Source organism: Dorea sp. 210702-DFI.3.17 (assembly GCF_020560825.1).
Classification (GTDB): domain Bacteria; phylum Bacillota; class Clostridia; order Lachnospirales; family Lachnospiraceae; genus Dorea; species Dorea formicigenerans.
In genome coordinates, this window is the sequence record NZ_JAJCNB010000003.1 from 57,672 (window position 1) to 115,342 (window position 57,671).

General features: G+C 41.2%; 63 protein-coding genes, 1 tRNA gene and 1 other annotated feature (1 of these 65 only partly in view). Of the genes, 15 read left to right on the forward strand and 49 right to left on the reverse strand.

Annotation, left to right across the window (positions count from 1 at the left end):
- Nucleotides 1-1,227 precede the first annotated feature (1,227 nt).
- The 9 genes from LI149_RS04180 to LI149_RS04220 form a co-directional block, all read right to left on the reverse strand.
- Nucleotides 1,228-1,325, reverse strand: a tRNA-Sec gene (locus tag LI149_RS04180).
- Nucleotides 1,326-1,406: 81 nt separating this feature from the next.
- Nucleotides 1,407-1,643 carry a DUF3343 domain-containing protein gene (locus LI149_RS04185; protein ID WP_005332406.1) on the reverse strand — a complete coding sequence of 79 codons (237 nt, stop codon included), beginning with the start codon at nt 1,641-1,643 and terminating at the stop codon, nt 1,407-1,409.
- A gap of 42 nt (nt 1,644-1,685) precedes the next feature.
- A complete protein-coding gene (locus LI149_RS04190; protein WP_173785474.1) occupies nt 1,686-2,828 on the reverse strand; it encodes an aminotransferase class V-fold PLP-dependent enzyme in 1,143 nt (380 codons plus the stop codon).
- 158 nt (nt 2,829-2,986) lie between these two features.
- Complete coding sequence (locus LI149_RS04195) at nt 2,987-3,886, reverse strand: selenium metabolism-associated LysR family transcriptional regulator (protein WP_168933223.1); 900 nt, start codon at nt 3,884-3,886, stop codon at nt 2,987-2,989.
- On the reverse strand, nt 3,886-5,799 hold the full coding sequence (gene selB / locus LI149_RS04200; protein ID WP_227142987.1) for a selenocysteine-specific translation elongation factor: 1,914 nt from the start codon (nt 5,797-5,799) through the stop codon (nt 3,886-3,888). The genes LI149_RS04195 and selB overlap by 1 nt, the downstream gene beginning before the upstream one ends.
- Nucleotides 5,800-5,823: 24 nt before the next feature.
- Nucleotides 5,824-7,242 carry an L-seryl-tRNA(Sec) selenium transferase gene (gene selA, locus LI149_RS04205; RefSeq protein ID WP_227142988.1) on the reverse strand — a complete coding sequence of 473 codons (1,419 nt, stop codon included), beginning with the start codon at nt 7,240-7,242 and terminating at the stop codon, nt 5,824-5,826.
- A gap of 39 nt (nt 7,243-7,281) precedes the next feature.
- Nucleotides 7,282-8,322, reverse strand: a complete 1,041-nt coding sequence (selD, locus tag LI149_RS04210; protein WP_081472141.1) for a selenide, water dikinase SelD — start codon at nt 8,320-8,322, stop codon at nt 7,282-7,284.
- Nucleotides 8,323-8,479: 157 nt separating this feature from the next.
- Nucleotides 8,480-9,064: a sulfurtransferase-like selenium metabolism protein YedF gene (gene yedF, locus LI149_RS04215; protein WP_227142989.1), complete on the reverse strand. Its 585-nt coding sequence runs from the start codon at nt 9,062-9,064 to the stop codon at nt 8,480-8,482.
- 49 nt (nt 9,065-9,113) lie between these two features.
- Entirely contained in the window at nt 9,114-9,815 is a 702-nt protein-coding gene (locus LI149_RS04220; RefSeq protein ID WP_227142990.1) for a PHP domain-containing protein, read from the reverse strand.
- A 229-nt stretch (nt 9,816-10,044) separates the two neighbouring features.
- On the opposite strand from LI149_RS04220, the gene LI149_RS04225 reads away from it, so the two are divergent.
- The gene (locus tag LI149_RS04225; protein WP_173785476.1) at nt 10,045-10,908 is read left to right on the forward strand and encodes a class I SAM-dependent methyltransferase; all 864 of its coding nucleotides are present in this window, start codon (nt 10,045-10,047) and stop codon (nt 10,906-10,908) included.
- Nucleotides 10,909-10,973: 65 nt separating this feature from the next.
- Here the strand turns inward: LI149_RS04225 and LI149_RS04230 are convergent, their stop codons facing one another.
- Nucleotides 10,974-11,534, reverse strand: a complete 561-nt coding sequence (locus tag LI149_RS04230) for an N-acetyltransferase (protein ID WP_117495734.1) — start codon at nt 11,532-11,534, stop codon at nt 10,974-10,976.
- Between the two features lie 133 nt (nt 11,535-11,667).
- On the opposite strand from LI149_RS04230, the gene yfcE reads away from it, so the two are divergent.
- Together yfcE and LI149_RS04240 are read left to right on the forward strand one after the other, a co-directional pair.
- A complete protein-coding gene (yfcE, locus tag LI149_RS04235) occupies nt 11,668-12,201 on the forward strand; it encodes a phosphodiesterase (protein WP_227142991.1) in 534 nt (177 codons plus the stop codon).
- A gap of 211 nt (nt 12,202-12,412) precedes the next feature.
- Complete coding sequence (locus tag LI149_RS04240) at nt 12,413-12,676, forward strand: hypothetical protein (RefSeq protein WP_005332422.1); 264 nt, start codon at nt 12,413-12,415, stop codon at nt 12,674-12,676.
- 58 nt (nt 12,677-12,734) lie between these two features.
- Here LI149_RS04240 and LI149_RS04245 read toward each other — a convergent pair whose 3' ends face one another.
- From LI149_RS04245 to LI149_RS04270, 7 genes are all read right to left on the reverse strand, one after another.
- A complete protein-coding gene (locus tag LI149_RS04245; protein WP_173785478.1) occupies nt 12,735-14,153 on the reverse strand; it encodes an ABC transporter permease in 1,419 nt (472 codons plus the stop codon).
- On the reverse strand, nt 14,110-15,648 hold the full coding sequence (locus tag LI149_RS04250; RefSeq protein WP_173785479.1) for a COG1361 S-layer family protein: 1,539 nt from the start codon (nt 15,646-15,648) through the stop codon (nt 14,110-14,112). Before LI149_RS04250 ends, LI149_RS04245 begins: the two co-directional genes overlap by 44 nt.
- Nucleotides 15,649-15,680: 32 nt before the next feature.
- Nucleotides 15,681-16,451 (reverse strand): ABC transporter ATP-binding protein, encoded by a 771-nt coding sequence (locus LI149_RS04255; RefSeq protein WP_227142992.1) that lies wholly within the window; start codon nt 16,449-16,451, stop codon nt 15,681-15,683.
- Nucleotides 16,452-16,875: 424 nt separating this feature from the next.
- On the reverse strand, nt 16,876-17,232 hold the full coding sequence (gene spoVAE / locus LI149_RS04260) for a stage V sporulation protein AE (protein WP_005332426.1): 357 nt from the start codon (nt 17,230-17,232) through the stop codon (nt 16,876-16,878).
- 44 nt (nt 17,233-17,276) lie between these two features.
- Nucleotides 17,277-18,290: a stage V sporulation protein AD gene (locus tag LI149_RS04265; protein ID WP_173785481.1), complete on the reverse strand. Its 1,014-nt coding sequence runs from the start codon at nt 18,288-18,290 to the stop codon at nt 17,277-17,279.
- The gene (locus LI149_RS15425; RefSeq protein WP_255647437.1) at nt 18,253-18,381 is read right to left on the reverse strand and encodes a hypothetical protein; all 129 of its coding nucleotides are present in this window, start codon (nt 18,379-18,381) and stop codon (nt 18,253-18,255) included. The genes LI149_RS04265 and LI149_RS15425 overlap by 38 nt, the downstream gene beginning before the upstream one ends.
- Nucleotides 18,381-19,619: a threonine/serine exporter ThrE family protein gene (locus LI149_RS04270; RefSeq protein WP_173785482.1), complete on the reverse strand. Its 1,239-nt coding sequence runs from the start codon at nt 19,617-19,619 to the stop codon at nt 18,381-18,383. Before LI149_RS04270 ends, LI149_RS15425 begins: the two co-directional genes overlap by 1 nt.
- A 319-nt stretch (nt 19,620-19,938) precedes the next feature.
- Here LI149_RS04270 and LI149_RS04275 point away from each other — a divergent pair, with 319 nt between their 5' ends.
- Nucleotides 19,939-20,562 carry a YdcF family protein gene (locus LI149_RS04275; RefSeq protein WP_227142993.1) on the forward strand — a complete coding sequence of 208 codons (624 nt, stop codon included), beginning with the start codon at nt 19,939-19,941 and terminating at the stop codon, nt 20,560-20,562.
- Here the strand turns inward: LI149_RS04275 and LI149_RS04280 are convergent.
- From LI149_RS04280 to LI149_RS15430, 4 genes are all read right to left on the reverse strand, one after another.
- The gene (locus LI149_RS04280; protein ID WP_227142994.1) at nt 20,533-20,748 is read right to left on the reverse strand and encodes a response regulator; all 216 of its coding nucleotides are present in this window, start codon (nt 20,746-20,748) and stop codon (nt 20,533-20,535) included. The two genes, LI149_RS04275 and LI149_RS04280, sit on opposite strands and share 30 nt — an antisense overlap.
- A 20-nt stretch (nt 20,749-20,768) precedes the next feature.
- Complete coding sequence (locus LI149_RS04285) at nt 20,769-21,233, reverse strand: DUF1653 domain-containing protein (protein WP_173785484.1); 465 nt, start codon at nt 21,231-21,233, stop codon at nt 20,769-20,771.
- A gap of 195 nt (nt 21,234-21,428) precedes the next feature.
- Nucleotides 21,429-22,001, reverse strand: coding sequence for a DUF4230 domain-containing protein (locus LI149_RS04290; protein WP_173785485.1), 573 nt, complete (start codon nt 21,999-22,001; stop codon nt 21,429-21,431).
- Nucleotides 21,998-22,132: a hypothetical protein gene (locus LI149_RS15430; RefSeq protein ID WP_005332445.1), complete on the reverse strand. Its 135-nt coding sequence runs from the start codon at nt 22,130-22,132 to the stop codon at nt 21,998-22,000. Before LI149_RS15430 ends, LI149_RS04290 begins: the two co-directional genes overlap by 4 nt.
- Nucleotides 22,133-22,298: 166 nt before the next feature.
- Here LI149_RS15430 and LI149_RS04295 point away from each other — a divergent pair, with 166 nt between their 5' ends.
- Both LI149_RS04295 and LI149_RS04300 read left to right on the forward strand, forming a co-directional pair.
- Entirely contained in the window at nt 22,299-22,823 is a 525-nt protein-coding gene (locus LI149_RS04295) for a helix-turn-helix transcriptional regulator (protein ID WP_118399200.1), read from the forward strand.
- A 177-nt stretch (nt 22,824-23,000) separates the two neighbouring features.
- On the forward strand, nt 23,001-23,408 hold the full coding sequence (locus tag LI149_RS04300; protein WP_173785486.1) for a hypothetical protein: 408 nt from the start codon (nt 23,001-23,003) through the stop codon (nt 23,406-23,408).
- 60 nt (nt 23,409-23,468) lie between these two features.
- Here LI149_RS04300 and LI149_RS04305 read toward each other — a convergent pair whose 3' ends face one another.
- The 19 genes from LI149_RS04305 to LI149_RS04390 form a co-directional block, all read right to left on the reverse strand.
- The gene (locus LI149_RS04305; protein WP_173785487.1) at nt 23,469-24,584 is read right to left on the reverse strand and encodes a YhcG family protein; all 1,116 of its coding nucleotides are present in this window, start codon (nt 24,582-24,584) and stop codon (nt 23,469-23,471) included.
- A 204-nt stretch (nt 24,585-24,788) separates the two neighbouring features.
- Complete coding sequence (locus LI149_RS04310) at nt 24,789-25,325, reverse strand: DUF2812 domain-containing protein (RefSeq protein ID WP_173785488.1); 537 nt, start codon at nt 25,323-25,325, stop codon at nt 24,789-24,791.
- Nucleotides 25,325-25,639, reverse strand: a complete 315-nt coding sequence (locus tag LI149_RS04315; RefSeq protein WP_005339073.1) for a PadR family transcriptional regulator — start codon at nt 25,637-25,639, stop codon at nt 25,325-25,327. Before LI149_RS04315 ends, LI149_RS04310 begins: the two co-directional genes overlap by 1 nt.
- A gap of 123 nt (nt 25,640-25,762) precedes the next feature.
- Complete coding sequence (locus LI149_RS04320; RefSeq protein WP_117495750.1) at nt 25,763-26,221, reverse strand: SpoVA/SpoVAEb family sporulation membrane protein; 459 nt, start codon at nt 26,219-26,221, stop codon at nt 25,763-25,765.
- Between the two features lie 108 nt (nt 26,222-26,329).
- A complete protein-coding gene (locus LI149_RS04325) occupies nt 26,330-26,752 on the reverse strand; it encodes a stage V sporulation protein AB (protein WP_227142995.1) in 423 nt (140 codons plus the stop codon).
- Nucleotides 26,712-27,386, reverse strand: a complete 675-nt coding sequence (locus tag LI149_RS04330) for a stage V sporulation protein AA (protein ID WP_117613325.1) — start codon at nt 27,384-27,386, stop codon at nt 26,712-26,714. The genes LI149_RS04325 and LI149_RS04330 overlap by 41 nt, the downstream gene beginning before the upstream one ends.
- The gene (locus LI149_RS04335) at nt 27,373-27,678 is read right to left on the reverse strand and encodes a hypothetical protein (RefSeq protein ID WP_227142996.1); all 306 of its coding nucleotides are present in this window, start codon (nt 27,676-27,678) and stop codon (nt 27,373-27,375) included. Before LI149_RS04335 ends, LI149_RS04330 begins: the two co-directional genes overlap by 14 nt.
- Before the next feature lie 128 nt (nt 27,679-27,806).
- The gene (gene sigF, locus LI149_RS04340; protein ID WP_147567189.1) at nt 27,807-28,541 is read right to left on the reverse strand and encodes an RNA polymerase sporulation sigma factor SigF; all 735 of its coding nucleotides are present in this window, start codon (nt 28,539-28,541) and stop codon (nt 27,807-27,809) included.
- Nucleotides 28,520-28,975 (reverse strand): anti-sigma F factor, encoded by a 456-nt coding sequence (gene spoIIAB / locus LI149_RS04345; RefSeq protein ID WP_173785490.1) that lies wholly within the window; start codon nt 28,973-28,975, stop codon nt 28,520-28,522. Before spoIIAB ends, sigF begins: the two co-directional genes overlap by 22 nt.
- Nucleotides 28,976-29,287: an anti-sigma factor antagonist gene (locus LI149_RS04350; RefSeq protein WP_005332457.1), complete on the reverse strand. Its 312-nt coding sequence runs from the start codon at nt 29,285-29,287 to the stop codon at nt 28,976-28,978. It lies immediately after the preceding gene.
- Nucleotides 29,288-29,709: 422 nt separating this feature from the next.
- Nucleotides 29,710-31,116, reverse strand: coding sequence for a tetratricopeptide repeat protein (locus LI149_RS04355; protein ID WP_005339080.1), 1,407 nt, complete (start codon nt 31,114-31,116; stop codon nt 29,710-29,712).
- A 45-nt stretch (nt 31,117-31,161) separates the two neighbouring features.
- Nucleotides 31,162-31,296 (reverse strand): hypothetical protein, encoded by a 135-nt coding sequence (locus tag LI149_RS15435; RefSeq protein WP_005332466.1) that lies wholly within the window; start codon nt 31,294-31,296, stop codon nt 31,162-31,164.
- A complete protein-coding gene (locus LI149_RS04360) occupies nt 31,290-32,609 on the reverse strand; it encodes a folylpolyglutamate synthase/dihydrofolate synthase family protein (protein WP_227142997.1) in 1,320 nt (439 codons plus the stop codon). The genes LI149_RS15435 and LI149_RS04360 overlap by 7 nt, the downstream gene beginning before the upstream one ends.
- Complete coding sequence (locus LI149_RS04365; RefSeq protein ID WP_227142998.1) at nt 32,610-34,763, reverse strand: LTA synthase family protein; 2,154 nt, start codon at nt 34,761-34,763, stop codon at nt 32,610-32,612. It lies immediately after the preceding gene.
- 15 nt (nt 34,764-34,778) lie between these two features.
- Nucleotides 34,779-37,433: a valine--tRNA ligase gene (locus LI149_RS04370; RefSeq protein ID WP_005332470.1), complete on the reverse strand. Its 2,655-nt coding sequence runs from the start codon at nt 37,431-37,433 to the stop codon at nt 34,779-34,781.
- 212 nt (nt 37,434-37,645) lie between these two features.
- Nucleotides 37,646-37,872 (reverse strand) — a binding site (T-box leader).
- Between the two features lie 360 nt (nt 37,873-38,232).
- The gene (locus LI149_RS04375) at nt 38,233-38,463 is read right to left on the reverse strand and encodes a hypothetical protein (RefSeq protein WP_005332472.1); all 231 of its coding nucleotides are present in this window, start codon (nt 38,461-38,463) and stop codon (nt 38,233-38,235) included.
- The gene (locus LI149_RS04380; RefSeq protein ID WP_227142999.1) at nt 38,427-39,371 is read right to left on the reverse strand and encodes an AEC family transporter; all 945 of its coding nucleotides are present in this window, start codon (nt 39,369-39,371) and stop codon (nt 38,427-38,429) included. Before LI149_RS04380 ends, LI149_RS04375 begins: the two co-directional genes overlap by 37 nt.
- A gap of 61 nt (nt 39,372-39,432) precedes the next feature.
- Nucleotides 39,433-40,236: a protein-ADP-ribose hydrolase gene (locus tag LI149_RS04385; RefSeq protein WP_173785494.1), complete on the reverse strand. Its 804-nt coding sequence runs from the start codon at nt 40,234-40,236 to the stop codon at nt 39,433-39,435.
- Between the two features lie 276 nt (nt 40,237-40,512).
- Nucleotides 40,513-41,010, reverse strand: a complete 498-nt coding sequence (locus LI149_RS04390) for a DNA-deoxyinosine glycosylase (protein WP_005339087.1) — start codon at nt 41,008-41,010, stop codon at nt 40,513-40,515.
- Nucleotides 41,011-41,489: 479 nt separating this feature from the next.
- On the opposite strand from LI149_RS04390, the gene LI149_RS04395 reads away from it, so the two are divergent.
- The 5 genes from LI149_RS04395 (at nt 41,490) to LI149_RS04415 (ending at nt 45,506) form a co-directional block, all read left to right on the forward strand.
- Nucleotides 41,490-42,422 (forward strand): phosphate ABC transporter substrate-binding protein, encoded by a 933-nt coding sequence (locus LI149_RS04395; RefSeq protein ID WP_005339091.1) that lies wholly within the window; start codon nt 41,490-41,492, stop codon nt 42,420-42,422.
- A gap of 172 nt (nt 42,423-42,594) precedes the next feature.
- Complete coding sequence (gene pstC, locus LI149_RS04400; RefSeq protein ID WP_117494512.1) at nt 42,595-43,470, forward strand: phosphate ABC transporter permease subunit PstC; 876 nt, start codon at nt 42,595-42,597, stop codon at nt 43,468-43,470.
- Complete coding sequence (locus LI149_RS04405; protein ID WP_227143000.1) at nt 43,460-44,293, forward strand: hypothetical protein; 834 nt, start codon at nt 43,460-43,462, stop codon at nt 44,291-44,293. Before pstC ends, LI149_RS04405 begins: the two co-directional genes overlap by 11 nt.
- A gap of 1 nt (nt 44,294) precedes the next feature.
- Nucleotides 44,295-45,026 carry a phosphate ABC transporter ATP-binding protein gene (locus tag LI149_RS04410; protein WP_005332487.1) on the forward strand — a complete coding sequence of 244 codons (732 nt, stop codon included), beginning with the start codon at nt 44,295-44,297 and terminating at the stop codon, nt 45,024-45,026.
- A 12-nt stretch (nt 45,027-45,038) separates the two neighbouring features.
- A complete protein-coding gene (locus LI149_RS04415; protein ID WP_227143001.1) occupies nt 45,039-45,506 on the forward strand; it encodes an HAD family hydrolase in 468 nt (155 codons plus the stop codon).
- Between the two features lie 3 nt (nt 45,507-45,509).
- On the opposite strand, the gene LI149_RS04420 is transcribed toward LI149_RS04415, so the two are convergent.
- Nucleotides 45,510-45,680 (reverse strand): hypothetical protein, encoded by a 171-nt coding sequence (locus tag LI149_RS04420; RefSeq protein ID WP_005332490.1) that lies wholly within the window; start codon nt 45,678-45,680, stop codon nt 45,510-45,512.
- 466 nt (nt 45,681-46,146) lie between these two features.
- Between LI149_RS04420 and LI149_RS04425 the strand changes: the two genes are divergently transcribed.
- The 3 genes from LI149_RS04425 (at nt 46,147) to hydF (ending at nt 49,490) form a co-directional block, all read left to right on the forward strand.
- The gene (locus tag LI149_RS04425; RefSeq protein ID WP_005330406.1) at nt 46,147-46,968 is read left to right on the forward strand and encodes a putative hydro-lyase; all 822 of its coding nucleotides are present in this window, start codon (nt 46,147-46,149) and stop codon (nt 46,966-46,968) included.
- Nucleotides 46,969-47,094: 126 nt separating this feature from the next.
- On the forward strand, nt 47,095-48,144 hold the full coding sequence (hydE, locus tag LI149_RS04430) for a [FeFe] hydrogenase H-cluster radical SAM maturase HydE (protein WP_227078567.1): 1,050 nt from the start codon (nt 47,095-47,097) through the stop codon (nt 48,142-48,144).
- Between the two features lie 95 nt (nt 48,145-48,239).
- Nucleotides 48,240-49,490 (forward strand): [FeFe] hydrogenase H-cluster maturation GTPase HydF, encoded by a 1,251-nt coding sequence (gene hydF, locus LI149_RS04435; protein ID WP_227143002.1) that lies wholly within the window; start codon nt 48,240-48,242, stop codon nt 49,488-49,490.
- Nucleotides 49,491-49,601: 111 nt separating this feature from the next.
- Here the strand turns inward: hydF and LI149_RS04440 are convergent, their stop codons facing one another.
- Entirely contained in the window at nt 49,602-49,832 is a 231-nt protein-coding gene (locus LI149_RS04440; RefSeq protein WP_173785497.1) for a hypothetical protein, read from the reverse strand.
- A 195-nt stretch (nt 49,833-50,027) separates the two neighbouring features.
- On the opposite strand from LI149_RS04440, the gene LI149_RS04445 reads away from it, so the two are divergent.
- The gene (locus LI149_RS04445; RefSeq protein WP_227143003.1) at nt 50,028-50,369 is read left to right on the forward strand and encodes a carboxymuconolactone decarboxylase family protein; all 342 of its coding nucleotides are present in this window, start codon (nt 50,028-50,030) and stop codon (nt 50,367-50,369) included.
- 118 nt (nt 50,370-50,487) lie between these two features.
- Here the strand turns inward: LI149_RS04445 and LI149_RS04450 are convergent, their stop codons facing one another.
- The 7 genes from LI149_RS04450 to LI149_RS04480 form a co-directional block, all read right to left on the reverse strand.
- Entirely contained in the window at nt 50,488-51,033 is a 546-nt protein-coding gene (locus LI149_RS04450; protein WP_117494505.1) for a TIGR00730 family Rossman fold protein, read from the reverse strand.
- A 103-nt stretch (nt 51,034-51,136) separates the two neighbouring features.
- Nucleotides 51,137-52,435 (reverse strand): recombinase family protein, encoded by a 1,299-nt coding sequence (locus tag LI149_RS04455; RefSeq protein WP_227143004.1) that lies wholly within the window; start codon nt 52,433-52,435, stop codon nt 51,137-51,139.
- Between the two features lie 82 nt (nt 52,436-52,517).
- Entirely contained in the window at nt 52,518-53,588 is a 1,071-nt protein-coding gene (locus tag LI149_RS04460) for a YhcG family protein (RefSeq protein WP_168932938.1), read from the reverse strand.
- 46 nt (nt 53,589-53,634) lie between these two features.
- Nucleotides 53,635-54,225: an RQC-minor-1 family DNA-binding protein gene (locus LI149_RS04465; RefSeq protein ID WP_168932939.1), complete on the reverse strand. Its 591-nt coding sequence runs from the start codon at nt 54,223-54,225 to the stop codon at nt 53,635-53,637.
- Nucleotides 54,222-54,566 (reverse strand): hypothetical protein, encoded by a 345-nt coding sequence (locus LI149_RS04470; protein ID WP_168932940.1) that lies wholly within the window; start codon nt 54,564-54,566, stop codon nt 54,222-54,224. The genes LI149_RS04465 and LI149_RS04470 overlap by 4 nt, the downstream gene beginning before the upstream one ends.
- 414 nt (nt 54,567-54,980) lie before the next feature.
- Nucleotides 54,981-55,229, reverse strand: coding sequence for a group II intron maturase-specific domain-containing protein (locus LI149_RS15685; protein WP_227078569.1), 249 nt, complete (start codon nt 55,227-55,229; stop codon nt 54,981-54,983).
- A gap of 241 nt (nt 55,230-55,470) precedes the next feature.
- On the reverse strand, nt 55,471-57,671 hold the 3' portion of the coding sequence (locus LI149_RS04480; protein WP_227143005.1) for an ABC transporter permease. 244 nt of this gene lie beyond the right edge of the window; 2,201 of the gene's 2,445 nt are visible here — the last part of the coding sequence; its start codon lies off the right edge, out of view; the stop codon is at nt 55,471-55,473.

The window sequence follows — 57,671 nt, forward strand, 5'->3', positions numbered from 1 at the left end:
CCCGTGTGTGTCGTGAGAAACTCACACGTTGTTTCATACTTATACCTAATGGTAATCAGTAATCAGTTTTTGATTCGTACAGTGACTTGTCGCCAGTTTCCTAACTTGACATTCGCTCCACGGAAAACCCGTCATTCTCGACGGCAACCTCGCGCTTCATTGCTATCATGTCACAGCTCTCTTAGTATATCTAATCCAAGGCAATAATGCAAGTCTTTTTTTTATTTTTTTGTACTTTTTCCAGTACAATCTAAAAACCACGTATTTTCAAGGTTTGCGCACATTTGGGGGTTCTTCTTTCAAGAATGCCGAGGCATTCTTGCTGCGAGGATGCGCAGTGATTCTGATAGGAATATGTCAGCTTTGCTGACCAGAATCATGCGCCAAGTCTCACGGATGTTCGACTTGAACGGACAAAAGAAAAAGCACGACATCTGCTCATGTCGTGCTCTTTCTTTTTGGTATGTCATTGAGAGGTTTTCCTCGTTGCATTGCAGTTTGTTATTATATACAAAGCTGGGGAATGCTCCTCCGAAGAGGAAGTATATATATTAATTGGAGTTTACCGTTGCAAGACTGTTCTTGGGGGAAACAGTCGGCAACAGCTTAACTGCAATCACAACCAAAGTTGTCATTTAACTTAAACATGTCTCAAAATATAATAGCAGCCATCTATATGAATCATATTAAGATAACCGCCGTTGGTCTGAACATCTTTAAGTTGCTTATAATATACCACTTGCAAGCGCTTTCGTCAATTGAATCCCAGTGTTTTTTTGTATTTTTATACGATATGACAAATAAGCATTTTCATTCTCTACTCTTTTAGTCAATTTACCCATTCTATTTATTGTACTTCTATATAATTAATGTTTTTCATAATGTTTTTCTATTATTTTTGTAACTTATCGTTCTTTTTTGAAGTTTCCTGTAATTTATTGTCCTCCTTTTTTCTTCCCTGATTATTTTAAAGATTCTATTTTCAATTTCTTTCGTTTTTCTCAATGAGTTTTTATATATAAAAATGCATTTTCTTACATTTTTCCCTATTTTAGAACAAAGAATGTGCCTTGGCACATTCTAGCGCCTGCGGTGGTCGCTTGCGACATCTTCAGTATACGCCGCAGTGCGCATCCTGCCGGAGGCTTTTTGTATAATAGGAAATGCAATTTCCTATTATACAAAAAAAGATCCATCGCTCTTGCAATGGATCTGAAACCTCTCTTTTGGCGGAGGCATGTGGGAATCGAACCCACCCGGGACGCTCTTAACGCCCCACACTAGTTTTGAAGACTAGGAGGCACACCAGTTACCCAACTACCCCCGTATTAAATTACGCACGTTTTAATCACGCTATGATAGAATATCATATTTTTCGATATTTTACAAGTATTTATTGTATTTTTTTATACAAGACACTCATGCAGGTCTTCTGGTTCAATCCCGACCTTCTCCATCATGGCAACGATCTCTTCTCTCTCGTCAAGTGCCGCGCACCAGGAAAGTCCACATCCTGCTGAAATAGCTCTTGGAACCGGGATGATTCTGCCCGGTGTATTATTCTCTTTACATGCCTTTTCCATAGCCATCGCATCTGCAGTTGTATGGAAAGTAACTACCAGTTTCAATTCTTTTTTTCTCATCAGTGTCTTCCTTTTCTATCTCAAGTTATGCTTTATCTTTTTTTACTCTTCATCCTGTGCAAGCTCTTCAATTGCACGGATTGCAGTTTCAATTTCCTCATCTGTATTGTAATGGGAAAAACTAAATCTCACTGCTCCTTGTTCTACATTTCCAAGTGCTTCGTGTGCCAGCGGCGCACAATGACCACCCGGTCTTGTAGAAATACCATATTCCGTAAGCAATTCATCACTGACCTCTGCTGAATCATAATCTCCAATATTCAGTGCGACAATCGCACAACGGTTCTTTGTGCTGAAATCACCATATACCGTAACATTCGGAATATCTTTAACACCTTCATAAAATTTCCACATCAGTTCCTGCTCGCGCTCCCTGATCGTGTCAATTCCAGTCTCTTCCAGATATGCAAGAGCTGCATTCATTCCCGCAATACCATGACCATTGAGTGTTCCTGCCTCCAATGCTGTCGGCATCTCCACCGGATGTTTTTTATTGTAAGTCTGAACTCCGCTTCCACCGCTCAACAATGGTTGCACCGTGAGCCCTTCTCTGACATACAGACCTCCGGTCCCCTGCGGAGCAAGCAGACCTTTGTGTCCAGTAAAACAAAGCACGTCAATATTCATTTTCTGAACATCAATCGGAAATACTCCCGCCGTCTGAGATGCATCTACGATCAAAAGAACTCCGTGTCTATGTGCCATCTCACCGACAGCTGCAACATCCACATAATTTCCTGTAAGATTGGAACCATTGGTACATACTATAGCTTTTGTCTTTGGCGTGATCGCAGCTTCCATATCTTCCAAGGAAAAATTTCCCTGCTTGTCTGCTTTTATAATCGTAAGCTTCGCGCCTCTTTCTTCCATCTCATAGAGTGGTCGAAGCACAGAGTTATGCTCCAGCATGGTTGTGATCACATGATCTCCCGGTTCAATCAATCCTTTAATCGCAATATTCAGGCTCTCTGTCGAATTCATTGTAAACACAATCTGCTTCGGATTTTCTGCCCCAAATAATTTTGCAAGCCGTTCTCTCGTATCATAAATAATTCTTGATGCACTTAAAGACGCCTCATTCGCACCACGTCCGGCATTTCCCATAGAACTCATAGCTGCGACTACCGCATCGATCACCGTCTTCGGTTTATGCATAGTCGTTGCTGCATTATCCATATATATCACGCTAATATCCCCTTTCGTCGCTTCTATATATTTATTGTATGATGCCAGGGTCCCAACATCATTGTACAAACTTAATTCTATCTCTTTCTTTAAACAAGTCACTGATATATTTCATAGTCATTTATATATTTCATAGTCACTTATATGTTCCGTAACCACTATTCTATGTCATATACTTCCTTTACGATCCGGATAAAACGGTCTGCCGATCTTGTCATCTGATAATTTTTATTATAGACCAGATTGATATCTCGTCCTTCATCAGCGCCCGGAATCGGGAATATAAGCAGGCCATCTTCATCCTCAGCTGCCAGTCTGGAAAGAACCGTAATCCCCATGCCTTGTTTTACAGACTTTTTAATTGTCTCCTGATTCGCAATGCTCGCCACAATATCCAAAGTCTCCATGGATATTCCAGCACTTTTCAACTGTTTTTCCGCTTCTTTTCTAGTACCTGATCCTTCTTCACGTAAAATCAGCGGTTTCCTTTTGATCCAGTCAATGTCATCACGATTCTGTTCTTTCAGTATTCTATATTCCGGTGTATCCGGAGTGATCACAGCCAGTTCATCCTTATAGAAAGGTATGTACTTGCAGTGCTTTTTCTCAAGTACAGTACCTGTAAAGCCGACATCGACCATGTGATCTACAACCTGTGTAACCACTTCACTACTATCGGTTTCCATAATCTTAATCTGCTCTTTTGGATAGCGTTCTCTGTAACACATCAATATTTTCGGCAGAAGATACTGCGCAGGTATTGTTGATGCCGCAATTGTGATAAAATGTTTTCCATCATCACTATCCATATAAAACCGTTCTTCTATCGCCTTTTCAAGATCTGTGATCTGCTTCGCATAACGGTACAGATCTTTTCCGTCATCTGACAGACTTACTTCTTTTGTATTTCTTATAAATAACCGTACATTCAATTCCTTTTCCAGGGAGGAAATATGCGCACTGATTGTCGGCTGTGTCAGGAAAAGTTCTTTGGCAGCTTTCGAAAAGCTGCCGCTTTCAGATACCTGTACAAAAGCCTCTAATTGTTTCAAGTTCATTAGTATGCTACCCTTTCACTTTCCGCTCCGACTTTCTTGGTAACTTTGATACTGTCCATATATTCCAAAATTGGTTTTGCACTCTTTCGGCTGGTCGCAAATATATCTCGTACCTGAGCAATAGTAATAACCGGTTCTTCCGCTAATTTCTCCCGAATGATATTCTTTGCTTCTTCCATATATTCCGTCAGTGTATACATATCTTCTGCGATTTTTACTACTTTACCCTCGACCAACAATACATTCAGGATATCATCAGCCGTTGCTCTTGGAGTCTTTCCAAAGTCAATCTCTGAATATTTTGCAAAGTCATATTTCGCACTTTCAAATGTACCAAGCACGGTCTTTGCTATCTTGTTATACGTCTCATCTTTCTTTATTTCAAACTGAGGTGTGCACAAAAATTCTCCGACACGTTTCACATATTCCTCAGTTTCCAACAGCTCAACGACTTTATCAAACACATTCGGTTTCATTCCCTTAAAATGTGTCATCTGCACTTCCGCTTTCTTCATTCCATAACGATACGGATTCTCTTTTTCATAGGATTCCAGACTCTTCACAATTGCCTGTACTGCTCCACGTTTTGAATCCGCATGCCATGTAAATGTATCTTTTTTCATCGGGAATACAAAAATCTGACCATTCTCTTTTAATTCTTCTATATCCTGGTTCACCTCATCCATGGACAATGCCGTCAGCTTTGCAAGTTCTGCAGAAGTGATCATTGTGTCTCCATGTTCTTTTATATGAAGTTCAATTACATCCGCTGAAGAACCGGATTCTTTTCTCTTAAGTTCTTCAATCACATCTTGTTGAAAACGTCTCTTCACACCCGGATTTGGTTCAAGAATCACGCCTCCCCCAATCGTCTCCATCGGAGAATAAAAACGGACTACAAACTTATCGCCTCTGCGTACTGCAATTTCATCTTCCAGGCGAAGTTGAACATATCCACTCTCACCTGGTCCAATCTCTTCTTTATCAAGAAGGACTGCACGACATAAAATTTCACTCGTTCCTGTAAACAGATGTAATCTCGTATGATTCGTCAATACCCGCATAGAGGAATCCAGTATATTCATCTTTACATCCAGCAAGTCTGTATTTTTCATACTTGCCGGCGGTGCCAGCACACAGCCTCGCTGAATTTCTTTTTTCTTAACATTAGACAGATTAATTGCCACACGTTGTCCCGCATAACACTCTTTTTTATCCTGGCCATGCACCTGAATGCTGCGAATCTTGCACTCTTTGCCAATCGGATACATTTCCAGAGTATCTTCTTTACGAATCGTACCAGACACAAGGGTTCCGGTAATGATCGTGCCAAACCCGGACAATGTAAATGCGCGGTCAATCGGAAGTCTCGGAATTGTATTCACATCTTTAGCTACAACTTCATCACTTGTCATATGCTCGATCACCTGAATCAGTTCTTCCAGTCCCTGACCGGTTGCAGCAGACACCTTACATACCGGTGCTTTTTCCAGAAATGTGCCTTTTAATTCTTCACGCACTTCCTCTTCCACTAGTTCCAGCCATTCCTCATCTACAATATCGCATTTATTCAGGACAATAATACTCTTTTCAATTCCCAGAAGATGTAAGATATCCATATGTTCTCTTGTCTGTGGCATAATTCCTTCATCCGCCGCAATAACAAGAAGCACCAGATCCATTCCTACAACTCCGGCCACCATATTGTTGATAAATCTCTCATGTCCAGGAACATCGATAATTCCCGCACGGTCTCCACTTGGAAGATCAAAATATGTAAATCCAAGATCTATGGTGATTCCTCTCTTCTGTTCTTCTTCCCAGCGGTCTGTATTTCTTCCTGTAAGAGCTTTGATCAAAGTTGTCTTTCCATGATCGATATGTCCGGCTGTACCAATGATAATATTCTTCATCTGTCTCTATACTCCTAATTGTCTCTATAAAAGGCTTGTTTCTTCTAATATATCCATCTCTTTTAACTGCTTTACAGCAAGTGTCATTGCATCTTTATCCAATGTTCTCACATCCAAAAGGATCGTATCATTTACCGTTCTTGGAATAATCGGAACAGGCAAATGTCTCATACGTTCTTCCAGTTCCGGAACACTGATCTTTTCCGGATGGATTGTAACTGCAGCACTTGGAATTCGTTCCAGCGGAAGAGATCCTCCGCCAATCTGAGATTCACAATCCACAACTTCATAAGCTGCAGGCAGCTTTGCTCTCTGAAGCATACGCTTAAATGTCTTTGCTTCTGCAACCGTCTCGTCATAAGACTTTGTAATCATCTTAAGTACCGGAATATTCTGGATTGCATTTTCCTCAGACAGGTATTCCTGAAGTACCAGTTCCAGTGCTGTTGCTGTAAATTTATCAATTCTAAGAGCACGAGTAAGCTGGTTCTTTTTCATCATATCGATATATTTTTTCTTACCGATAATAATTCCAGCCTGCGGACCTCCAAGCAGCTTATCACCGCTGAAGCACACCACATCTGCTCCTTTTCTGATGGAATCCTGAACAGTAGGTTCATAAGTGATCCCATATTTGCTAAGATCGATCAGAACACCGCTTCCCAGATCTTCAACGACCGGGATATCATGTTCTTTCGCAATCGGAATCAATTCATCAATTCCTACTGTATCTGTAAATCCTACGATTCGATAATTACTTGTATGAACTTTCAGAAGCGCCTTTGTCTCTTCTGTAATTGCACTCTCATAATCATCATAATGTGTCTTGTTAGTCGTTCCGACTTCTACCAGTGTTGCTCCACTTTGTTCCATAACATCTGGAACCCGGAATTTTCCACCGATTTCAACAAGCTCACCGCGGGATACAACGACTTCGCCTCCTTTTGCAAGGGAACTTAAAATAAGCATAACAGCTGCCGCGTTATTATTTACCGCCATTGCAGCCTCTGCACCTGTAATCTTACAGAGCAGTTTTTCAAAATGTGAATATCTCTCTCCGCGTCTTCCGGCTTCCAGATTGTATTCCAGATTAGAATATCCCGTTGCAATCTGAGCGATCCGATTCATGTGTTTCTGGCTGATCGGTGCTCGTCCAAGGTTCGTATGAAGAATCGTTCCTGTACCATTGATGACTGAACGCATATTCGGTGTATGCATGGCAGTTACTGTTCTTCGAACATTCATATTCAGATTCCCAATCTGTTCTTTTGCCTTTTCCTCATCCTCGCATGTTCCGATATATTTTCTAAGTGCATCCATCTCCAAATGAATCGATTCCACTACCGTATCCCGGCTGTATGTTTCAATCAGACCCTGAATCTCCGGGTCTTCCAGCAATACATCCACTTTCGGAATGCTGCGGTATAACATATTCTTATTCATGACTTCTTTGTTCCCCTTCTTATTCTTTTGTTCGTCTGACTAATACAGACGAATCAGCTTATCGCTCTTCTCTGCCACTTTTCCAATAATAGAAACCTTAGTATCCATATGTGCCGCGCGAAAATCTGCAAGCATCTCCTGAAGATTCTCCGGTGCCACACTCATCAACAATCCACCTGATGTCTGTGGATCATACAGAAGATCCAGATAGAAATCTTCCACATGTCCAACCTCGACCTGATCGATAGAATATCCGCGGTTCTTGTATGCCCCCGCCGGAACAAGTCCCATCTTCGCATAGTCAATTGCATCTGCAAAATATTCGATATCACGGACATTGATCTCGAAAGTTACTTCACTGGCAGATGCCATCTCTACACAGTGTCCTAAAAGTCCAAATCCTGTAATATCTGTACATGCAGATACGTCGAATTTCTCAACTACTTGTTTTCCAAGTTTATTCAATGACGCCATGACCGTCTCCGCTTCACGGATTGCGGAAGGTGATGCCATATCAGCTTTGATTGCTGTATTTACCACACCGCTTCCGATCTGTTTTGTCAATACAAGAATATCTCCCGGTCTGCATCCATAGTTCTTGAATATCTTGTCAGGATGTACAAAACCAGACACGCACAATCCATACTTCGGCTCATCGTCCTGTACAGAATGTCCGCCTACCAGCACTGCTCCTGCTTCTTTTACTTTATCTGCACCACCAGCCAGTATATCACCAAGGATTGCCGGATCCAGACAATTCGGGAATCCAACAATATTCAGTGCAACCGCCGGTTCCCCACCCATAGCCCATACATCACTCAATGAATTGGCTGCGGCGATTTGTCCGAACATATAAGGATCATCAACAATCGGAGTGAAAAAATCTACCGTTTGAATCATCGCGATATCGTCAGTGACTTTATAGATGGCTGCATCATCGGATGTCTCAATCCCTACTATTAACTTATCATCCTGAAATTTTGGCAGCTTACTCAGTACCTGAGCAAGGGTCTCCGGACCTATTTTGGCCGCTCACCCCGAAGTCTTGCTTAAGCTAGTCAACTTGACATTTGTTTTCATTTTTCTTAATTCCTCCTCAATGTTGAATAAATAATTATATATGAATAAAAGGAGCTTTCCATTCAGTCACAACAGAAGGCTCCTCTTTTCATCTCAATCCGGTAATTCCAGAGCTGTCCCCCAAGACAGCATCTGGCACGCCCTTCGCGTGCTCATCTTATGGGTTAATGATCTTAGTTGCTTTTGCCTGTGTCTCAACAATGCTGTACATATTCGTCACAGAACCTACTGCAAGCTTGTCTTTTAATCCATAGTAATCCAGACATGTTCCACATGTCATAATCTCTACTCCCTGTGCTTCCAGAGATTTCAGATCTTCTAATGAATCAGATCCTTCAGTTGTAAGTGTTGCTCCTCCATTATAGAAAAGCATAGTCTTTGGTAATTTATCAAGTTGAGTTACAGCAAAAATAAATCCTTTGATCAGGACTTTACCAAGTTCATCGTTACCTGTACCCATGCGGTCAGAGCTTATTACAACAACTGTATTGTCGTCCTGCGCATCATCCTCTGCTGCCGGTGCTCCTTCCATCTCAATCGTAACAACATACTCTTTCTCAGCTTTCTGCTCAGATGTAACTTTTCCTCCGGCACTTGTAGCCATCTTTGTCACATTCTGTACGGCAATCTCGTTATCAACTAATACTTCGATTGTCTCCGGTCCTGTAAGTGCATCCATTGCTTTTTTTGTCTTGATAACCGGAATCGGGCAGTTATCTCCCATTGCGTCAACTGTAATCATTGTATATTTCCACCTTTCTTTTATTTAAATATACCACTTCTTACGCGCACTATAGATACATACTATCACTTCTAGCTGGAAAGGTAAATGGTATTTTTATACTATCGGGGACTTTTTTGTCGTTATTCTGGACTTCCAGGACACGATAACCACCCTGAACATAATATGCCGGCTTCATCTGTCCCTTTTTGAACTCTGTCAGGAATTCATCCATCGTTCTGACCTCATTTGGAAAATATGTCGCACACACACCGACTTTTTCCGGCACATGACAGTCACTGGAACCAAGTGTAAAATATCCATACTGCCTTGCATATGCCGCTGTTTTCATACATGCTGCAAAAGATGTACTTCCATTGAGTACTTCCACACCGTCCAGGCCGTGTACCAAAGCCAGATTCTCCTCCAGGCCACGGTTATTATTGCGGAATGGATGCGCTGCAAAACAAACGCCTCCCTGTGCTTTTACAAGATCTATAAAATCCTGTGCCGGGATCCGCTCTTTCGGGTAATCTTCAATTCCAAATGCGACAATGTCTCCCTGAAGAGAATAAAACTCAATCCCAACAAAAATCGGGAAGCCTGTCCTCGCTGTATATTCTGCTGCATAGTCCTTAAGCCCCATACTGTCATGATCCGTAATGCAAAGCGCTCCAAGCCCTTTCTCCTTACCGATCCGAACCATCTCTTCCAGCTTCAGGAAGCTGTCTGGTGAATATGTCATTTCGTGCATGTGTGTGTCAATAAACATAATTTCTCCCTCCTCTTTATATTATAAGAGGATTCTCGCACATCTTCAAATTGACTTTTATAATAATTGTCCGTTTATATAGAAAATATCTATAATTGAAAATGTGCTGTGCCTATGCTACACTTATGATACTGAGTTTTTGTGCAAAATAGCACTGTACTTCAGTCTGAACGGTAAAATCCGTAAAATATCCAATGATTTTCTATATAAATTTTAAAGGAGTTTTATTATGTGGATTGCAGATAAATGGAAAGATTATGAAGTCATCGACTGCAGCGGCGGCGAAAAACTGGAACGCTGGGGTGATTACACACTGGTACGCCCGGACCCGCAGGTCATCTGGGATACCCCAAAAAAAGAAAAAGGCTGGAAGCATATGAGCGGTCACTACCACCGCAGCAAAAAAGGCGGCGGTGAATGGGAGTTTTTTGATTTACCAGAACAGTGGCAAATTCACTATGGTGAGCTGACATTCAATTTAAAACCATTCAGTTTCAAACACACTGGACTTTTTCCGGAGCAGGCAACGAACTGGGACTGGTTCGGTGATAAGATCCGCAATGCCGGACGCCCGGTCAAAGTTCTGAACCTGTTTGCCTACACCGGCGGAGCTACACTTGCAGCAGCCGCTGCCGGCGCACATGTCACTCATGTAGACGCTTCCAAAGGTATGGTAGCCTGGGCGAAGGAGAATGCCGCATCATCCGGATTGTCCGATAAACCGATTCGCTGGCTTGTAGATGACTGTGTAAAATTTGTAGAACGAGAAATCCGCCGCGGCAATCATTACGATGCTATCATTATGGATCCGCCGTCTTACGGTCGCGGACCAAAAGGTGAGATTTGGAAGATCGAGGATGCCATTCATCCACTTATTAAGCTGTGTACTCAGATTCTTTCTGAGGATCCACTTTTCTTCCTGATCAACTCCTATACAACAGGGCTTGCTCCTGCCGTATTAACTTACATGCTCGGAACAGAATTAAAATCTTTCCACGGACATGTGGATTCCCAGGAAATCGGCCTTCCGGTCACAAGTTCCGGACTAGTTCTTCCTTGTGGAGCTTCCGGGCGCTGGGAAGCTGACAACTAATATTCAAAATTAGAAAATATCCAGAAAACAAATGATTCTTTTTCACATTTATTTTCTGGATATTTTTATATTTCTTTACAGAAAACATATCTCAGGAACCCACCGTATTTCAATGCTTCTGCCACGATCTCGTATCCCAGCTTCTGAAAATTATGTACACTATATACATTTTCCGGATGAGCTGTCCCCATAAGCCAACGAAATCCCAAAAGTTCCAGACGATCTTCTGCAACTTCCATCAGTTTCTTTTGTAATCCTCTTCCTCGAAATTTTTTATCTACCATTGCAATCTCCATATGCGCAACACGTTCAAGATCTTTTTCCTTTAAATTCATATATTTTCCATGATTTTCTTCCCCAAGTTCTGATGTCCGCGCTACAAAGACTGCTGCCAATTTCCCTTGCCCATCTCTCCCAAATACCTGAGCTTTTAAAGCAAATCCGGAAGTTGACATATATCGTATAAGATTCTCCTCGCTGTCCATGCTAAACCAGCTCTTGTCCGGGAGCTCCTGATATATTGTATTCATCAGTTCCAGCATCACAGGTATTTCCTCTTCCTTTACAAGCGAAATCTCTATCGTCTGCTCCGCATATTCATATATTTTAAGTACTTCGTTTTCCATAATTCCATTCCCTTCTGTTTAAAATCTACTCGAATTTATCATAATTATACACGACCGCTTTCTTTTGTGCTATAATCCGTCGTAGAAAAGTTGTAACTAAATATATTTACGAATTCTGGAGGAAATAAAACTTATGAAATTAATGATTGCATCTGATATACATGGTTCTGCATATTATTGTGAGAAAATGATTGAAGCATACAAAAGGGAAAAAGCTGACAAACTATTATTATTAGGTGACCTTCTTTATCATGGGCCAAGAAATGATCTGCCAAAAGACTACAACCCAAAGGCTGTCATTGCTATGTTAAATGCTATGAAAGAGAATCTGTTATGTGTCCGCGGCAACTGCGACACCGAAGTAGACCAGATGGTACTGGAATTCCCAATTCTTGCCGATTACTGTTTTATTGAGCTGGACGGTCATACTATTTTTGCAACTCACGGTCATCACCATAATCCTGCAAATCCGCCTATGTTAAAGAAGGGAGATATTCTCCTGAATGGACACACACACATTCCTGCAAATCAGGATATGGCTGATTTCATTTACATGAATCCAGGTTCTGTGTCTATTCCAAAAGAGAATTCCGCACATGGATATATGATCTATGACCAGGAATTCATCTGGAAAGATCTGGACGGAAATGTAATCGATATGATGTAAGTGTCAAAAGTATAAATTGTGTTTGTGCTCGCACAAATAAGCAATTTATACTTTTTGACACGCTGAACACCGAGGACGAAATAAAATGGTGTGAATACACCATTTTATGGGAGTTCGAGGTGTTCAAGGATTGCGGGAATTGCATAGCAATGGAGCAATCCGATTACATCATTATTATCAACCGCTAAAAATTATACAAGGAGGATTTTCTATGTTCCGATTATGGGCAAAAGAATTTAAAGATAATAGAATGCTGCGGGATACTGTCATAGAAGTTGATAACGATGACACCCGCACACACAAAATTTTTCATGCGATTGACGAAGTCTGCCATGAATTTGATCTGAGCAATCCAATCTGGCTGGATTCCAATATTGATGAATTCAAAAGACATGCAAAGACAAGATTTCATCAGGATAACTTCGTAGATTCTATTGAATTTGACTATCTGGAAATTCATATAATAGAAGAATAAAAGACTTTGGGACAGGTGATTTTTTCACCTGTCCCCTTTTCACCTGTTCTTGCTTACTTTATTCACTGCGGATTGCCGCAAGCGGACTCAGTCTCATTGCCCGAAGCGCCGGGAAATATCCCGCCACCATTCCGACCAGCATCGCAAATCCAAGAGAAATAAGTACCAGCCATACCGGAATATAAGAAATATTTCCTTCTACTCCCAGTGCCGAACTTTGTGCTGTTACCATATTGATCGCACCCGACATTGCAAAGCTCACCATATTTCCGACTATTCCACCGAGGAGTCCGATAAATGCTGCTTCAATCAGAAACATTTGCTTAATGTTTTTCAGGCTGCAGCCAAGTACTTTGATGACTCCGATCTCTTTTGTTCTCTCATATATGGACATCATCATCGTATTTGCAATTCCGATTGCTGCAACAATCAGGGAAATAGCTCCGATTCCACCAAGCACTGCCTGGATCACTGCCATCTGCTTTTTCATGCTGTCCATATATTCAACATTTGTCTCTACATTATACCCCATCTCGCGGATCTGTTTTGCCACATCATTGACATTACTCATATCATCTACTTTGACCTGCGCTGAAGAATAATAGAATTCTTTGTAGGCTTTCCCTGACTTTGTAGACGGCTGCCCCGGAATCACTCTTCCTTTGAATTCCTTTTTCATAATCTGTTTTAATGTATCCAGATCACAGAATACATAGTAGGAATTCATATTATAATCGTCAACACCTCCTGCCACAACGCCACTGGCAGTTACAATATGTTTCTTGGCTGACTGCGGAACATTGGATGTTCCATTTCCGTCAGTTCCTGCATCGGCCTGAAGCCCACCGGAACTCTGACTGTTGTAATAAGCATCCTGATCCAGGATCATAAACATAGAATCCTTCATCAGATCAATGTCCGGAAGTTCTCCTGTCTCCCAATATCCTGATGAATTATTTCCTCTCTCACTGAAATTGGCCAGAACATTGTTACCATAAACCAGCTCCAGCTTTCCAGTCCCGGATTTTGGAAGAGTTCCTCCATCTGCCAGCTTGATATCTCTCATTCTCAAGCCCTCCGGTGTACTTGCGTACAGGGAAATATATCCTTCATATTTCCCTTTCAGACAAATTGCGGATGTTTCATAGATTGGTGCTGCTGCTTTTACATGTTCCAGCTCACCGAATTTTTTCACACAATTGTCATCAATATATTTGCTTGCCTCATCGGAATTATCGGAGTTCGATGAATACATCATCCCATCTCCGACAGATTCGCTGCCCGTTACGTTTATAGTCGTAAGTCCCCCTGACTGCTCCATCTCATCATAGACTGATTTCTGAAGTCCAAGTCCAAGAGACACCATAACTACGATAGATGCTGTTCCGATGACGACTCCGAGCACCGTAAGAAATGTACGAAGCTTTCGTCTTTTAAGGTTGCTCGCGCTCATCCTCAGAAGATCTATCCAACTCATCCAGCAGCTCCTCCTCTTCATTTAACATCTGCTTTTTCTTCTTTTTCTTTACAAATACTACTGCTGCCACTGCACCGGCTATGATCACGATCACTACTACGACCGGAACAACCGGAAATCCGCTGCTGCCTGCGTCCACATCACCGTCTGTATTCATATACATATCAGAGTCATCTACTGCTTCAGTAACTTCCAGCTCAAAATCCTTCGTAGTTTCAGATATATTTCCCGATTCATCTTCATAAGAAAGAGTCATCGTGATCTTAGAATTTCCATTCGTCACTTTTTCACCTTGCAACATGGCATCAATAGAACCGGTTGCACCTGCGTCCACATTTCCGATGAAAATCTCCTGTTTTTTGATTCCATTGCCTTCAAATCTGGCTTTTGCATTATACAGTTTAATTCTTCCCAGATTATAAAGACTGCACATAACATTTGTCTCACCGCCGACCTCGATGGTCTGAGGGCTGATTTCAAATTCGCTGAATTCGAATCTTGCGTCCTGTTTTACCGGAATAGAGATTGATGAAGAAGATTCAATCTGGGTTGCCTGTGAATCTTCGTACTTCATGCTCAAATTGATGCTGTACGGCTTCTGCAGCAGATCCGCTTTCGCATTCAATGTAATAGAAATATCTGCGGTACCGTCAGCTTTAATTCCATTAAGATAAATAGAATTCGAACCGGAAGTTGGCAGAAATGCCGGCGCACTTGTCTGCTCATCAGTACCTTCCGTCGGAGCTTCCAGCTCAAACAACATATTCTGGACTTTTGTTTTCTTCGATGTATTTTTCAAATGAATCGTCAGTGTAAAATCACTTCCTGCATGTACCTCTGCCGGATTGGTATCAAACCCTGTTACGATTACTCGTGGTACAGATCCATCGGAACTGCTTCCACTGCCGCCACCACTGTAGACTGCCGGCTCGTCATTGCCAACAGAAGCTGTCATAGCATCGCCACCATTTCCATTGTCACCTTGATTCTGAGAGTTATCTGCCTGCGGCTTTTCTGTCGCGTATACATATAATTTATGGGTTGCGATTGGCTTATCATTATCACCTTCATATACAGAAAATGGAATGTAATATCTGCGTGTTCCGGCGTCGTCTCTCTGCAAAAAATCAAAAGAAATCTCTGTCTTCTGTCCAGCTTTCAGTGTATCAATTTTCTGCTCATATTTCTGATAATCCGTCTTGAATGGCCATGCATCTGCATTTTCACCACCCATATCCGGAGATACAGATAAATTACTCAAATCCTGCTCTGTCTTATTAGTGATCACCAGTGTCCACTTCTGGGATTCTCCCGGTTTATATTGCAGTGTTTTATTATCCTTGGACTTAATCGTCACCTTCGTGGTCACAGGGCCAGTTTCTCCGGTTTCTTCTCCGTCTGCTGCCTCTGCCTTCACCACCAGCCCCGGCAGGATCATTGCTACAATCAATAGCGCCGCTACAATGACCGCCATTACTCTCCTTGATTTTGTCATTTTCCTGTTCCTCCTTACTACTCCCATTCTTTCTATCTTTTTAAATATTCTGTATCTCCTGGATTCATATTTCCCGAAATCGCTTTATCTCTATCTTCTGTATGTTCAGTTCCTGACCGATGATCTTCTATCTTGATGATCTTACCGTCGCTGATATGAAATACCCGGTCTGCATAGGTCGCGAGATGATTATCGTGAGTTACCATGACTAATGTTTTCTTCTGCTGCCTTACTACCTGCTGCATCAGTTTCATGACCTCTTCCGATGTATGGGAATCCAGATTTCCCGTTGGTTCATCCGCAAAAATAATCTTCGGATCTACCACAAGCGCTCTCGCTACACCGACTCGCTGCTGCTGTCCGCCAGACATCTGGTTTGGCATATGTTTCTTATGCTTTCCAAGATTTACAAGATCCAGCATCTTATCCGCTTTTTTTAATCTTACATCTTTCGGGACTCCGCGAAAGCTCAACGGCAGAGCTACATTTTCCACTGCATTCATAGTCCCCAGCAGGTGGAAAGACTGAAAGATAAATCCTACATTGTCCCGCCGGAACTTTACCAGCTCTTCTTCATTCTTCTTTTCAATATGCTCGCCGCTAATGATGACCTCGCCTTTTGTCGGTTTTTCAAGCCCTGCCAGCATATTCAGAAGGGTCGATTTACCAGATCCTGATGTTCCGACAATCGCGCAGAACTCGCCCTTATAAATATTAAAATCTACGCCATCTAAGGCACGCACGACTTCATCACCCACGCGGTAGAGTTTATACAGATTCTTTACCTCTATGACTTTTTCCATATACCCTCCCTCTTGGTTTATGTTTAATTCCTTTATATACATTGTTATACAGATTTTTCATTCTTGAAGAATTGAAAAATCTATTTTCTCAATTATATATTACATACGTTCATTAAAACATAAAAAAAGAAATACTTCCGGTAGAAATTATGAAGTATTTCTTAATTTTTATGTTTCATGTTTAATTTCTTGGTGACTATAGTGAGGCTTTCGCAGGAACGAGCACACCAAGTCCCCGCACACAACTTCCGCCTGAACTTTCTACATCGCGAGGATTAATGGCAGGATTTTCGTTATGCCTGCGAGTATAATTCAGTTTTCGGAGCACTGTCTGAGCCTGCCTTTTGGCGAGTTTGCGGAGAAAACTGTAATATATGACGCAGCAGGCATAGAAAATCCTGTCTAATCTGAGCGATATAAAAAGTCATCTTTTCATTTTAGGACTGAATATCAATGATGCGAGATATCCGAATATTAATGCTGCACTGATACCGACTGCACTGGCTTTGAATCCTCCCAGGAACACTCCGATGAATCCTTCCTGATCTACAGCATCTTGGACCCCTTTCCAAAGAAGGTTCCCGAACCCACACAATGGTACGCTCGCACCAGCTCCGGCAAAATCCTGGAATGGCTGATAGATTCCAATCGCTCCAAGAACTGCCCCGCTACACACTAGAAGTACCATGATACGCCCTGGCATTAGTTTTGTCCTATCCAACAGGATCTGCGTCAGAGCACAGATGATTCCGCCTATAATAAATGCTTTTATATAATCCATATCTGTCTCCTCTCCATTTCGAAAACCAAAGATCTACTTATATTCTAAGCTTCATGCTCCAACACAATCGCGTGGGCAATCCCCGGCACGCTTGCACCTTCGTTGTAGCTGACCGTAGACATGAGTGCTCCTGTAGGCACAAACAACACACGTTCCCATTCTCCCCGTTCGATTTTGGGAAGAATGTATGCTGAAAGTACCGTTGCCGCGCACCCGCATCCGCTGCCTCCCGCATGGGTGTCCTGGGTCTGCTGATCAAAGATCGTCATACCACAGTCTAGGTGTTTTCCACGGATATCATAACCTTTTTCAAGCAGCAGATCAAAAAGAATGCTCTGTCCCACATATCCGAGATCTCCGGTAATAATCCGGGAATAATCTTCCGGCGTTCTTCCAAAATCCTGTAAATTCTGCCAGATTGTATCACAGGCCGCCGGCGCCATACACGCTCCCATGTTCTGCGAATCTTTCAGACCGTAATCCACAATTTTCCCCACTGTCAGACCACTTATCCTCACATGGCTCTCCTTTTTCCCCACAAGAAACGCTCCACTTCCAGTCACAGTCCAGTGGGCAGACAATGGTCTTTGATTCGCATAACTTAGTGGAAAACGAAATTCTTTTTCCGCACTTCCAAAATGACTGGAGGTCACTGCAAGTATATATTCGCCATATCCTGCTGCCACACTCATAGATGCCAATGCCAATGCTTCTCCCGATGTTGAACACGCCCCGTAAAGCCCGAACATCGGAATCTGCAGTTTTTCCACTCCCATGCTCGTTGCAATTCCCTGTCTTAGAAGATCCCCGCCAAACAGATACCGTACCTGATTCTGGCTGACATGCGCCTTTCCCATGGCAAGCAGACAGGCCTCTCTTTGCATCGTGCTCTCTGCTTCCTCCCACGTATTTTCTCCAAACAAATCACTTTCTCCGACCAGGTCAAACATTTCTCCAATCGGCCCTGCCCCTTCTTTTTTCCCGACAACAGATGCACTGCTGATGAGATAAGGTGCCCGGTCATATGCTATACTCTGCGCCCCTTTTACTAATTTCATGTATTCCAACTCCCTTTTCTTTTTCAAAGAATACAAGTAGTATGTTTCTTTTTCGGGCAAAATATTCCCCTGATCCGATTATTTTTTCCATTACGGATTCTTTCCAATATGATATTCCTGTCCCAAAATCCGCATCACGCTTCTCGATAAAATATCCACAAGTAAAAATCCAAATACGATCATCAGACAGGTCTCCACCAGAAGAATCATATGTTCTACGGCAAGCGTCAGGTTCTGCTTCACGCAGCCGTACATCATATAATAAAGATTGGCTCCCGGCATCAGCGGAAATACGGATGCTGTCAGAAAGATTGTGGACGGCGCTTTATTCATTCTGGCCATTACAAATGCATACATTCCCACAAATACAGATGCCAGAAGCATTCCGAACAAATAACTGCCGCCGAATTGTCTCACGATCAGATAGACTGTCCATGTCAGAAATGCTCCGATCCCTGAATAAATAACTTTTTTGCCACGTATCTGATAAATTCCAGCCAGTCCGATACTTCCGACTGACACCGAAACCGCCTGCACAAATATATTGGAGTTTAGCACTGCTCCTCCCGCATTTCCACCGCCACGCAACATTTTCATTGCTAAAGCAATTCCAAATGCAATTCCGAGGGCTCCAAGCACAGAATTCATAATCTCCAGAGTTCCGGAAGTAAAGTTTCTCTGAACAACATCACGCAGTCCATTGATCACGCCAAGGGTGCTGATCATCACCATGACAATCCCGATCATGATACGATCCGAATGAATTGCAACTCCCATTTTTTCTGCTAAAAGTATCACCATCTCTGTTACAAATGCGAGGACCAGATTATAAATCATCGGATTCTTTTCCTGTTTTCCAATCCAGTATCCGGTAAGTGCCATTGCAGCCGACGCAAAAACGGCTACAATCGCATCATTTCGTCCTCCTCCGAAAAAAATTGCAAATGAAGTTCCACTTACGATCTGTGCTAACACCATAAGTGGAAATGCAAGTACTTTACTTTTTGCAATTTTTTCATAACGTTCATGAATCTCTGCTTGTTTCGGAGTATTGGCACAAACATATCTGGACAAGTTATTAAGCTGATCCAGTTTATCATAATGAGGACTCGTCATTTCAATATAACGGATCTGTGTGATAATCTCTCCTTCGGGCGTCTCCACCGTCATTTGAATATTAATCTGCGAAGCATAGACGTCACTTCGCACAAATCCATAACTTCTGCACATGCGATACAGACTGTCCTCCACACGAAATATTTCTGCCCCGCTTTTCAACAGCTCTTCTCCAATATTTAATATTTCCTGCACGATCCGGTTATAATCCATCTGCTTATCCCCTTTTTATCAACATTTTTCATTCGAATTTCTATCGTTCCATTATAAAGCTTTCACATTTTCGATACAATGTAAAAAGGTAGGATTTCTTACCAATCTATGATAGAATGTAAATAAATTTGTAGAAAGGTTTATCATTTACATGCACACTTTTTTATTTCTTTTATGCATTATACTGGCTTTAGTATGTGGCACATACGGCATTGCAGTCCGCGCTATTGGCTCTGGTACAGCATTTTTCGCAGTCTGGCTCGTTTTGGCTGTCTTTTTTATATGCGTTGCTTTGGGAATTCATTTTAATCTATGGAAAATGTTCCCTGATATTCTAAAAAAAGGAATTGTCATTATATTTGCCGGTTGTCTGGCATCTTTCCTTATTATTGAAGGACTAATCATAAGCCAGATGCATGTAGCGGGTCCTGATAATCTGGACTATCTTATCGTGTTAGGTGCACAAGTCTGTAAAAATGGTCCAAGCCCGGTCCTAAAATTTCGACTGGACAAGGCTTATGAATATCTGTCTGCAAATCCGGAAACCCGATGCATTGTCACCGGCGGCCAGGGATCTAACGAACCCTTTACAGAGGCAAGCTGCATGGCAGATTATCTGGTGAAACGCGGAATTGATTCCGGGCGCATTATTCTGGAGGATAAATCAACCACCACCGCTCAGAATCTGACTAACAGCATGAAACTGATTTCTGCAGATACGATAAATCACACACTGGATAGCAACACAACGAATACCATTGGGATTTTGACCAATGATTTTCATATGTTCCGCGCTATGCAGATTGCGCGGGCGCAGAAGATACCAAACGCTTACGGTATTTCCTGCGGCTCCACGAAAGTATATCTGCCGAACAATATGTTCCGGGAATATTTTGCAGAAATCAAATTTTTGCTAAAGCAGTTTACAAAGCATTTTCAATAATTCTGATACATTGACCGGTTTTGCCAGATGTCCATTCATTCCGGCATCGGTCGATGCTTTTCTGTCTTCCTCAAATGCATTTGCAGAAAGTGCAATAATTGGAATATTTGCAAGATCCGAATCTTCCAGACTTCGGATCTTTTTCGTTGCCATGTAGCCATCCATGACCGGCATCTGAATATCCACGCTTCTCTGGCGCTACTCTCCTACAATTTTATTTTTTCAAATCGGTATTTTTGCCGGATCTTTGGATATTTTTCCCGATCCACCTCACTCATAAACATATCATACGGTCTGGCACATATCTTGAACGGCGGATACATCCCCTGATAAACGACCAGCTTCTCTCCCGTCTCCGTATGCTGCGCAAATGCCAGAACCTTGTATAAGTATTCCGAAGTTTCAGAAGGCACCCACTCCCGTTTAAAATGTTGCACAATATCTCCTACAAGAATGTCCCGCTCCGGCACATCACCTGCCGCCGGATTCTTTTGCTCCTGTGGTTCTGTGTCCAGTTCCATATATTCATCCTTGTCCAACGAAACCGGAACCCCGGATTTTCCCTCAATGTGTACGCCGCCGTACCAGGTTCCTGTGATTTCAAAAATATCTCCCAAGTCATACTCGGAAGAATACTCATCATTTTTCTTAATAATTCTTACTCTTGGCATATTTTAATCTCCTTTTTTCATCAATCTCTAATCCCGCAGCCATAATCCAGTAATGATTGAAAAATTTATTCACGAAAAAAATCCCTTTATTTTGTAGCTCAATTTTACATTACAATGCCTGCAAATTACTTTGTGCTTCGTGCTGACATCATATATCGTAATTTTACCACAAAACAAGGGGATTTTTTTGTTTTTTTACTTAAACTCTACCACAACTTTTCTTCCATCTACAATGTTATCATACAGGCTGTGTACTACATTTTCTGCATTCGCATCTGCTGCCGCGATAAATCCGTATTCATCAGATTCTGCTAACTTCTTTGCCCGTGTCTCTGCCTCGCCCAACACCTCCAGAAGATCTTCCGGTTCTACATTTAACATTGCAAAATTCGTATCATATAGTGTGATGTCGTCGGATTTAATCTTGACCGAATCTTCATCGACTGTGCAATGCGGAATCGTGATTGTCACCTTATCCTTTGTCTCTTCCACTTCTGCTTCGCTTACATCAAATCCGGCAGTTACGGTTGTTCTGTACTGTACCAGAAAATCTTTCTTTGTGAGCAATGGAATCTTTCCTTTCGTACACTCGAACACGTCTGAAATCACCATTTTCTGCGTTGTCAGATCCGATGAATTCTGAATCACCGTCTCAAGCGGAACACTTTCCTTTTTCGGCGCTGTGAAATGCCTGTAAACAGACATTCCACATACGCTTACCACAATGAAAACTAACACCACAAATCCAATCTTAATTTTTTTCTTCATACTCTTACTCCTCGTCTTTCCTGTAATTTTTCTTTTGTCTTATCTTTGATACCAATTTTTTTGCTGAACTTTGGATTTTTCTCTATTTTTTCTATCACCCGTATCAGCCGTATTCTGTGTTCTGCATTCATTTACACACCGCCTTAATTACTTGTTCTTGCTGTCTTTCGATGATTCCAGTATAATAACTTAAGACATGATAATACATATTCAATAAAGAGTAATAAATATTGATATTCCGCGGATTTCGGGAAATATGGACTCATCACAAATTTTGATAAAGGATTTATATAAATTATGGGAAAACAATCAACGCGTGAAAATAAGACAATCTATCAGTTATGCCGGGAAGAAAAAGAACTCACCCGCGAGAAAGCAAGTGAGCTGATGGCAGGAGTTTCTTCCTCCCGGATTGAAAAAATTGAATACGAAACACAGGAGCCGACTCCTTACGACGTCGTGCAGATGGCGGACTGCTACAAACGCCCGGATCTTTGCAATTACTACTGCTCCCATAAATGTGCCATCGGGCAGCGTTACGTTCCGGAAGTGGAAGTCGGCGAACTCTCCAATATTATCTTGGAGACAATTGCCTGTCTCAATGAAATCAATCCACTCACCGGCAGACTGATCCAGATTGTCCGAGACGGGAAAATCTCCGATGATGAGATTAAAGATTTCGCATTTATCAGCCAGAAGCTGGATGAAATTTCCCTCGCCGTAGATTCCCTGAATCTCTGGGTTGATAAAACCGCCAGCGAAAATGATCTGAATGTCACACTGCTGCGGGAAGAAAAAGAACGGTTGAAAAAACAGAAATAAACATATTTTAATTATTTTTTCTCATAGTCCGCACTGATATGTCAGTCCATTCTATTGATATAATCAAATTGACAATCTATCTGTTTTCATAGTATTCTGAAAATAATGATAATTCAATAAATGACACAGGGAAATATTTTCAATTCATTTGCACAAAGTATACAAGGAGGACATGCAATGAAAGGTAGATTTCGATTTTGGGGACTGTATTGTGGATTGATATTAAGCTTTGTACTTCACTATTTTGCGACATCACAATTGAAAATCTATGAGAATCACTTATGGAAACTTTTTGATTCCCCGAAGGCAACAATTATTATGTATTTAGGAAATGGACTGCATGCAATCTACTATGTGGTTGCATTTCTGCTCATGCTTTTCCTATGCAATACGAAAAATTTCAAAATTATTGAGGAATTGATTTCTCTTGCTTTGCCGGCACTTTTATTACTTGTAACAGGCAGTATTATGACAAATCTATTCCTTTGGGTGTATACGAATTCATCATACTGTATTCCATTCGGCGCAATGCTGCTTTCAGTATTTTTGTACAGAATATATGCATATGAAATTAGAGGGAAGTAAGCAATTTTACTTCCCTCTAATCTTGTATTACTCACTTATACCAATAGCATTTTCTACAAATTAATTCTGTTCTTCTTCCAACCATTCTTTTAACTTTTTTTGTAACAGTTTTTTATCCGGCAAATATAATTTATACTCTTTTGCATAAATATTAGCATTTGAGGGAAGTGTTAAATCTACAAGCGCCTCATCACTTTGCTTACAAAGTAAAATACCAATTGTCGGATTCTCTCCCTCTATTTTTTCATAACGATCATAATAATTTACATACATCTGCATCTGCCCTAAATCCTGATGCGTGAGTTCATCAATTTTAAAATCAATCAAAACATAACACCTTAACAGTCTGTTATATAAAACCAAATCAACATAAAAATTTTTGTCATTAAATGTAAATCTCTTCTGCCGCTGTTCAAAAAGAAAACCTTTTCCTAATTCTAAAAGGAACTTCTGCATTTTTCCTATTACTGCTGACTCCAAATCACTTTCATGATATGCTGCTTTATCCTCCAATCCTGCAAATTCCAAGACATACGGGGTATGTAAAATATCTTCCGGTTTCTGTGGAATGGCACCTTCGTTCGCCAGTCTCATTACATCATTTTTATCTCTGCTCAATGCCAGTCTTTCATACAAGCTAGAATGAATTTGTCTTTTTAAGGTGCTTACATTCCAATTAGAACGTATCGCTTCCTTTTCATAAAAGTCTCTTTCTTCCCTATCCTCTATACGCATAAGTATCTGATAATGTGTCCAACTTAGTTTAAATGGATTTTTCTTATATGTAGCCGCCAATTGTCCAATTCCTGATTGGACAATTCCAAAAGCCTGATTAAATTGTCCAATTCCCGATTGGATTATTTCATTTTCTCTATCCTTGTAAGCCATATAAAATTGTCGCATTCCCGCAACATTACTTCTTGAAAAACCTCTTCCGTATTCTTCTGTCAGGTAAGACGACAAAGAATCTAAAACTTTTGCTCCATATTTTGCTCGTTCGGCGCCTTGCTGTTCCTGCTCTACAATATATCTTCCGAGCAAAAAGTTAGTAAGAACCGTAATTACATTTGCCATTTGCCCCATATTACTTCTGGCACTGTCAATTAATTGCTTTGATTTATCAAATAAATTTTGAAATTCATTACTTTTTATTATTTCCACTTTTTTATTTTTCAAGCTAAATCCTCCCACTAATCTATAGTTATCAATTATTTTTTATTTTAACTTATATATATTATTTTTTCAATACTATATATATTATTTATATCTTCTCAACTATAACAAATAAAAATCTCCTTATTAACAATTGCCTTATAGCATTCTTATTAATAAAGAGATTATCATATCTTATTCTTCTTTTAAAATTTTATAACATCTTCACTACTTTATCTTCCGCCGAAATGAAATGTATTTTAATGTGAATTGTAAAAAGATAACAATGTACAAAATCATTAATGCACCAATCACGCTTGTAAGTGCACTCATTCCGTGTCCTGCCATAGCATCGTACCCATTCACAATCAGACAACAAAAAATCACAATTAACGGAATTACTCTTCCCCGGAAGATCCGGTTCATCATATCCAGTCTCGATTCATCATCGCAGAATATCTCTTCTTCCCTGGACATCTGTGCTTCCGGTTTTCTGAAATAACTGTATCCTGCAAATTCCAAAAGATACTCCCAGCCGCAGTCTTCAAACATTTTCACATATTCCATCTGGTTTTTCATGCCTTCCTGATTATAATCCAACTGATAGATCACTTTCTCAGGCTCGCATTTTTCAAATGTATAGATTCCAGGCATTGTTACTCTTTTGAATTTCCAGCCTTTCTGATGCATTCTACTCAGATAACGGGCTTCTTTTTCATAATCCATAATTGAAAACCAGCGAAGTTCCTTTTTTGTCTCACTCATTACAATACCTCCTGTGCGTTGCGATACAATCTTTGAATCCGTTTCAGCTCCAGTTCCAGTACTTCCATTCCAAGCTCCGTAATCTGATAAATCTTGCGCTTATCTTCCTCTCTTACGAATTCAATCAATCCGTCCTTTTCCATCTTTGACAAACTTCCATACATGGTTCCCGGACCGAGTACCACTTCATTGTCTGTCATTTCTCTTACTTTCTGTACAACTCCATACCCGTGATTCGGAGATCGCAGGCATAACAAGATGTAAAACCCTGTCTCCGTCATCGGAACATAAACCTTTTTAATATGTGCGTCCATAATTTAATCCTTTCAGTGTGATACATCGTACTTCGATATATACAGTATATCGCACCGTGATATATGTGTCAATCATTTTCTGTATAATAACTTACATAAAAAAATGAGGCTTCTGCCCCATTTTCACACCACTTTCAAAATCTTCAATATCCAATACCCCACTCCAAGTACCCAGCTTGAGAAGATTCCATATAATATCACCGGACCTGCTATGGTAAATATCTTGCAGCCGATTCCCATGACCTGTCCTTCTTTCTGATATTCGATTGCCGGTGCCGCCACGGAGTTCGCAAATCCGGTAATCGGAACCAACGCTCCTGCGCCGCCCCATTTTGCGATCTGCGGATAAATATTAAATCCAGTGAGCAAGACGCTTAAGAGAATCAGAATCATGGAAGTCCAGCCTGCGCTGATGTCTTTTTCTATTCCAAGGTGCCTGCAATAATTCAAAATGCCCTGTCCAATTGTGCAGATAATGCCTCCTGTAATAAATGCTTTGAGCATATTGAGTGGCAGATTGTGTACCGGCGTCTTCTGCTTGACGTAATTCTTATATGCTTCCTGTTGCTTTTGTTTATCCATATTCCTCTCCTTTCTTTTTCCACATGACTCCCCTGTCAACGAACGCTTTTTTCGATTCGTCCCTGCCTTTGAACGGCAAAGTATTCTTTCAAGAATGCCTCGGCATTATTACTGTCCCCAGTGATTTGCAAAAAACAAAAGCGCACCCACAGTCTTTCCGACTGCGATTCCAAGTATAAGATATGGTACGCTTTTTATAATCTTCATACGCCGGATGAAAATTGGAAATACATTCAACATTTCTGCAAGTGCCATCGCCCAGCATCCCACAAATATTCCACCAAGAATCCCGAACACTGCTGCCAATATATTCCCACCGGGTATGGATATGTGGAACACCCAGAAAATATTCGCCAGTATTCCGCCCAGCGCCACACTGTCCTCGTAGAGCAAAATGTGTTCGCCTGTGTGGGTGCGGTCTGCAAAATCGGACACAACACCTAATTCAATGACAAATGAAAAAAGTCCGTTGGCTACGATCACACCTGCACTAAGACCGATGACTGCCAGTAGGATATTTTGTGCCCACATCTAATTCCTGCTCCTTTCTGGAAATATTTTCAATCAAAGTCGTCTGAAGATCATTCTCATACAGACGCATTTCCACTTCTATCGGAGTTGGATCTACGGAAAATCTCCTCTTTCCAAAATGATTGAAAAATGTCAGAATTCCAATGGCAATTCCGATACTGTACGTAAATTCCAGCACTGTAAATCCATCACTTTTTGTTCCTGTTACCAGTTCATAAATCTGACTGAACATTTTTGTCACACCGACGTCATTGTTGAATGCCATAATGGAAAACGCCGCTCCCATAAAACTAATCAGTACAACTTGACTTGTTTTTAAAATGTGCCAGACACCGCCCACGCTTTGCTGTTCCTCATAAGTGATGATAAAGTCCTGCTCACCCAGATTCTGGACTTCAATCTCCGGATATTCTGCATGTATACATTCGATAACTTTCAAAATGGAAACCGCGACACGATTTTGTGTCTTTTTATCAACTCCATGAAACCGCAGAAGTTTGATTGTCTTAAGCTTCGGCAGAACTGTCGGATTTGCACATTCCATGGACAGAATATCCCCTAATTTTACACACGGATCCGTGACTTCCACATTACGGTCTGCCTTTATATAAACAGTTTCTTTACTGGCAGCCATATACAGAACCTCCCGACACCCCAGCTGTTAAATTCCGTCCCCAGTCCTCTGTCTCTGACATATTTTCACTATATGGCATAGATGTATCTATCTTAGTCGTATTGGAGCTATATAGAACCCTTACATCTCCCTGTGCATCTTGCGCGCCTCTCACCAGCGTTCCTTCCGTCACGTCTCGCTCTTTGCCAAAGTCGCCAAAATAATACGCACAGCCTGCCACTATTGCCAGAAGCACTACCGCAATGAGGCAGATTCTGAGTCTTTTTCTCGCTTTTTCTAATTGTTCCTGCACATTTTTCACACCTTTCTTACACTTTCTTTCGCCATAGTTCCATTCATTTCCGCACTGGATCCATTGCAGTTATCGTCGACTCTTTCCCTATGCTAAATGAAATATTTGCGAAACTCTTTATTCAAATGTTAGTATGTCGGCTTTCCATGAAAATATGCATTTTTAAGCTGTCCGAGTATTTTCTTTTCCATTCTTGAGACCTGAACCTGTGAAATTCCAAGCTCGCGTCCGACCTGGGACTGGGTCTGCTCCGCAAAATAGCGCAGATAAATAAGTCTTTTTTCATCCTGATTCAGCACTCCAAGAAGTTCCGTTAGAACTATATGATTCAGAACCTGCTCATGTTCTTCGCTCTTTTCCTCAAGCTTGTCCATGAGACGGATTTCCTGTCCGTCTTTTTGATAAATAGGTTTATGCAAGGACTCGACGTCTCCGCCTGCATCCAGTGCCATGACCAATTCCTCCTGCTCGACTCCCAGACGCTCTGAAAGTTCGCCCACAGTCGGTTCACGCCCCCACTGATTCTGTAAATCTTCTTTCAACAAATATGCTTTGTACGCCAGTTCTTTTAAAGAACGGCTGACTTTTATCATGCCGTCATCCCGTAAGAAACGTTTGATTTCACCGGAAATCATCGGCACAGCGTAAGTTGAAAATTTCACATCGTAGCTCAGGTCAAATTTGTCGATTGCTTTAATCAGACCGATATTTCCAATCTGAAATAAATCTTCCGTTTCCACACCCCGGTTATGGAAACGTTTCACTATACACCAGACAAGTCCTGCATTTTCCTTCACCAATCGTGCTCTTGCTTCTTCATCTCCTTCGTGAGATTTCTGAATCAGATCGATTGTGTGGTCCATATTTTCCTTCCTTTTCCGATGATTTTCGACATTTTTACAAGTGTCCCTTTGCCTAGTGTAGATTCCACTTCCAGACTATCCATAAATGCTTCCATAAAGGAAAATCCCATGCCGGATCGTTCCGCTTCCGCTTTTGTTGTAAAAAGTGGTTCCATTGCCTTTTCAACATCTTCGATACCTTTTCCAAAATCTTCAATTTCCACAAAAAGCGTCTGTTCTTTCGTTCTGCACCGGATACAGATATTATGTACTTCTCCTTCATATCCATGTATGATTGCATTTGTCACAGCTTCCGACACTGCTGTTTTTACATCAGATACTTCCTCCACTGTCGGATTAAGCGATGTCATAAATGCTGCTACCGTCACCCTGGCAAATGATTCGTTGCTGGAACGACTGTCGAAGATAAGTTGCATTTCATTCGTGTGATCCATTTACTGATCCTCCTCTATGATTTCCATTATTTTTGTCACACCGGACATGGTTAAAATTTTTTTAACACGCTCATTTGCGTGGGCTGCACAGATTTCTCCGCCCAGCATATAAATCTGTCTGTAACGTCCCATGATCATTCCAATCCCCGAACTGTCCATAAAATCTGTCTCCGCAAAATCAAATATGATGTAACGGATATGATTTCGTATGATCAGATGGTCGGATTCCCGGCGGATTTCCTCCGCATTGTGGTGATCCAGTTCGTGGGGGAGAAAAATTGTGAGACAGTTTTCCTGTACTTGATATTTCAATTTTCGGCCTCCTTTTTTTATAAAGCTTGTTTCTATACTTTTTCCATTCTACACACCTGGAAATCATATAGTTCACCAAAGGCACGTTCGCACTACCTTCCGCTGGCAGCGGTACATAAAGCGCCAAAGGACACCGCCTAAGTACCGGCCGCTCCAGAGTACCTTTTTGTGAACTATATGATTTTCAGGTGCTGAATGTACTGGCTAATCGCGAATATACTTTAGCTTTATAAAAACATATTTTCTTGCCTCTACGTGTGTGAAGCTTTAGCTGCCTTATAGGAATCCGCACAGTCGCAATTTCTATATGCAGCCTATAATAATTATCAAAAATGTCAAAAAAGAGGGTACGTGGGTTAACGTATCCTCTTTTGTAAGTTTGGTTTTATTTAGTTATTTTTCTAATTGTTTAAAGCTATTTCTTAATTATTGTTGTCACCGTTATCATCACTGTCACTGTTTTTTTTGGTGTCGTCGGATTTTTTGCTGTCACTGTTGTCAGTATTTCCGCTCTGGGCATCGAGCGCCTGCTGTGCCTGGGTGGCTACATCGGTGTCCGGCCAGGTTTCGATGATTTTCTGATAAGTCGTGTTGGCCTTATCCTGATCACCTTTTTTCTCGTAGCCTTGTGCCAGAAGTAGCATCGCTGCACCATCGTTGTAGCTTTCATCCATCTGCATAACTGTCTCAAGACTGGAAATCACTGTATCATACTCACCTGAATCGTAAGCTTCTTTTGCGGCTCTATATTGCTTTTTGCAGGCATCCGGATAAATCTTTCCGGTCAGTTCATCGAATTTTGCTCTTCCGACAGCTCCAAGGGAATCTGCATTGACTTTCATAAGTTCTTCTGCCATGGCAGCATTACTCATATCTTCGGATTTATAATGCTCTGCAATATTCATGACGACTTCATAGCTGTCTTGTGTTGAAGCTGCAGTTGCCTGTGCATTTTCTGTCTCTTCACTGCTGGCCCGATAAGTTTCCAATTCTGTCTTCAGTGCGCTGATCTGGGATTTCTGTTCTGCAATCTGATCACTAAATGAAACGGTCTGCTTATTCAATGCTTTTTTCTCTGACGAATTAATCGCCGGCATAATCAAAAACCACATCACTGCAACACCGACCAATACACCGACTGCAATATTCGCAACCGTGTGAATGCTGGCCTTTTCTTTGATCCCGGTCGGCACCGGCTGAATAATGCTTTCATTTCCAAGCTGGTATTTAACCGTTTTCTGCTGATTTTTCGCAGACTGCTTGACACTCATCGGACGTTCTTTTCTTATCTCAGTAAGTTCATGCATGTAACGGATTGTCTTTTCATCTGTTGCATCCAGTCTGTGTACTTTCCTGAGGATCTGTCTCGCACTGGCATACTGCTCGGTCTTAATATAAAGCAATGCCAGAAGCTGGTATGCTTTGACGTAAGTCGGGTGTGCTGCTACTGCTTTTTTTAACTGGATAATCGCAAGATCTTCTCCACCCTGTCTTGCATATTCCAGACTTTGATTGTATCGTTTGACTGCCTGGTTGATCTCTTCCAGTTCTCCCGGCGTCTCCTGTACTTTGCTGATAAAATAACTGGCTATATTGTCTTTTGGCTGAAAATTCTTGCTGAGGATCCACTCCACCAGCGCTTCGATCACATCTCCACGCCCGTAGTAGACAAGTCCCAGAAGATTTCTGGCGGCCAGGTTCGCCCGGTTATACTGAAGACTTTTCTTCAGTGATGTAATCGCACCAGACATATCCCTTACCTGGGCTTTTGCCAGTCCGTCATTGTACCAGTAGTTAGACTGGTACGCTAGTTTCACTGTGTAGTCCATATATTTATATTCCCTCTTATTTTCTATCTGTATCGCGACTCATTACTACTTCGTCTGCTCTACTGCTTCGCGGATAATGTCCTGCATATCCGTCAGGTCTTCTCTGTATACTGCTTCCTCAATATCTTCAACTTCCAGGCTTGGCTGGAATTTTTTCAGTTCTTCTTCGTAATTTAACATGACGTCTCCACCTCCTGTAGCGCCTTTTCTACCATTCCTGCCAGGTAAAGAGAACCAATACAGTAAATGTATGTCTCTTTGGTACGCATCTCATAGGCACATGCTACGGCATCTTTTACATCAGCCTTCACATACACCGGACACGTTGCATAACGCTTAAAAATCTCCCCCAGTTCACATGCCGGAACTCTTCTTTTATCTTCAATCTCTGTCACAACAAACGCTTTCGTCTGCAAATGTCTGCAAAGATATTCTATCATCTGCTCATATTTTTTATCAGATACCGCTGAAAATATGAGAATCGGCGGTTCTTCCTCTTTCAGTGCACGAACGCTTTCTACAAACGCTTCGATTGCTCCCGGATTGTGGGCTCCGTCAATGATAAAATGGTCTGCGCATTCTTCCATACGTCCCTGCCATTGGATTTTAGCAACGGCATCGCGCCACATTTCTTCATGCTCTGGTTTATTCCCAAGCAGACACTGGGCTGCTTCGATTGCAATCTCTGCATTTTTCACCTGATAGATACCACAGATCGGCACTTGCCAGATAACATCTTTATGATAAGCATTTGTCCGTGAAAATGCAATATGTTTGCGGGTAACTTCCCGGATTTCGAACGCATTTTTCCCGATTTCCCGACATGGCGCATGATGCTCTTTCGCCGTATTTTGGATAATCTCGGCAGCTGCCTCATCATTTCCGTCAAAAATCACCGGCGTTCCTTCTTTGATGATCCCTGCTTTTTCTGCCGCGATCTGCTCTATTGTATTCCCGAGGATCATGGTGTGATCCAGGCTGATCGATGTAATGACTGTCAGCGCCGGACACGGAAATGCATTGGTTGCATCCAGTCTTCCCCCCAGTCCTGTCTCCAGAACAATATATTCTACATCAGATTTTTCAAATGCACTTAGTCCCATGCCAAATAAAAATTCAAAATAAGATGGATGCGGAATTCCCTCTTCTTCCATTTTTTTCACGACATCATAGACATGCTCAAAGACCTGATAAAATTCTTCGTTGTCAATCGGCTTTCTTCCTATCTGAATCCGCTCGTTGATAGATATAAGATGAGGGGAAGTAAAAAATCCCGTCTTCTTCCCCTCAGCTTCTAAGATTGCCTGAATATATGCACACACAGAACCTTTGCCATTGGTTCCTGCCACATGTACCACCTTCCGGTCAAATGCCGGTCTGCCAAGCCGCTCTAAGAACTCTCTTGTGTGCTCCTGCGTGTGCTTTTGTGTAAACTTCGGAATGCTTTCGATATACTCGACTGCCTCCTTGTAGTTAACAGGCTTACTATTCATTTATTTTTCCTCGTTTTCCTGTTCTGTCCAGGATTTTGTTGTATCCGTTCCTGTTCCTTCCTGCCTTACAAGCTGTCCGCCCTGGTAAATGTATTCGTCCGTCGTTCTGAAGATTGTATTGCTGGATCCTACCTGGCTGACAGTGATAACATCTCCCTCGCTAAGCTCTGTGCTTGGAAGAACGATTCGTGTATTATTTAAAAATGTACTCTTTTGCTTCTCGCCATTGACGTAAACCTTACTTGACTTCGTAAAGTTCTCGCCATACAGGCTGTAGCCTTTTTCCAGATACGGAACGATGTTCGTCAGCGTAGCGTCCTTCACACCCATTTCCATATGACCTTCCGTGATCGGCGGATTGCCCTTGTAAACATACTGCTTGCCATACAGAATATCATACTGGAGAAGCTCTAAGTCTGACAGGTAATTCTTGGAATTCTGTCTCTGTTGATGATAATTGAACAATGTTCCAGAATGAATATCCAGGCGGTTCATCACATCCGCCATTAGCTGATAAGCCGGAATATTTCTATCCTGCTGTTCCAGTCCGATGTTATCCCAGATCACATAATTTGTGTTATAGAGATAACGGCTCTTTAAATCTTCTGCGGTAAGTCCCATAGTCGGTAAATGGTCTCCGTAGAATACGACAACTGCCGGTTCTCCACGATCTTCCACTGCTTTCACAAGATCTCCTGCAAACTTGTCCATCTCATAGACCATGTTTACATAATATTCCCATTTATTCTTCTTTGCTTCGTCATCGATACCTTCTACTTTGATCTTCGGATTCTCAATCAGCTGCTCCTCCGGGTAATCTCCATGTCCCTGCACACTGACGGTAAATACGAAATCCTGCTGCTCGGTCGTATCCATAGCTTCCATAATATTGTCTACCAGAACCTCGTCCTTTGCCCATCCATTTGGCGTAAGCTGAAGAATATTCATAAACTCTTTACTTGTAAAACTGTCAAATCCCATATGATCATAGACTTTTGCACGACTGTAGAAGTTACCTCCGTTATTGTGCAGTCCATGAGTACCGTATCCCAGTGCTGAAAGAGCTGTTGCAGCACTCTCACATGGCTGGTTCTTGACAACTGTTTTATACGGATACTCTCCAGGTCCGAAGAAACGCATATTCATTCCTGTCAGCACTTCGAACTCTGTATTCGCGGTTCCGGCTCCTACAGACGGAACTTTGAAATATCCGGAAGAATAATTCTTGTACATCTCATGCAGATTCGGGCATGCATCTTCGCTTGTTGTGAAAAATTCCGCCTCATCTACATCAAAATAAGACTCTAACTGAACCACAATGATATTCGGAAGATCATCAGAGGCACGCCCTGTTTTATTCTCGGCCATTTCTCCGTTATTCGTAATCTGATCAATAGTCTCCTTATTATAATCATTCGGCTCATCGATTCCTGTATTAAATACACTGGACATAAAGCAGTACGGAAGTCCGTAATCCTCATAGGCAAACGCAATATTTCCAAAGTATGTGGAAAGCACTCGCTTATCAATTGCCTGATCTGTTGTGAAGCTGAATAACATGGCACATACAGCCACTCCGGCAATTGCCAGAAGCCGGTGCATTTCCCCTTCATACTGACCACCGCGGCGCCACATGGAAATCAGCCATATAATGACCGCTGCAATTCCCACCAATACGATCACGATCTCAAATCCATTGAAATAATTGTTGATCAGGCTGACCGCATCGGTTGCTACCTTCAGGTCCTGGGCATTGAACGGTGTCACTCGCTTCATCAGCATGTAACCGTTACAGATTCCAAGAATCATCCAAAGTACACCGATAATGATTCTTGTGAACACCCTTCGCCTGAACAGGTATACCACCGTAAATGTCATAAATATCATAAATGCATTGTAAAGGAAGACGAGTGGTGTCTGTGTCATATAGCTCCATGCCTGAACAAGTGAATGTCTTGAAATTGCCTCAATTGCAAAGTTGATCAGACATGCTAAAAGCGCGTGAAATATCAGAGAAAACCGGTTCATAAACTGATAGACAGGTTTCATCTTCTGCGCAAATGCACCATTTCTTCTCTCTTCCAGTATTCTTGCCCTTCGCTCTCTACGTTCCTTCCAGTATGCTATAACCTCTTCCTTTCGCAGCTTTTTCATAATATCCCCTTACATTTATTTTTTCTGTAATCCAGCAAGACGCTCCTTGACCTGAGCAAGCATCTGCTCATATTTTTCTAGTTTCTCACGCTCTTCCTGTACCTTTGCAGCCGGTGCTTTGCTTACAAACTTCTCGTTATTCAGCATGCCGTTGGAACGTGCAATCTCTTTATTCAGGCGAGTCTCTTCTTTTGTAAGACGCTCTTTTTCCTGCTCAAAATCGATCAGCTCCTCAAGCGGCACATAAACGGTTGCATCCGGAACTACTACAGACACTGCATCGTCTGCGATACCGCTCTTGTCTGCCTGTACAATGAAGTCTCCGGCAGATGCCATCATCATTGCAGACTCTTTTAATACTGCAAGACCTTTCGCCAGCTTCTCGTCCTCGCATACAACGTAGATCGTTGCCTTTCTGGAATTTGGAACATTCATCTCAGAACGGACGTTTCTGACACCTCTTACGATTTCTTTGTAATGGTTCAGAATGTTTTCATTCTCTGCGTCATTCCATTTTTCCTCATATACCGGCCAGCTTGACATCATCAGTGACTCTTCTTCTGGAACCAGTTTGCTGTAGATTTCCTCTGTAACAAATGGCATGTATGGGTGAAGAAGCTTCAGTGCATCACCAAGAACTTTCTTCAATGTCCAAAGTGCAGCGTTCGCACTCTTCGGATTCTCGTCTGCGTGGTAGATTGCATATTTTGAAAGTTCAATGTACCAGTCACAGAACTCGTCCCAGATAAAGTCATAAATCTTGGAAAGTGCAATTCCAAGCTCGAACTTATCTAAGTTCTCTGTTACATCTTTTACCACATTATTGCATGCAGATAAAATCCAGCGGTCTGCAGGTCCCAGATCCTCTGCCTGTGGCTCTGTGATCTCTTTTCCTTCCATATTCATAAGAATATATCTGGAAGCATTCCATACTTTATTTGCAAAATTACGGCTTGCCTCTACACGTTCGTTGTAGAAACGCATATCATTTCCAGGAGCATTTCCTGTAATCAGTGTCATACGAAGTGCGTCTGCGCCGTACTGATCGATAATATCCAGAGGATCGATACCATTTCCAAGTGATTTACTCATCTTGCGTCCCTGAGAATCGCGAACAAGTCCGTGGATCAGTACTGTGTTAAATGGTGCCTTTCCTGTATGTGCATATCCTGAGAATACCATACGGATAACCCAGAAGAAAATGATGTCGTATCCGGTTACAAGTACATTCGTTGGATAGAAGTAATCAAGATCTTCCGTCTCATGTGGCCAGCCAAGTGTTGAGAATGGCCAAAGCGCAGAACTGAACCATGTATCCAGCGTATCCTCATCCTGTTTAAAATGTGTACAACCACAATGCGGGCATTTTTCCGGTGCTTCGGAAGCCACTACGACTTCTCCACAATCCTGGCAGTAGTACGCCGGGATTCTATGTCCCCACCAGATCTGTCTGGATATGCACCAGTCACGGATATTCTCAAGCCAGTGCAGGTAAATCTTATCAAAACGCTCTGGTACAAACTTAAGCTCACCATTCTTGATTGCCTCAATGGCTGGTTTTGCAAGCTCTTCCATCTTTACGAACCACTGCTGTTTGATCATTGGCTCTACCGTTGTGTGACATCTGTCGTGAGTTCCTACATTATGAGAATGTGGAACAACTTTTACAAGATATCCCTGCTCTTTCAGATCCTCTACCATAGCTTTTCTTGCTTCGTAGCGATCCATGCCTGCATATTTTCCACCATACTTCTCGTTGATCGTAGCATCATCATTCATGATGTTAAGTTCTGGCAGATTGTGACGTTTTCCAACTTCAAAGTCATTAGGGTCATGTGCCGGTGTGATCTTAACAGCACCTGTTCCGAACTCTTTGTCTACATAATAATCTGCAACGATTGGAATCTCACGGTCTGTCAGTGGCAGTTTACACATCTTTCCAACGATATCTTTATATCTCTCATCATCCGGGTGAACTGCAATTGCAGTATCTCCCAGAAGAGTCTCCGGACGTGTTGTTGCAATCTCAAGGAAACGGTCTGTTCCTACAATTGGGTACTTAATGTGCCAGAAGAATCCGTCCTGCTCTTCATGCTCTACCTCGGCATCAGACAGGGAAGTCTTACATACCGGACACCAGTTGATGATTCTGGATCCTCTGTAAATGAATCCTTTTTTATGAAGGTTTAGGAATACTTTCTCAACTGCTTCAGAACATCCCTCGTCCATTGTGAAACGCTCTCTGTCCCAGTCACAGGAAACACCCATCTTTTTAAGCTGTGATGTGATAGTTCCGCCATATTCTTCTTTCCACTGCCATGTTCTCTCTAAGAATTTCTCACGGCCAAGTTCTTTTTTATCAATACCTTCGTCTTTTAACTGATTGGTAACCTTTACTTCTGTAGAAATAGCCGCATGGTCTGTTCCCGGAATCCACAGTGCATTGTATCCCTGCATTCTCTTGTAGCGGATCAGGATATCCTGCATCGTGTTGTCAAGAGCATGTCCCATGTGAAGCTTACCGGTAATATTCGGTGGCGGCATTACGATTGTAAATGGTTTCTTACTTCTGTCCACTTCTGCGTGGAAATACTTATTTTCGCACCACTTTTGGTACAGTTTGTCTTCAATCTCTTTCGGATTGTAAGTTTTCTCCAAATTCTGACTCATAGTCTCCTCCTCAAATACGTGTTTCCTGGTTCATGTTTTCACACATTTTTCACATTTCAGGGCAAAATATAGAATGTGCCCCAGCACATTCTGGCGCCTGCGGTGGTCGCTTGCGGTACCATCATTGTACGCCGCAGTGCGCATCCTGCCGGAGGCTTTTTTATAATTAGAAAATGCATTTCTTAATTATAAAAAAAACGCCCTTTATTCTCACAAAGGGCGATTGATTCGCGGTACCACCTTTATTATATAGAAGAAACTCCTCTATACATCTCATCCTATTCTTTAACGGGAACGACTCCGGGACCGCCTACTGTGACTTCAGCGTTCCTGCTCCAAAGCTACCTTCTGCATCTCTATTCTCAAGTGCCTCGCAGCCAATGGGCATCTCTCTCTGTCAGAACGACCTATGCATACTCCTCTTTTTCAACGCATTTAACTGGTTTATCAACCATGAAACTACAAAATATCATAGCCACAGAAGTCCTGTTTGTCAAGGTTTTTAGGGAATTTTCAGAAAACCTTAAGAGACCGCATCAAAAGGGGATCTCGAAAGCTGAGTGATTTTCTATTGTTGCTGCGCCGCTTATCTCTGTGAGATTATGCAAACTCGCTGATGGCTCAGACAGTGCATAATCTCACAGGCTATGCTCGCACCAATTTCGAAAATAACTCCATGCTTTCTTGAGACCCTTTTGATGCTTTTGTATTGTGATATCCACTACTGTATAGGAAATCTGTTATTTTTCAGTAGATATATTATGCAATCGCTTCCATTATTACCTGTTATACAATTACTTTATAGTTCGGCATCTCTCTCTTCTCCGTCATAAGTTGTCAGTTTAATAGGAGTATCTTCTGTGACATCTGCGTGTATTCCTACGGTGTACTCTATATTTTCTTTGAGTTGTTTTAAGCAGGTAGAACCGCCTGCCGGGATTGTTTCTGTCCGTTCTTCTTCGCCGTTATAATGAGAGAAATTAAGCTTCTTTATTACACGATTCCTAAAGTTTTCAATATATACAGCCACCCGGTCAATGTGAATGCACTGAACATAGTGGTAAGCATTACTGTACTGGCAGTAAGGACACCTTCATGTCCCATATTTTTTGCCATAACATAACTACTTACAGTCGTCGCAGATCCGAGCATAACAAGGATTGCAACGATTTCTTCATTCTTAAATCCCAGCCCGACTGCAATTGGCAGAAAGACTGCCGCAAATCCGACAAGCTTCATAACAGCCGCCACAATAGATGGTTTGGCTTTCGCGGAAGCTTTGTGGATATCAAAGGTCGCTCCCATTGCCATAAGTCCCATCGGAGTTGCCATGTTTCCAATACTTGTCACCGTCTTCGCCGGGATTCCGGAAAATGGAAGACGGCATGCCGACCATAGAAGTCCAACCACAATTCCAATAATAATCGGGTTGGTAATAATTCCTTTTAAAGTTTTCTTTAGTACCGCTTTATCAATCTTGCTCTGTCCCGGTTTGAAAAAGGACAGCACAACAACCGCCATAATATTATAAAGCGGAACACTGCCGATGATCATGACTGGCGCCATACCCGCATTTCCATAAATATTTTGGATAAATGCAATACCAAGAAGCGCCGCGCTGCTTCGATAAGAAGCCTGAATAAATTCCCCACGGATAGACTTATCCTTCCAAAGACAGGAAATTCCCGCTGAAATTATAATGCAGATCAAGGTTACAATAAAACAGAATATAACAAATTTTACATTCCAGACTTCCGAAAAATCTACTGTCGCAAGATCCCCGAATAATAATAACGGCAACGGCACTTTAAATACGAATTTATTCATTTTCGAGGCAAACTCCTCATCCATCCAGCCTATATGACGAAAAAAAAGTCCCAGGATCATCATTAAGAATATGGGACCTGTCGCATTTAAACAAAAAAATAAATTATCCATCTACAACCTCCAGATAAAATCCAATTGGGGACGGGGTTTTTTCAGAAAAACCCCGGTACCGCTAACAAAAAAGTTTCTTGTATATATTAAAATCTTGCTCTTTGAACACGTTAAAGATCACACGTTCGATGCTAGTTTTTGTTAAAAACCGGTCAACCGTGTCTACTGCGATTTCTGCTGCCAGTTTATTGGGAAAATGGAATTCTCCGGTTGAGATACAACAAAATGCTATGGATTTTAAACTTGATTTTTCTGCCACTTTCAGGCAGTTGAGATAGCAGTCTTTTAGCTGCTCTTTTTGTTTTTCTGTTACTGCCAGTCCGACAATTGGTCCTACTGTATGTATGACATGTTTAGCCGGAAGGTTGTAGCCTTTTGTAATCTTTGCTTTTCCTATCGGTTCTTCGTGTCCTTGTTCTGCCATGATTTCTGCACATTCATTACGAAGCTGAATTCCTGCCGCCGAGTGAATGGCGTTGTCGATGCAGCCATGACATGGTACAAAACAGCCGAGAAGCTGACTGTTCGCTGCATTTACTATTGCATCTACGCCTAGTCTTGTAATGTCACCGCGCCACAGGGAAATGCGGTCACTGTTCTTGATCTCTGAGCATGGATATTCCTGCTCGATCACCGGAATATCGTTGCATGTCACGATTCCTTTTTCCTTTGCTTCTTCCTGTAAAAGTTCATCTTGCAATTTTTCATATTCTGCTGATGCATGTCCCGGATAACGAACATTCATGAGGCTTCGAAGAAGACGCCTTTGTTCTCCCTCATCGATTGGATCCGGAATACTGGCATAGCCTTGATTTTCCTGTTTCAGATATTGTATTAACGTGCTGACTTTTTGCTCACGTGTCATAAGCTTCCTCCTGTTAAAATAAATATTCAAACTCCTAATTCTAAATCTACCTTAGCCTGTTTATCTCAGTCGAGAAGACTCCCACCTCTTCAGGTGATAAGTAATAGCAAATTTGTCTCAGTGGGAGTTAGGTCTCCGACTGAGATAAACGCTCCGCGAGGATGCGCAGTGATTCTGATAGGAATATGTCAGCTTCTCTGACCAGAATCACGCGCCAAGTCTCACGGATGTTCGACTTGAATAGTAAGTTTTCATTTTGTACCTATATATAATTATCTATCTAATGTATTCTTGTATCACTGAATAAGCCTCATATAGTTCTTCGTAGCTTACCCGACAGTTCGCAGGGCTTGTGGAAGGCAGGCAGATGATTTCAATGCCCGTATCTTTGTAGCAATAGCGTCTGTACAGTTGTGCTGCTTTTTGGCCTGTTGCAAAGATTGCCTGTATTGGTGCTTCTTTTAGGATAAGATTCATGTCATTTGGTTTTGGATTACGGATGCTGCTGTCATCTGCTCCCCGAATCTCGCAGCCTGCCAGTACATCCCATACTGCGATATGATTGCGCAAGGCAAATGTGATTTTATCTTTCTTAGTCTCCGGCACTTCCTCTCCACATACATCTGACAATACTTTCCAGAACCGGTTTCTTGGATGCCCGTAATAAAATCCTACTTCCCGGGATTTTGGGGATGGCATTGTTCCAAGCATCAAAACTTTAGATTCTTTATTATAAATTGGTTTAAATTCATGTGTTACATGTTCTACTTCCATAATCCAACTCCATTTACGCATACTCTGACATTTTTGCTGCGAGGTGCGCGTCATGCAATTGCATGACATACTTCTATTGCGCACCTCTGTAAATCTACGTTTTTTCGTCCCTAATCATAGCATAATTTCTTGTACCAGTCACTCTGTTTTCCTTTTTTATCCATATGTTACTTGTATGTTGTTTGTTTTTTCGTCTGCATGATTTGTATTAACAATTTATTCACATTTCGTTTCATCGGCTTGTCATAAATACACTTACTTTGAGTTCTTTATCTATATTTTTTATTAATTTTTCTTTATTTTAGAATGTATTAATAGAAAATATCCAACATTTTTTCTCATATTTTCTATTAATTCTACATTTCAATCGGTTTTATCTATAATATATATTTATTATTAAATTTATCTATTTGTAAAGTTTTTGTAAACAAGCTATAATATCCACGTAAACTTTAAAAAGTAATCGGGAGGTATTTCTAATGAAAAAGAAAGTATTATCAATTCTCCTTACAGCCGCTATGGTAATGTCCATGGCTGTAGGATGCGGCTCTAACAAATCAGCGTCCACAGACGCAAAAGACGACACAAAAACAGAGGCATCTGCTGATGGGGAAAGCAACCAGATTCTGTTCAATGGTTCTTCTACACTGGCACCGGTTATTACTTCTATCGCAACGAATTTCTTCGATACATATGGAACATGGAAAGCTTATGATTCCTCTCTTCCAGATGAAGATATTGCAATTTATGTTTCCGCAGGTGGTTCCGGACAAGGAACAAAAGCTGTTATCGATGGTACATCTACTTTCGGTATGGTAGCAAGAAGTGTAAAAGATGAAGAGAAAAAGGCGATCAAAGACGAGAAAGAATATCAGGTTGGTATCGATGCTCTTACAATCGCTGTAAACCCTGAGAACCCTGTAACTAAAATTATTGATGACCTTTCTACAGAGCAGATTGTAAGCCTGTTCTCCGGTGAATATAAAACATGGAAAGATCTTGATGCTTCTCTTCCAGATGAGGAAGTCGTAGTTATCACTCGTGACATTAACGGTGGTGCCCACGAAGTATTCCAGAAGAACATCATGGGTGATACAGAAGTGAAATCTGATGCCATCCAGGCTTCTTCCATGGGTGAACTTGTTCAGGATATCATCGACAATCCATATGCAATCGGTTATGCATCATTCGGTGTTGCTAACCAGAATGCTGGAAAAGTTGTTACTATGAAAGTAAATGGTGTTGAGCCTACAAAAGAGAATATCATCAATGGTTCTTACATCATTCAGAGACCTCTGCTGTTAGTTGGTTCCGGTGAACCTACAGCTGTTCAGCAGGCATTCTTAGACGTAGTTCTTGGAGACGAAGGTCAGAAAACTGTAGAAGATATGGGATTCATTCCTATGAACTAAAACTTTTATTTCAATCCAAAGAGGGTGTGTCACATGCACACCCTCTTCTTTATATATGAATGTCTCTTGCATAACACGCATTGTAGCTTATAATGAAAATGTTACATGTATCGGTCACAGGCGTTTTAATATGCCAAGGTCTATTCTCTATACAAATTAGAAAGGACATCTTATGTTAAGAAAACTACCAGATAAAATCAGCAGATTCCTTATTTACCTCACTGCGTTTGGAGTTAGCGCACTGATGGCTATTATGCTGATCCATATCATAAAAGAAAGTATTCCCGCTTTTTCAGAACTGGGAATAAAAATGTTTCTCCCTTCTACGGAATGGCGGCCTGTCAGTGCAAACCCACAATTTGGACTACTGCCTGCAATTACAGGAACTTTATACGTATCGTTCATTGCAGTAGTCCTGGCTCTGATTTTCGGCGTTGCCTGCGCATGCTTTCTGAATTTTTATCTTCCAGAAAAAATAGCCGCTGTCTTTCTGGCTTTTATCGACCTGGTTGCCGGAATTCCTTCCGTGATCTTTGGATTTATCGGACTTACTGTCCTGGTAAAAAGTTTTGCCACACAATTTCATATGGCAGCCGGACAATGTATTCTCGCTGCCGGGATTGTACTGGCAATCATGCTGCTGCCATTCGTTATCTCGACCTGTCACGAATCTATTCGCGTTGCACGTACACAATATGAAATGACAGCACTTGCACTCGGCTTTTCCCGGGAAATAACTCTGGTCAAAATCATTTTTCCGGCAATCCGCCCAGGCATCGTTGCCGGAGCTATGATGGCTTTCGGGCGTGCACTTGGCGAAACTATGGCAGTTATGATGGTCATTGGAAATTCTCCGATCTTCCCGAAACTTCTCGGTCGTGGGCAGACCTTGCCTTCCCTGACTGCACTGGAAATGGGAAGTATCGAGTACGGCAGTCTCCATCTGTCCGCACTTTATGTTGCAAATGTTGTGTTACTGGTTATTTTGCTGGCCGTACTGGGAATCGGCTATCTTTTGAAGAGGAGGTTCGCAAAACATGAATTCTAAGGTATCCAAATATTTGATCCGCATTGTTCTGATCTTGCTTGGGCTAAGTGTCATTGGCGTTACACTGTTCCTCTTCCTGTACGTATTCTGGAAGGGAAAAACTGTCATGAGCCTTTCTTTCATTTTGGACAAACCTGCCGGTGTACCAATCGGAACTGCCGGTGGAATTTTCCCGGCTCTTATGGGATCTCTTTATCTCGGTGCACTTGCCGCACTGATTGGAGGAATCCTTGGAATCGGTGCTTCCGCATACCTTGTTTTTTACCATGGAAACAAATATGTGTCCGGCATTGTAAATTTTGCAATCACAGGACTGTCTGGTATCCCGTCTATTTTATTTGGTCTGGTGGGTTACACACTCCTGATCTATGGTTTTGGCATCAGCCGGAGTCTTTTGTGTGCATCACTTTGCGTCTCTGCCATGATTGTGCCATTTGTTGCGATCCGCGCCCGCAAAGTCTTTGAAGAAAAGGGAATTTCCTATATGACTAATTCCATCGGTCTTGGACTTTCCAGAGAATATGCTCTTAGAAAAATGATTCTTCCAGTCTGCTTCCCTGAACTTCTCGGAACAGTTGCACTTGGAATGGCATACGGAATGGGCGCAGTTGCCCCGATTCTGTACACAGGTGCAGTGATGCAGGCTGGCGTTCCTTCGAAACTGACAGATCCGTTCATGTCCCTGCCATATCACTTATATACTTTGGTAAACAACGGATTCTCTCTGGACTATGCCTACGGCACAGCATTTGTACTGATGCTTTTACTATTGATCATTCAACTGATCTGCAAATTTGTTACTTACATGAGAAAGGGAAACTAATATGTTAACAATCGAACATTTAAATTGCGGATATGGAAAGCATGAAATTCTTCATGATATTTCTGTGACGATTCCAGATAAAAAGATTACTGCCATCGTCGGACAATCCGGCTGCGGAAAGACAACATTTTTAAAAACTTTAAATCGTATGGTGGAAGAGGAACAAGGATATACAACCGGAAAGATTTCTCTTGGTGATGCCGATATCAAATCTATTTCGAAAGAAACTTTAAGAAGCCGTATCGGCATGGTCTTCCAGCAGCCGATTGCTTTTCCACACAGTATTGAGAAGAATCTGACTTATGTGTTAAAATATTATGGTATCAGGGATAAAAAAGTTCTGTCTGAAAAAGTAGAAGAAAGTCTGAAGAAAGCAAAATTATATGAGGAAGTAAAGGATCAGTTAAAAAAATCTGCCCTCAAGTTATCCGGCGGACAGAAGCAGCGCCTTGCAATTGCCAGAAGTCTCTGTGTAAATCCTGAAATCCTGCTTCTCGACGAGCCTTGCTCCGCGCTGGATATGAAAAATACAATCGCAATTGAAGAAACCCTTATGGAACTCAAAGGTCAGTACACATTTGTCATTGTTACACATAATCTTGGACAGGCAAAGCGCATCGCTGACCAGATTATTTTCATGGATCAGGGAAAGATACTGGAAGTTACTGACAAAGAAACTTTCTTTGACTCACCGGCTACAGAACTTGCCCGCGAACAAATTCAATATATGTAAGGGGAAACTTATATGATCATCGAAATTCCAGGCTATAAAACACTGGACCTTGAGTATCTGGTCCTTGACTACAATGGAACCATTGCCGTTGACGGGCTGATTCCACCTGCAATCAAAGAGCGGCTACTCCTGCTCGGAGATTCATTTAAAATCTATGTACTGACCGCAGACACTCACGGCACTGCGGCTGCCATGTGCAACGGACTTCCTTTGGAAATTATGACATTTCCTTCCGGTTCCGCCATGGATGAGAAGCTTCGTATTCTAAGCTCACTGGGTGCCGAACACTGTATCGCCATCGGCAACGGACGGAATGACATACCAATGTGTCAGGCCGCTGCCTTAAGTATCGCAGTGATGGGTACTGAAGGGGCTTACGGAAAGTTGCTTTCAGAATGCGATGTCTGCACAACTTCCATAGCCGATGCACTGGATCTTCTGATGCTGCCGAAGAGATTGGTCGCAACCTTAAGAGGATAAATACTACTTCATAGAATACTGCATCATCGCATAATGCAGTTCACAGCCTTCATATATATCAGCCGGCAGTAGTGCTCTCGCCACAAGCTTGAGTTCTGCCTCCGGCTGGTCTACTCTCTGCAAATGTGCATAATCTCCATCAATCTGTTTTACAATATAATCACATTCCAACATCTTCGTTCTCCTTTACAATTTCAAGTTTAAATACATAAATCATTCCTTGTCCCACTATCATTTTACCATGAAATTGACATCTGTTAATGAATAAAATAAAAGAATATCTATAAAATATCAATCTCCTCTTTTTATTGCTCCCATGTCTTTATTTTGTTACAATAGAAAATATAGTGGAACAGAATTAAGATGCTGAATCTTTTCAAGAATGCCTCGGCATTCTTGCTGCGAGGTGCGCGTCATGCAATTGCATGACATACTTCTACTGCGCACCTCTGCAAGTCTACACTCCGTTTCGGTCGGCGCAAAACCATTGTCCACCGGACAATGTGCGCCCTGCCGGAGGCTATATCAGCTGGGGGGATTGACTCCCACCACTGATACCAGCTTGTTTCTCACCACCTATAGTGGGAGTCATCTCCCAGCTGATATAATAATTTTGCAAAACTGAAAGGAGACTATCATCATGGCATTTGACATCACACCTTATGTAGACAAAACACCAGCAGAGGTTCGGGCACTCTGCCGAGATGGAGTTATTGACTTCCCGACCGCAGGAATGTGCCGTGGTTACGCACAGGCAAACCTTGTAATCCTGCCTCCGGAATACGCAGCAGATTTCGAAGAATTTGCAAAAAAGAATCCATTTCCTTGTCCGATTCTTGAAATCATCAAAGGAACGCCCGACACACACGCCATGGGCGAAGGCGGTAATATCTGCACTGATATTCCAAGATACCGTATCTACGAAAACGGCGTATTTACAAAAGAACTGACTGACGTATCTTCTTATTGGAAAGAAGGCTATGTCGGCTTCCTGATTGGCTGCTCTTTCTCTTTTGAAGAGACATTGATCAAAGAAGGAATCGAAATCCGTCATATTTCCCAGGGACGTAACGTACCAATGTTTAAGACGAATATCCAAACCGTTCCTGTTGGACCATTTTCCGGTCCTATGGTATGCTCCATGCGCCCGATGACTCCGGAAAATGCACAGAAAGCTTATGATATTACAGTGAAGATGCCAAATGTACACGGTGCTCCGGTACAGATGGGCAATCCGGAAGAAGTCGGTGTTATGGATGTCATGAAACCGGATTACGGCGAAGCCGTTGACATTTACGAAGGTGAAATCCCTGTATTCTGGCCATGCGGAGTTACACCTCAGGCCGCCATCGAAAATGCAAAACTTCCAATCGTAATCACACATGCACCGGGACATATGTTTATTACAGATATCCTGAATTCTGAGTTGAATGATTATCTGGAAGCGCAGAAAAATAAATAGACTTTGAAATAAACTTTTATGCTGCTACAAGATGGTGGAAAATAACGTTGCAGAAGCATTCTTTATCAACCTACACCAGCTATGTGGCAGTTTTTACAAATATGGTAATTACATGCAGGAGGTACTATGACCGGACCGAAGGAACTTATTGACAAATTACATAAAAATCAGGAGCTTTCACTTGAAGAGTGGACCGAACTGATTAAGAATCGCACGCCGGAACTTTCCGAGTACCTTTTCGAACTTGCCAGAGAAGAACGCCACAAATACTATGGGCATGACGTTTATGTCCGTGGTCTGATAGAGTTTACAAATTATTGTCGAAACGACTGCCTCTATTGTGGTATTCGAAAAAGTAATGCAGCAGCACACCGGTATCGTCTGGACGAGGATACCATTCTTCGCTGCTGCCAGGAAGGCTATGATCTGGGCTTTCGCACATTTGTCCTGCAAGGTGGAGAAGATGGATATTTTACAGAAGAGAGGATTATCCACATTGTCAGACGAATCCGAGAACATTTTCCACAATGTGCGATCACTCTTTCCATTGGAGAGTGGAAAAAAGACAGTTATCAGGCATTCTTTGATGCTGGCGCAGACCGTTATCTCTTGCGCCATGAGACTTACAATCCTGAACATTACGCTAAGCTCCACCCGCCAATCTTAAGTGCTGCTCACAGACAGCAGTGTCTCTGGGATTTGAAAGATATCGGATATCAGGTCGGAACCGGATTTATGGTTGGAGCACCTTATCAGACACCAGAATATCTGGCAGAAGATATGTTATTCTTAAAGGAACTTAATCCTCATATGGTAGGAATCGGACCTTTCATTCCGCATCATGATACGCCATTTGCAGACCAGCCTGCCGGTACACTAGAGCTTACGCTCTTTATGCTTGGGCTGATTCGGCTGATGCTGCCAAAAGTCCTGCTTCCGGCTACGACCGCGCTTGGAACCATTCACCCGAAAGGCCGTGAGCTGGGAATCCTTGCAGGTGCAAATGTTGTCATGCCGAACCTGTCACCGACAGAAGTGCGAAAAGATTATCTGCTCTACGATAATAAAATCTGTACCGATGACGAATCGGCACAATGCCGGCACTGTCTGGAACGCCGCATGGCATCTGTCGGATACCAGGTGGTGACTTCCAGAGGAGACTCACTCAATATTTAAAGTTGAACACACGTACAAAATCATTTACAACGTCACTATTTTATATCTATTCAAGAATGTGCTTTGGCACATTCTTTATTATAAGGAGTTCCATTATGAGCTTAAATAATACACCGTCTGCCGAGCGGCTTCATATCAGTATCTTTGGAAAACGAAATGCTGGAAAATCCAGTGTCATCAATGCATTAACCGGGCAGAATCTGGCAATTGTGTCTGATATCAAAGGCACAACGACAGATCCTGTCTTAAAATCTATGGAGCTTTTACCTTTGGGTCCAGTCGTCATCATCGATACTCCGGGACTTGATGATGATGCAGATATTTTGGGAGAACTGCGTATTCAGAAAGCCTATCAGATGTTGAATAAAACCGACATCGCAATTCTTGTTATAGACGGAACTGTCGGTATGACTGAAGAAGACAAAAAAATTCTTACCCGCATCCAGGACAAGAATATTCCTTATATTGTTGTACTGAATAAAGCAGATCTGGCTGTCTCCAAAGTCTGTCTAGGCAACCAGTCTGATTCTATTGTCGAATCCTGCCAAATTCCTTCTGAACACATTTTGTGGGTCAGTGCACAGGATCACAGCAATATCCAGGAACTGAAGGAATTAATCGGAAAGCTCATTCCTTCTTCTGATAATGACCGGTATATCGTACGCGACCTGATCCGGCCAATGGACCTGATTGTTCTTGTTGTGCCAATCGATTCTGCTGCACCAAAAGGCAGACTGATTCTTCCACAGCAGCAAACCATCCGTGATATTCTGGAGTCCGGTGCCGTTTCCATTGTTGTAAGAGAAACAGAACTGGCTGATACATTAAAAAAACTCGGTCGCGATCCAGATCTGGTCATCACAGACAGTCAGGCCTTCAAACAAGTATCTGCCATTGTTCCTGAACATGTACCATTAACTTCATTTTCCATATTATTTGCAAGATATAAAGGAAACCTGAAAACAGTAGTGCATGGCGCATATACACTGGACAAATTAAAAAAAGGTGACAAAATTCTGATCAGCGAAGGATGCACACATCACCGCCAATGTGGTGATATCGGAACAGTCAAACTTCCAAATCTGATTCGCCGATACACAAAAAAAGATTTTGAATTTGAATTTACAAGCGGAACTGAATTTCCACTGAATCTTTCCGAATATCAGCTCATTATCCACTGCGGAGGCTGTATGTTAAATGAACGAGAAATGAAATATCGTCTAAAATGTGCCGAAGATGCACACATTCCTATGACAAACTATGGAACTGCGATTGCTTATATGAACGGAATCTTGAACCGGAGTATCTCTATCTTTCGAGACACGTTGGACTTAAAGGAAATCTAAATCTTGTAACGGACTACATTGTATGTTCATCCTTCACCAGAAAAGCACCTTTGGGTGCTTTTCTGCAAGGAATAGTCACTGTAAATGCCGAGGCATTCTTGAATAAAAATTTCAAATTTCCGCCTGAATAATATGTCCAAAATTCATTTCATCTTTAAATAAATCGTAGACATAATTTGGACTTTCCAAATACAATCCGGTCTCTTCATCTATAAGTTTTTCAAAAACTTCTGAATTATAGAATTTATTCTTTGCTTCATCGTATTCTATACTCCAATCGGTACTAATCATATCAATAATATCCTGTATCACATATTCCAGCAACTCATCTTTTTTACACATTTTTACTCATCACCTTTCTCAATAGTTTCATACTATTTTAGTATACCATAAGTGCAAGTCATATAGTGCATCTTTTCAAGAATATTTGCAATCCATAGACCGTCTCAATACCTCACATAACAAATATCAATTATCCTCTTCTACTCCACCATGTTATACTTATCTTATCAATTTTTAATCATGGAGGTTTTTAAAATGAACGCAAAGGAAAAATTAGCAGATTATCAGAGACAGTTTGGTGTATATGCTGAAGCGAATCCGGAAGTAATGGGGGCTTTCGGTTCTACAGTTACCGCAGCAATGGAAAATGCCGGACCATTGGATGCCAAAACAATGGAATTATTAATCCTTGTCGCAGCAGTTTCAAGAAAATGTGAGCCATGTATCTATTCTCATGTAATGAATTACATCAACGTGGGCGGAACAAAAGAAGAACTGGTAGCCGGACTGAATGCTGCAGTACTGATCTGTGGCGGACCTGGTATGGCATACAGCGCATTAGCACTGGATCTTTTTGATCAGTATTCTGCAGAATAGTATTTACAGTTCCAACATATGCACTTCCCCCTTCCTTTCTATGATTTAGATCGGAGGGACTTAAAGAATCCCTTGCTGTTGCTTTTATTTCTATCCCAACATTTGAATCTGGTTTCTGCTAATCCTCTTTCAAAGAGCATAAAATATCTGTTATTTGCTCCAGGCTTTCTGCAAAATATATTCCTTTTTGTCTTTCCTCTGATGACAATCCCATGTCAATCATATGTTTAAGCATTGCTTTTAAGCTATCATAGTAACCATTAAGATTATATACAATGCACGGTGCATTTAACTGCTTCAGTGATACTTTTGACATAATCTCAGTTATTTCTTCCAAAGTACCTGTTCCTCCAGGAAATGCAATAAATGCATTGCCAAGTTCAATCATTTTGTTTTTTCGTTCCGACATATCCTTAGTTACGATCAGTTTTGTAATTCCTTCGTGCTGAAATTCATTTTCAATAAAAAATTGTGGCTCAACACCCGTAACATTACCGCCTGCATTCAATACACTATCGGCTAATGCTCCCATCAAACCACTTTTAGAGCCTCCGTAAATAAGTGCGTTGCCACTTTTTCCAATCCAGGTTCCCAGTTCTTTGACTGCCCTTTTTAACGACGGATTGTTACCTTCATTTGCACCAAGATATACTGTAATATTCATTTAATTTTTCTCCTTTGTAAAAAAGTATTTTTCCAACCTCAACTCCGCACTTTTTCTTTATCTGTGAATTCAAAATACCCTCTGCATTCATCCTGCTTTTATTTTAGTTGGGACGAATAACCGTCTCATCTGTGCTTTCGTTGTCCCAATCCACACCCAATACATTTCTGCCATTTATATATATCGGAAATTTAAACCGGAGACCTTTTAATATTCTGCCATCCTTTTGCTCTTCCTCATAGATAAACACATCCGACAGGAAGCTCTTCAAAAATGTCTTCTTTTCCAGATCTGTAAATTTATCATACAGCTTATCAAAAAATAAAAGGAACTGGTAAACATTATCTTCTGAGATTTTGTCCTGCCTGATATTATAAAGTCTTGTTTCGACTTCTTCCATGGCATTCTCAATATCAGTGATTTCATCATACAGCTTGTCCAGACGTTCCTGCATGTCATTATATTTTTTATCATAATTCCTATCGGATACAGATAAATGATTCATCTGGTCAGCAATCCTGTTTTTCGCCCCGGTTGTCTGGCTCAGTCTGTCTTTTAAACCATCATATTCCCTATCAAGCTTCGAAGTATCAATGCTGCTTCCTATCTGCTTACGGATTTCCTGCTCAAACTTTGGATTCTTCACAAATTTGCGGATAATTTCCTCAACTGCCGCATTAATCCTGTCCTCATTCCACTGTCTTTTATAAGTACAGCGGTGTCCGCCCACAAGCTTCCTGTGTTTGCAGGCATAATAGAAATAATCCTTATAATAACTTCCATCCGGATGCTTCTTGCGGTTTACATTACCATACATACCGCTTCCACAGACAGGGCACTTGATAATTCCGGATAAAATATGTTCGTGCTCAAGACTATGTGTTTTTACCTGTAAAACACCTGTCTCCTGACGCTTTCTGTGTGCCTGATTCCACATTTCTTCTCTCGCCTTCTGTCTGCGGCATTCCATTGTCTGGACAAGAATATTCTCACGCTCTATCTCTGCTACCGCAGATAAAATAGATATCATCAACTTTCCAGCATACTTGGAGCTGTCAATTCCATCCTCTACACAGATAAGATTAACTCCATAATCCTGCATTTTCTGCAATGATGATAAAACATCTGCTGCATTTCTTCCAAATCTTGACAGCTTAAATACCAGCACATAATCAACATTGTCTTTACCACTTTCTATATCCGCAAGCATATGTTTAAACTGTGGTCTGCCCTCTACACTTTTGCCAGATTTACCCTCATCAGAATATTCCCCTACGATAGACATTTCCTGATACTCTGCGTATTTTCTAAGCTTATCCTTCTGTGCATCAAGGCTATAGCCTTCTACCTGCATGGAAGTTGATACTCTTGTGTATATATAGCATTTCTGCTGTTTTTTCATAGCTTTTCATCTCCTGTGTCTAAAAATCTGTCTATTTCAGTTGTCCATAATTCCATACAACTGGATTGTATGAAATGCTTTGTTATTCTTCCATACCTTCTTTTTCGTTTTCAGACAATGCTGGATGCTGCATATAAAATATTTCTTTCTGTCTTTCTATCTCTGCTTTCAGCTGCTCTTTTGTTGGCAGATATGTGAGATATTTCGACATAAAAAGTCTATCATTATCATGTAGCACAGAATACCTTGCTATATCCTCATCTGTTTCCGCACAAAGTAATATACCAAGTGTAGGATTATCTCCCTCCTTACATTTCAACTCATCATACATACGGACATACATATCAATCTGTCCCACATCCTGATGAGTGATTTTCCCCATTTTTAAATCTATAAGCACATAACATTTTAACTCAATATTATAGAAAACAAGATCAATAAAATAGTCTTCTGTCTCAGTAACAATATGCTGCTGTCTGGCAACAAAAGCAAATCCCTTTCCCATCTCCATAAGAAAGTCCCTGATATGTGTTAAAATAGCTGATTCCAAATCACTTTCAATATAAGAATCTTCATTTTTGAAGCCAAGAAACTCTGCAACAATCGGACTTTTTAGGAGTTCAAATTTATTCCTTTGATTTTCCGCTGTTTTCTGCAGCATTTCATTCATGACAGCATCTTTCTTTGGTGACTGCATTAATCTGTAATAATATTGTGTGCTGATATTTCTATCCAAAGTCCTGACACTCCAGCTTTCATTTGCCGCTTCGTTCATATACCATAATCGGGCATTCTCATCCGGCACACGTAAAAGTGCTCTAAAATGAGACCAATTCAGATTGTGAACACATGTGTTCACAATCTGCTCATCTGGAAAAGCAAGATAAAATTTACGAAAATATTGCAGATTCCTTTTAGAAAAATTTTTTCCATATTCTTTTGTGAGTTCATCCGCTAATGCCTCAATTAAAGACTGACCATATTTTGCTCTTTCTTTTCCTGCCTGTTCCTGTTCCACAATACGCTTACCTACATGCCAATAGGTAAGCACCATAGCTTTATTTGCTGCATTATAAGCCACTTCACGACCAGACGAAATAATTCCCTTTATGTCAGTAATCACATCCTGATAGTTAACGATATCATTTGCCATATCAACTTACCTCACTTTCCAGTTCTCTATAAATTCTTACTCTTTTCTACTCTGATAGCTTTGCTCTGTTTTTAATCGTATTTTCAACCTCTGCAATCCGAACTGCAACCTTCTTTACTTCCATCAGCTTCCATGCTTCTAAACAGGTTAAGAATTCCTCTGTTCCGTCTTTTTCTATTTTATCAAGAACAAGCATAACAACCTGTCTGTTTACATCTTTCATTTCAAAAATGACACGGGCATTCTTTTCTTTTATATCCAGACAAAATCTCTGATAAAGCTCTTTCGCAAATGTTTCTATCTCTATTTCCCATCCCTTTTCTGAAAACACTAATAACGGAAGGCGATAATCATACTTAATCCTGAGGTAATCTTTCTTAATCATCCAATCAATGCACTTGCTGATATCATCTAATTTCATGTCATGATAATATCCATAAGCAGGGCATTCATTCAATTTATATTCTAATATCTTTTTATCCTTTGAACCCTTTAATATTTTAGCCAGCATACTTCTCCCGCCAGTTGAAATCAGCTCATCTGCACCTCTTAGAATCACCCGGATATCTTCCATTGGCAAATCCCTTATTTCTCCTGCATCAAGAACAACCGGTACTCTGCGTACTTTCCTGCTCATTCGTTATCCTCCTGTATCCATGGTAGCGAATAATATTCCTCACATATATACTCCTCCATCCCCCAGCCGAAGCCTGCAAAATCATGTAAAACACTCTCCAGCCTGTCCTTCCATAATTTATATAATTCTTCATCCTGACCTGCTGCAACTATTGCCTCATGATAAGCATCTCCAAGTACTTCGTAAAAATCTTCATCGATATCTCCGTAACCCAATGTAAAATCAGTTGCACATTCTGCAAAATATAATGCCAGATCTCCATACCACTTTCCATTATCATTCACACATATATCTGCAAATTTTGCTAACACCTGTTGCGCAGTATCAATAGAAAATCCCATACGAACAATATCTGATGGATTAAATATTTTGTATATCCTCTTTTTGTACTTTTCAAGTAATTCATTACCATATGCATCTCCAATAATTTGTAGATTATTGCTCTACTGATTTATTTGATCGGTATAAACTCATAATTATTTGAATTAGTTCCTCTGTACCCATATTATGACGCTTCTTTTCCAATGATTTTTCCGTTAATTTCTTTGACATTTCAACATCACCTCTCCACAAAGAATTTGTTTAATTATTTGTCCCAACTAAATTTTATCATCATTCCAACTGTTGCTCAACCAAAACTTTTCCCATTATACAGGTAGAGCAGGCGGATGAAAGTTTCATCCGCCCCTCATCAAACCGTGCATGAGGTTCTTCCTCACACGGCTTTCCGACATTCTTCTTTCTACAGCATTACGTCATGCTCTAGCCATTTTCTTTAATCCTTTTTCGTAAATGCTATTTCTAACAAATCCCACTCTTGACATATGTTTACGCCTTTGGTGTTTCTGGTTATACCATCTTGTAAAAGTACAGATAATGTACCAGTCTAGTGCCTGCATCCATTTCTCATTTGTTTTGGTGGAATAATAATTCTTCCAACCTGTGATTTTAGGATTTATATTCTTTATTAAATCCTCTTCCTTTGCTTGTTTCCGTTGCGTCATAATTCCGATTGCGGAAGAGACTGGAAAATGTTATTCTTATCATAGGCAGTGGAGCTTTCTTAGTTCAGTTGTTTCGTGTGGTAACTTAACAATAACGGATTATGGAAAGTAATTCCACTGCTTTTTTAATAAAAATAAAACTGCGCCACAGCCTTGGCAGGCCATCGCGCAGCGATTTTGTTCAATTGGAAGTTATCTATTTCTCCTCTTCGTTAAGACCTAGTTCATTACATATTACTTGCTATCCCTGATACCTTATTCTTTCTACCAGCGTTTCCTTTTTCAGATTACTGCTTAAAACGCAGGAAAGTACAATCTGCAACAGACCGACCAAAAAAATCATAATTAAAATTGGTACGATCGGAACATGATAGATATTCATTCCAAATATTCCATTATGTTTTGCATAGGAAAAAAGTGCATAGCCGAGCGGCAGACCAATGATCAAAGCTACGCATATGGTACCAACCGTAAACATCAGTCCCTGTAACTGCAGGCATAAATTTAATTGTCTATTCGTCATACCCACAGCCTGTAATACACCATATTCCTGCTTTTTTGTCGTAATATTCATGATCATAGTGTTTGCCATATTCATAAAACCGATGAGTCCTACAACTGCCATAAACAGATAACAGCCAAGCTTCATCATGCGGGTTACTGATTCTGCAGATTCTAACTGTGCATGATAGGTATCCATTTTTATATGCGAAGTATTAGAAATCAAAGTATTCAGACTCTGTTCCACAGATGCCACATCTTTTTTATCACAGTCCACCCACAGATAGCCATAGGCTGTTCCTCTCGGATTCATGGAACGGTATACACCTTCCGGAATGACAAGATAAGTGTCCGCACTTACAAAAGATCCTGCAATCTTTCCCTGATAGGTATAGGTTCCACTTCCATTCTCAAAGTCAAATGCAATGGATTCACCCGGAGCATATCCATCTTGTTCCATCCACGTTGACCAGCCAAAGAAAATATCACCATTCTTTACCGCCTGATCATAGTCCATAGAGCCAATATCCCCTTCTTGGCGCATAAAATCAAAATCCTTTTTACTCACAATAGTAGCCGGAAATCTTGTTCCGTTCAGATTTACAGAGACAATCTCTCTCGTCATGACATCTGTTACTCCCGGAATGCTTTTGATTTCTTCAATCAGCGAATCATTCAATGGATCATCCGTCAGAATCGTATCCAGATTATTCTCCGGATATCTTTCATCATACTCGGCAGAATAGTCAAGCTGCAGTTCAAATTGTCCATGATTAACGGAAAGACGTGCTTCATGCTCCGTGTCAATATTTCCCACATAATTAGAGATAATCACAAACAATACGCAAGAAAAACCCATTGTGAGGATGGTACCAATGGTTCTTTTTGGATTACCCGTTATATTTGCCATTGCCATAGAAAACACGGTGACATTTTTTCTGCCATTTCGTTTTCCTTTTTTTTGTGTTTCTGCATTTTCTAAATACCGTGTTGCTTCGATAGGTGAAATCCGTGAAACAATTTTCATTGGTTTACGCAGTGCCAAAGCAATGGTAAGAAATGATACGAAAATACAGAGAAGCATAACAGGCAGGGAAAACAGAGACACCTGCTGATTTTGAACTCCCATAGAGCCAGTTCCGGTTGATACAAGGTTCCCCTGTTCTACCAGCCAGTTAAAACCGCATTTTGCAATCAGAAAGCCAAAAAGCAATCCAACTGGTATTGAAAAAAATGTCAAAAACATACCCTCTCTGAAGATCAGTTGTTTCATCTGCTTTTTTGTCGCTCCCAGAGCCTTGATTTTTCCATACTCCTGTATCTTGTTGGCAATACCGACCTGAAAAATATTATAAATGACCACAACAGAGAAAAGTACAATTGCAAGAATCAAAACCCCGCATACCGCAATCGTTTCATAACTCGGCTGCAAGACCCATTGTAAATAGAGATCATTGACTATAACGTTTTTTTCTTCGATCCCACAAGCTGCTGCAATCTGCTTTATAACCGAATCAATATTATTCATAGATACATTTGCAGAATCATTTAAAGTAAAATAAATATTATACTGTCTGTCATTCTCTGCGACGTGCTCATCATAAAACTCCTGTGACCCGAAAGCAACATAAGATGCCTCGATGGTATACTCATCCCGATCATATAGGATTCCGCTGACAACAAATTCTTCCGGCTTATATTCTGACTGCATCCCTGCGCGGTAATCCAGTGTAACCGTATCTCCGATCTTTACATCACCATACCCCATTGCACGAAAAAATGCTCTTCCTGCGGCAATTTCCTGCATTTTTTCCGGATACTTTCCTTCCTTCAACTCATATTCTTTATTATAAGGAAGCATTTTTCTTGCAGTCTCATCCATGCAGACAAACCCGCCTTTTTCATTACCTTTTATGATACCTTCGGTGCACATAGTGCCTG

Coding starts and splice junctions, on each gene's coding strand:
- LI149_RS04185 (WP_005332406.1), bottom strand. CDS start 1,643: ATGAGAAAAAAAGAATTGAAACTGGTAGTTACTTTCCATACAACTGCA.
- LI149_RS04195 (WP_168933223.1), bottom strand. CDS start 3,886: ATGAACTTGAAACAATTAGAGGCTTTTGTACAGGTATCTGAAAGCGGC.
- selB (WP_227142987.1), bottom strand. CDS start 5,799: ATGAAGAATATTATCATTGGTACAGCCGGACATATCGATCATGGAAAG.
- selA (WP_227142988.1), bottom strand. CDS start 7,242: ATGAATAAGAATATGTTATACCGCAGCATTCCGAAAGTGGATGTATTG.
- yedF (WP_227142989.1), bottom strand. CDS start 9,064: ATGATTACAGTTGACGCAATGGGAGATAACTGCCCGATTCCGGTTATC.
- LI149_RS04220 (WP_227142990.1), bottom strand. CDS start 9,815: ATGTTTATTGACACACACATGCACGAAATGACATATTCACCAGACAGC.
- LI149_RS04225 (WP_173785476.1), top strand. CDS start 10,045: ATGTGGATTGCAGATAAATGGAAAGATTATGAAGTCATCGACTGCAGC.
- LI149_RS04230 (WP_117495734.1), bottom strand. CDS start 11,534: ATGGAAAACGAAGTACTTAAAATATATGAATATGCGGAGCAGACGATA.
- yfcE (WP_227142991.1), top strand. CDS start 11,668: ATGAAATTAATGATTGCATCTGATATACATGGTTCTGCATATTATTGT.
- LI149_RS04240 (WP_005332422.1), top strand. CDS start 12,413: ATGTTCCGATTATGGGCAAAAGAATTTAAAGATAATAGAATGCTGCGG.
- LI149_RS04245 (WP_173785478.1), bottom strand. CDS start 14,153: ATGAGTTGGATAGATCTTCTGAGGATGAGCGCGAGCAACCTTAAAAGA.
- LI149_RS04250 (WP_173785479.1), bottom strand. CDS start 15,648: ATGACAAAATCAAGGAGAGTAATGGCGGTCATTGTAGCGGCGCTATTG.
- LI149_RS04255 (WP_227142992.1), bottom strand. CDS start 16,451: ATGGAAAAAGTCATAGAGGTAAAGAATCTGTATAAACTCTACCGCGTG.
- spoVAE (WP_005332426.1), bottom strand. CDS start 17,232: ATGGATTATATAAAAGCATTTATTATAGGCGGAATCATCTGTGCTCTG.
- LI149_RS04265 (WP_173785481.1), bottom strand. CDS start 18,290: ATGAAATTAGTAAAAGGGGCGCAGAGTATAGCATATGACCGGGCACCT.
- LI149_RS15425 (WP_255647437.1), bottom strand. CDS start 18,381: ATGGAAAAAATAATCGGATCAGGGGAATATTTTGCCCGAAAAAGAAAC.
- LI149_RS04270 (WP_173785482.1), bottom strand. CDS start 19,619: ATGGATTATAACCGGATCGTGCAGGAAATATTAAATATTGGAGAAGAG.
- LI149_RS04275 (WP_227142993.1), top strand. CDS start 19,939: ATGTTCCCTGATATTCTAAAAAAAGGAATTGTCATTATATTTGCCGGT.
- LI149_RS04285 (WP_173785484.1), bottom strand. CDS start 21,233: ATGCCAAGAGTAAGAATTATTAAGAAAAATGATGAGTATTCTTCCGAG.
- LI149_RS04290 (WP_173785485.1), bottom strand. CDS start 22,001: ATGAAGAAAAAAATTAAGATTGGATTTGTGGTGTTAGTTTTCATTGTG.
- LI149_RS15430 (WP_005332445.1), bottom strand. CDS start 22,132: ATGAATGCAGAACACAGAATACGGCTGATACGGGTGATAGAAAAAATA.
- LI149_RS04295 (WP_118399200.1), top strand. CDS start 22,299: ATGGGAAAACAATCAACGCGTGAAAATAAGACAATCTATCAGTTATGC.
- LI149_RS04300 (WP_173785486.1), top strand. CDS start 23,001: ATGAAAGGTAGATTTCGATTTTGGGGACTGTATTGTGGATTGATATTA.
- LI149_RS04310 (WP_173785488.1), bottom strand. CDS start 25,325: ATGAGTGAGACAAAAAAGGAACTTCGCTGGTTTTCAATTATGGATTAT.
- LI149_RS04315 (WP_005339073.1), bottom strand. CDS start 25,639: ATGGACGCACATATTAAAAAGGTTTATGTTCCGATGACGGAGACAGGG.
- LI149_RS04320 (WP_117495750.1), bottom strand. CDS start 26,221: ATGGATAAACAAAAGCAACAGGAAGCATATAAGAATTACGTCAAGCAG.
- LI149_RS04325 (WP_227142995.1), bottom strand. CDS start 26,752: ATGTGGGCACAAAATATCCTACTGGCAGTCATCGGTCTTAGTGCAGGT.
- LI149_RS04330 (WP_117613325.1), bottom strand. CDS start 27,386: ATGGCTGCCAGTAAAGAAACTGTTTATATAAAGGCAGACCGTAATGTG.
- sigF (WP_147567189.1), bottom strand. CDS start 28,541: ATGGACCACACAATCGATCTGATTCAGAAATCTCACGAAGGAGATGAA.
- spoIIAB (WP_173785490.1), bottom strand. CDS start 28,975: ATGGATCACACGAATGAAATGCAACTTATCTTCGACAGTCGTTCCAGC.
- LI149_RS04355 (WP_005339080.1), bottom strand. CDS start 31,116: ATGGACTACACAGTGAAACTAGCGTACCAGTCTAACTACTGGTACAAT.
- LI149_RS15435 (WP_005332466.1), bottom strand. CDS start 31,296: ATGTTAAATTACGAAGAAGAACTGAAAAAATTCCAGCCAAGCCTGGAA.
- LI149_RS04360 (WP_227142997.1), bottom strand. CDS start 32,609: ATGAATAGTAAGCCTGTTAACTACAAGGAGGCAGTCGAGTATATCGAA.
- LI149_RS04365 (WP_227142998.1), bottom strand. CDS start 34,763: ATGAAAAAGCTGCGAAAGGAAGAGGTTATAGCATACTGGAAGGAACGT.
- LI149_RS04370 (WP_005332470.1), bottom strand. CDS start 37,433: ATGAGTCAGAATTTGGAGAAAACTTACAATCCGAAAGAGATTGAAGAC.
- LI149_RS04380 (WP_227142999.1), bottom strand. CDS start 39,371: ATGGATAATTTATTTTTTTGTTTAAATGCGACAGGTCCCATATTCTTA.
- LI149_RS04385 (WP_173785494.1), bottom strand. CDS start 40,236: ATGACACGTGAGCAAAAAGTCAGCACGTTAATACAATATCTGAAACAG.
- LI149_RS04390 (WP_005339087.1), bottom strand. CDS start 41,010: ATGGAAGTAGAACATGTAACACATGAATTTAAACCAATTTATAATAAA.
- LI149_RS04395 (WP_005339091.1), top strand. CDS start 41,490: ATGAAAAAGAAAGTATTATCAATTCTCCTTACAGCCGCTATGGTAATG.
- pstC (WP_117494512.1), top strand. CDS start 42,595: ATGTTAAGAAAACTACCAGATAAAATCAGCAGATTCCTTATTTACCTC.
- LI149_RS04405 (WP_227143000.1), top strand. CDS start 43,460: ATGAATTCTAAGGTATCCAAATATTTGATCCGCATTGTTCTGATCTTG.
- LI149_RS04410 (WP_005332487.1), top strand. CDS start 44,295: ATGTTAACAATCGAACATTTAAATTGCGGATATGGAAAGCATGAAATT.
- LI149_RS04415 (WP_227143001.1), top strand. CDS start 45,039: ATGATCATCGAAATTCCAGGCTATAAAACACTGGACCTTGAGTATCTG.
- LI149_RS04420 (WP_005332490.1), bottom strand. CDS start 45,680: ATGTTGGAATGTGATTATATTGTAAAACAGATTGATGGAGATTATGCA.
- LI149_RS04425 (WP_005330406.1), top strand. CDS start 46,147: ATGGCATTTGACATCACACCTTATGTAGACAAAACACCAGCAGAGGTT.
- hydE (WP_227078567.1), top strand. CDS start 47,095: ATGACCGGACCGAAGGAACTTATTGACAAATTACATAAAAATCAGGAG.
- hydF (WP_227143002.1), top strand. CDS start 48,240: ATGAGCTTAAATAATACACCGTCTGCCGAGCGGCTTCATATCAGTATC.
- LI149_RS04440 (WP_173785497.1), bottom strand. CDS start 49,832: ATGTGTAAAAAAGATGAGTTGCTGGAATATGTGATACAGGATATTATT.
- LI149_RS04445 (WP_227143003.1), top strand. CDS start 50,028: ATGAACGCAAAGGAAAAATTAGCAGATTATCAGAGACAGTTTGGTGTA.
- LI149_RS04450 (WP_117494505.1), bottom strand. CDS start 51,033: ATGAATATTACAGTATATCTTGGTGCAAATGAAGGTAACAATCCGTCG.
- LI149_RS04455 (WP_227143004.1), bottom strand. CDS start 52,435: ATGAAAAAACAGCAGAAATGCTATATATACACAAGAGTATCAACTTCC.
- LI149_RS04460 (WP_168932938.1), bottom strand. CDS start 53,588: ATGGCAAATGATATCGTTAACTATCAGGATGTGATTACTGACATAAAG.
- LI149_RS04465 (WP_168932939.1), bottom strand. CDS start 54,225: ATGAGCAGGAAAGTACGCAGAGTACCGGTTGTTCTTGATGCAGGAGAA.
- LI149_RS04470 (WP_168932940.1), bottom strand. CDS start 54,566: ATGGGATTTTCTATTGATACTGCGCAACAGGTGTTAGCAAAATTTGCA.
- LI149_RS15685 (WP_227078569.1), bottom strand. CDS start 55,229: ATGACGCAACGGAAACAAGCAAAGGAAGAGGATTTAATAAAGAATATA.